At 71.6% G+C, this 57671-nt stretch carries 47 protein-coding genes, 1 tRNA gene and 1 pseudogene (1 of these 49 running past the window's edge); 22 read left to right on the forward strand and 27 right to left on the reverse strand.

Annotation, left to right across the window (positions count from 1 at the left end):
- Positions 1–369 precede the first annotated feature (369 nt).
- Positions 370–1389 (reverse strand): tyrosine-type recombinase/integrase, encoded by a 1020-nt coding sequence (locus ACGFIE_RS21320; RefSeq protein WP_393297004.1) that lies wholly within the window; start codon positions 1387–1389, stop codon positions 370–372.
- Positions 1386–1808 carry a hypothetical protein gene (locus ACGFIE_RS21325; protein WP_393297006.1) on the reverse strand — a complete coding sequence of 141 codons (423 nt, stop codon included), beginning with the start codon at positions 1806–1808 and terminating at the stop codon, positions 1386–1388. The genes ACGFIE_RS21320 and ACGFIE_RS21325 overlap by 4 nt, the downstream gene beginning before the upstream one ends.
- A gap of 481 nt (positions 1809–2289) precedes the next feature.
- On the opposite strand from ACGFIE_RS21325, the pseudogene ACGFIE_RS21330 reads away from it, so the two are divergent.
- Positions 2290–2484 (forward strand): annotated as a pseudogene (locus ACGFIE_RS21330) (AAA family ATPase); the annotation flags it as partial.
- Positions 2485–2527: 43 nt separating this feature from the next.
- Positions 2528–3487: a Fic family protein gene (locus ACGFIE_RS21335; RefSeq protein ID WP_393297008.1), complete on the forward strand. Its 960-nt coding sequence runs from the start codon at positions 2528–2530 to the stop codon at positions 3485–3487.
- 646 nt (positions 3488–4133) lie between these two features.
- Here the strand turns inward: ACGFIE_RS21335 and ACGFIE_RS21340 are convergent.
- Positions 4134–5606, reverse strand: a complete 1473-nt coding sequence (locus ACGFIE_RS21340; protein ID WP_393297010.1) for an arabinofuranosidase catalytic domain-containing protein — start codon at positions 5604–5606, stop codon at positions 4134–4136.
- A 328-nt stretch (positions 5607–5934) separates the two neighbouring features.
- On the opposite strand from ACGFIE_RS21340, the gene ACGFIE_RS21345 reads away from it, so the two are divergent.
- Positions 5935–6141 (forward strand): LacI family DNA-binding transcriptional regulator, encoded by a 207-nt coding sequence (locus tag ACGFIE_RS21345; protein ID WP_393297012.1) that lies wholly within the window; start codon positions 5935–5937, stop codon positions 6139–6141.
- Between the two features lie 67 nt (positions 6142–6208).
- Here the strand turns inward: ACGFIE_RS21345 and ACGFIE_RS21350 are convergent, their stop codons facing one another.
- Positions 6209–7081 carry a tyrosine-type recombinase/integrase gene (locus ACGFIE_RS21350; RefSeq protein WP_393297014.1) on the reverse strand — a complete coding sequence of 291 codons (873 nt, stop codon included), beginning with the start codon at positions 7079–7081 and terminating at the stop codon, positions 6209–6211.
- Between the two features lie 251 nt (positions 7082–7332).
- Between ACGFIE_RS21350 and ACGFIE_RS21355 the strand changes: the two genes are divergently transcribed.
- A complete protein-coding gene (locus tag ACGFIE_RS21355) occupies positions 7333–7455 on the forward strand; it encodes a hypothetical protein (protein ID WP_393297016.1) in 123 nt (40 codons plus the stop codon).
- A gap of 75 nt (positions 7456–7530) precedes the next feature.
- On the opposite strand, the gene ACGFIE_RS21360 is transcribed toward ACGFIE_RS21355, so the two are convergent.
- Positions 7531–8166 (reverse strand): hypothetical protein, encoded by a 636-nt coding sequence (locus ACGFIE_RS21360; RefSeq protein WP_393297018.1) that lies wholly within the window; start codon positions 8164–8166, stop codon positions 7531–7533.
- On the reverse strand, positions 8156–8551 hold the full coding sequence (locus tag ACGFIE_RS21365) for a hypothetical protein (protein WP_393297020.1): 396 nt from the start codon (positions 8549–8551) through the stop codon (positions 8156–8158). The genes ACGFIE_RS21360 and ACGFIE_RS21365 overlap by 11 nt, the downstream gene beginning before the upstream one ends.
- 176 nt (positions 8552–8727) lie before the next feature.
- On the opposite strand from ACGFIE_RS21365, the gene ACGFIE_RS21370 reads away from it, so the two are divergent.
- The 6 genes from ACGFIE_RS21370 to ACGFIE_RS21395 all read left to right on the forward strand — a co-directional run bounded on the left by ACGFIE_RS21370 (position 8728) and on the right by ACGFIE_RS21395 (position 14439).
- Positions 8728–9579 carry a hypothetical protein gene (locus ACGFIE_RS21370; protein WP_393297022.1) on the forward strand — a complete coding sequence of 284 codons (852 nt, stop codon included), beginning with the start codon at positions 8728–8730 and terminating at the stop codon, positions 9577–9579.
- Positions 9580–9691: 112 nt separating this feature from the next.
- Positions 9692–10390: a hypothetical protein gene (locus ACGFIE_RS21375; RefSeq protein WP_393297024.1), complete on the forward strand. Its 699-nt coding sequence runs from the start codon at positions 9692–9694 to the stop codon at positions 10388–10390.
- A 223-nt stretch (positions 10391–10613) separates the two neighbouring features.
- A complete protein-coding gene (locus tag ACGFIE_RS21380; RefSeq protein ID WP_393297026.1) occupies positions 10614–11741 on the forward strand; it encodes a hypothetical protein in 1128 nt (375 codons plus the stop codon).
- Positions 11742–11855: 114 nt separating this feature from the next.
- Positions 11856–12764, forward strand: a complete 909-nt coding sequence (locus ACGFIE_RS21385; protein WP_393297028.1) for a hypothetical protein — start codon at positions 11856–11858, stop codon at positions 12762–12764.
- 335 nt (positions 12765–13099) lie between these two features.
- Positions 13100–13429 (forward strand): hypothetical protein, encoded by a 330-nt coding sequence (locus ACGFIE_RS21390; RefSeq protein WP_393297030.1) that lies wholly within the window; start codon positions 13100–13102, stop codon positions 13427–13429.
- 2 nt (positions 13430–13431) lie between these two features.
- Complete coding sequence (locus tag ACGFIE_RS21395) at positions 13432–14439, forward strand: hypothetical protein (protein WP_393297032.1); 1008 nt, start codon at positions 13432–13434, stop codon at positions 14437–14439.
- A gap of 9 nt (positions 14440–14448) precedes the next feature.
- On the opposite strand, the gene ACGFIE_RS21400 is transcribed toward ACGFIE_RS21395, so the two are convergent.
- A complete protein-coding gene (locus ACGFIE_RS21400; RefSeq protein ID WP_393297034.1) occupies positions 14449–15432 on the reverse strand; it encodes a tyrosine-type recombinase/integrase in 984 nt (327 codons plus the stop codon).
- Positions 15433–16083: 651 nt separating this feature from the next.
- A tRNA-Leu gene (locus ACGFIE_RS21405) sits at positions 16084–16170 on the reverse strand.
- Positions 16171–16399: 229 nt separating this feature from the next.
- On the opposite strand from ACGFIE_RS21405, the gene ACGFIE_RS21410 reads away from it, so the two are divergent.
- The 5 genes from ACGFIE_RS21410 (at position 16400) to ACGFIE_RS21430 (ending at position 26456) form a co-directional block, all read left to right on the forward strand.
- Complete coding sequence (locus ACGFIE_RS21410) at positions 16400–18982, forward strand: tetratricopeptide repeat protein (RefSeq protein ID WP_393297036.1); 2583 nt, start codon at positions 16400–16402, stop codon at positions 18980–18982.
- A 237-nt stretch (positions 18983–19219) separates the two neighbouring features.
- Positions 19220–21844: a fibronectin type III domain-containing protein gene (locus ACGFIE_RS21415; RefSeq protein ID WP_393297038.1), complete on the forward strand. Its 2625-nt coding sequence runs from the start codon at positions 19220–19222 to the stop codon at positions 21842–21844.
- Between the two features lie 27 nt (positions 21845–21871).
- Positions 21872–22867: a MoxR family ATPase gene (locus tag ACGFIE_RS21420; protein ID WP_363688357.1), complete on the forward strand. Its 996-nt coding sequence runs from the start codon at positions 21872–21874 to the stop codon at positions 22865–22867.
- Positions 22868–22881: 14 nt separating this feature from the next.
- Positions 22882–24042 carry a DUF58 domain-containing protein gene (locus tag ACGFIE_RS21425; RefSeq protein ID WP_363688355.1) on the forward strand — a complete coding sequence of 387 codons (1161 nt, stop codon included), beginning with the start codon at positions 22882–22884 and terminating at the stop codon, positions 24040–24042.
- A complete protein-coding gene (locus ACGFIE_RS21430) occupies positions 24018–26456 on the forward strand; it encodes a transglutaminaseTgpA domain-containing protein (protein ID WP_393297040.1) in 2439 nt (812 codons plus the stop codon). The genes ACGFIE_RS21425 and ACGFIE_RS21430 overlap by 25 nt, the downstream gene beginning before the upstream one ends.
- Positions 26457–26510: 54 nt before the next feature.
- Here the strand turns inward: ACGFIE_RS21430 and ACGFIE_RS21435 are convergent, their stop codons facing one another.
- Both ACGFIE_RS21435 and ACGFIE_RS21440 read right to left on the reverse strand, forming a co-directional pair.
- Positions 26511–27035 (reverse strand): hypothetical protein, encoded by a 525-nt coding sequence (locus ACGFIE_RS21435; RefSeq protein WP_393297042.1) that lies wholly within the window; start codon positions 27033–27035, stop codon positions 26511–26513.
- Positions 27036–27100: 65 nt separating this feature from the next.
- Positions 27101–28135 (reverse strand): hypothetical protein, encoded by a 1035-nt coding sequence (locus tag ACGFIE_RS21440; protein ID WP_393297044.1) that lies wholly within the window; start codon positions 28133–28135, stop codon positions 27101–27103.
- Between the two features lie 161 nt (positions 28136–28296).
- On the opposite strand from ACGFIE_RS21440, the gene ACGFIE_RS21445 reads away from it, so the two are divergent.
- Positions 28297–29100, forward strand: coding sequence for a class I SAM-dependent methyltransferase (locus tag ACGFIE_RS21445; RefSeq protein WP_393297046.1), 804 nt, complete (start codon positions 28297–28299; stop codon positions 29098–29100).
- Between the two features lie 6 nt (positions 29101–29106).
- On the opposite strand, the gene ACGFIE_RS21450 is transcribed toward ACGFIE_RS21445, so the two are convergent.
- Positions 29107–29898: an SDR family oxidoreductase gene (locus ACGFIE_RS21450; RefSeq protein WP_393297048.1), complete on the reverse strand. Its 792-nt coding sequence runs from the start codon at positions 29896–29898 to the stop codon at positions 29107–29109.
- Positions 29895–30878, reverse strand: a complete 984-nt coding sequence (locus tag ACGFIE_RS21455) for an LLM class F420-dependent oxidoreductase (protein WP_363688430.1) — start codon at positions 30876–30878, stop codon at positions 29895–29897. Before ACGFIE_RS21455 ends, ACGFIE_RS21450 begins: the two co-directional genes overlap by 4 nt.
- 154 nt (positions 30879–31032) lie before the next feature.
- Here ACGFIE_RS21455 and ACGFIE_RS21460 point away from each other — a divergent pair, with 154 nt between their 5' ends.
- Together ACGFIE_RS21460 and ACGFIE_RS21465 are read left to right on the forward strand one after the other, a co-directional pair.
- Positions 31033–32253 (forward strand): low temperature requirement protein A, encoded by a 1221-nt coding sequence (locus ACGFIE_RS21460; RefSeq protein ID WP_393297050.1) that lies wholly within the window; start codon positions 31033–31035, stop codon positions 32251–32253.
- A gap of 39 nt (positions 32254–32292) precedes the next feature.
- Positions 32293–33156: a DUF1028 domain-containing protein gene (locus ACGFIE_RS21465; RefSeq protein ID WP_393297052.1), complete on the forward strand. Its 864-nt coding sequence runs from the start codon at positions 32293–32295 to the stop codon at positions 33154–33156.
- Between the two features lie 236 nt (positions 33157–33392).
- Here the strand turns inward: ACGFIE_RS21465 and ACGFIE_RS21470 are convergent, their stop codons facing one another.
- Both ACGFIE_RS21470 and ACGFIE_RS21475 read right to left on the reverse strand, forming a co-directional pair.
- The gene (locus tag ACGFIE_RS21470; RefSeq protein ID WP_393297054.1) at positions 33393–34256 is read right to left on the reverse strand and encodes a maleylpyruvate isomerase N-terminal domain-containing protein; all 864 of its coding nucleotides are present in this window, start codon (positions 34254–34256) and stop codon (positions 33393–33395) included.
- A gap of 8 nt (positions 34257–34264) precedes the next feature.
- Positions 34265–35152, reverse strand: coding sequence for a phosphatase PAP2 family protein (locus ACGFIE_RS21475; RefSeq protein ID WP_393297056.1), 888 nt, complete (start codon positions 35150–35152; stop codon positions 34265–34267).
- A gap of 209 nt (positions 35153–35361) precedes the next feature.
- On the opposite strand from ACGFIE_RS21475, the gene ACGFIE_RS21480 reads away from it, so the two are divergent.
- The gene (locus ACGFIE_RS21480; RefSeq protein ID WP_393297479.1) at positions 35362–36024 is read left to right on the forward strand and encodes a DUF3159 domain-containing protein; all 663 of its coding nucleotides are present in this window, start codon (positions 35362–35364) and stop codon (positions 36022–36024) included.
- A 284-nt stretch (positions 36025–36308) separates the two neighbouring features.
- Here the strand turns inward: ACGFIE_RS21480 and ACGFIE_RS21485 are convergent, their stop codons facing one another.
- Positions 36309–39215 (reverse strand): glycoside hydrolase family 48 protein, encoded by a 2907-nt coding sequence (locus ACGFIE_RS21485; RefSeq protein WP_393297058.1) that lies wholly within the window; start codon positions 39213–39215, stop codon positions 36309–36311.
- An 845-nt stretch (positions 39216–40060) separates the two neighbouring features.
- On the opposite strand from ACGFIE_RS21485, the gene ACGFIE_RS21490 reads away from it, so the two are divergent.
- Positions 40061–41404 (forward strand): GH1 family beta-glucosidase, encoded by a 1344-nt coding sequence (locus tag ACGFIE_RS21490; RefSeq protein WP_393297060.1) that lies wholly within the window; start codon positions 40061–40063, stop codon positions 41402–41404.
- A 78-nt stretch (positions 41405–41482) separates the two neighbouring features.
- Here the strand turns inward: ACGFIE_RS21490 and ACGFIE_RS21495 are convergent, their stop codons facing one another.
- The 3 genes from ACGFIE_RS21495 to ACGFIE_RS21505 form a co-directional block, all read right to left on the reverse strand.
- The gene (locus tag ACGFIE_RS21495; RefSeq protein WP_197281421.1) at positions 41483–41896 is read right to left on the reverse strand and encodes a roadblock/LC7 domain-containing protein; all 414 of its coding nucleotides are present in this window, start codon (positions 41894–41896) and stop codon (positions 41483–41485) included.
- Between the two features lie 5 nt (positions 41897–41901).
- On the reverse strand, positions 41902–44451 hold the full coding sequence (locus ACGFIE_RS21500; RefSeq protein WP_393297062.1) for a nitrate- and nitrite sensing domain-containing protein: 2550 nt from the start codon (positions 44449–44451) through the stop codon (positions 41902–41904).
- Between the two features lie 98 nt (positions 44452–44549).
- A complete protein-coding gene (locus ACGFIE_RS21505) occupies positions 44550–45962 on the reverse strand; it encodes an FGGY family carbohydrate kinase (RefSeq protein WP_393297064.1) in 1413 nt (470 codons plus the stop codon).
- A gap of 270 nt (positions 45963–46232) precedes the next feature.
- Here ACGFIE_RS21505 and ACGFIE_RS21510 point away from each other — a divergent pair, with 270 nt between their 5' ends.
- Complete coding sequence (locus ACGFIE_RS21510; protein ID WP_393297482.1) at positions 46233–48137, forward strand: anthranilate synthase family protein; 1905 nt, start codon at positions 46233–46235, stop codon at positions 48135–48137.
- Positions 48138–48251: 114 nt separating this feature from the next.
- Here the strand turns inward: ACGFIE_RS21510 and wrbA are convergent, their stop codons facing one another.
- The 4 genes from wrbA to ACGFIE_RS21530 all read right to left on the reverse strand — a co-directional run bounded on the left by wrbA (position 48252) and on the right by ACGFIE_RS21530 (position 50822).
- Positions 48252–48869 carry an NAD(P)H:quinone oxidoreductase gene (wrbA, locus tag ACGFIE_RS21515; RefSeq protein WP_393297066.1) on the reverse strand — a complete coding sequence of 206 codons (618 nt, stop codon included), beginning with the start codon at positions 48867–48869 and terminating at the stop codon, positions 48252–48254.
- 277 nt (positions 48870–49146) lie between these two features.
- On the reverse strand, positions 49147–49515 hold the full coding sequence (locus tag ACGFIE_RS21520; protein ID WP_393297068.1) for a DUF3037 domain-containing protein: 369 nt from the start codon (positions 49513–49515) through the stop codon (positions 49147–49149).
- Positions 49512–50270, reverse strand: coding sequence for a HipA family kinase (locus ACGFIE_RS21525; RefSeq protein WP_393297070.1), 759 nt, complete (start codon positions 50268–50270; stop codon positions 49512–49514). Before ACGFIE_RS21525 ends, ACGFIE_RS21520 begins: the two co-directional genes overlap by 4 nt.
- Before the next feature lie 159 nt (positions 50271–50429).
- Complete coding sequence (locus ACGFIE_RS21530) at positions 50430–50822, reverse strand: hypothetical protein (protein WP_363688322.1); 393 nt, start codon at positions 50820–50822, stop codon at positions 50430–50432.
- Between the two features lie 110 nt (positions 50823–50932).
- Between ACGFIE_RS21530 and ACGFIE_RS21535 the strand changes: the two genes are divergently transcribed.
- Positions 50933–52042: a winged helix DNA-binding domain-containing protein gene (locus tag ACGFIE_RS21535; protein ID WP_393297072.1), complete on the forward strand. Its 1110-nt coding sequence runs from the start codon at positions 50933–50935 to the stop codon at positions 52040–52042.
- Here the strand turns inward: ACGFIE_RS21535 and malQ are convergent.
- The 5 genes from malQ to ACGFIE_RS21560 all read right to left on the reverse strand — a co-directional run.
- Positions 52024–54063 carry a 4-alpha-glucanotransferase gene (gene malQ, locus ACGFIE_RS21540; RefSeq protein WP_393297074.1) on the reverse strand — a complete coding sequence of 680 codons (2040 nt, stop codon included), beginning with the start codon at positions 54061–54063 and terminating at the stop codon, positions 52024–52026. The two genes, ACGFIE_RS21535 and malQ, sit on opposite strands and share 19 nt — an antisense overlap.
- 114 nt (positions 54064–54177) lie before the next feature.
- Entirely contained in the window at positions 54178–55386 is a 1209-nt protein-coding gene (locus tag ACGFIE_RS21545) for an ABC transporter ATP-binding protein (RefSeq protein WP_393297076.1), read from the reverse strand.
- 10 nt (positions 55387–55396) lie between these two features.
- Positions 55397–56233 carry a carbohydrate ABC transporter permease gene (locus tag ACGFIE_RS21550; RefSeq protein ID WP_393297078.1) on the reverse strand — a complete coding sequence of 279 codons (837 nt, stop codon included), beginning with the start codon at positions 56231–56233 and terminating at the stop codon, positions 55397–55399.
- A gap of 1 nt (position 56234) precedes the next feature.
- Positions 56235–57218 carry a carbohydrate ABC transporter permease gene (locus ACGFIE_RS21555; RefSeq protein WP_393297080.1) on the reverse strand — a complete coding sequence of 328 codons (984 nt, stop codon included), beginning with the start codon at positions 57216–57218 and terminating at the stop codon, positions 56235–56237.
- A protein-coding gene (locus tag ACGFIE_RS21560) for an ABC transporter substrate-binding protein (protein ID WP_393297082.1) crosses the window boundary here: on the reverse strand, positions 57215–57671 show its 3' portion. Its footprint extends 833 nt past the window's final position; 457 of the gene's 1290 nt are visible here — the last part of the coding sequence; its start codon lies beyond the right edge, outside the window; its stop codon occupies positions 57215–57217. The genes ACGFIE_RS21555 and ACGFIE_RS21560 overlap by 4 nt, the downstream gene beginning before the upstream one ends.

Below are 57671 nucleotides of genomic sequence, written 5' to 3' on the forward strand. Positions count from 1 at the left end.
GTTCTAGCTTGGTCGCTGAACCAACTACCGGAGACCTCTTCAATTAGCGACCACCGCCACGCCCCAACATCAACGCCCTACGAAACACGGCCTAGCCGCAGAGAGCTGTACGACGTGGTCTCTGTCTGCAGTCGCGAGAAGCCGTCAAGATCGACACGAACCCGTCGGCCATGGGGAGGGTCCGGATTGAACGGCCGGCGGCGGACTCACAGGCACCGACCGTTGTCGCAGTAGGCAATTGCCGCCACAGCGGTGACTGTGGTGCACAGGCCCCGCCCGGACGGGCCATCCGAGTGAGGGATTGGGCGTGTCTTGGAGCACATGGACGCAGAGCTGACCGGCCAACCTGCGGCCTGTCGAGCATGTCAGCTACGTAACGGTGCGGATGGCGGCCAGCGGGTGGGGTTGGCCGGTGAGGGCAGCCAGCGCGGCGGCGACGGCGTGCAGATCGGCTTTGATGTAGGTGGTGGTGGCGGGTCCGCTGCTGTCGGTGTGCCCGGCGTAGGCGCGGGCGACAGCGTAGCCGAAGTGGCGTTCGACCCAGGTCAGGGTGGTGTGGCGCAGCCAATGGATGGAGATGCCTTGGACGGCGACCCACGGTAGCTGTCGGCCGATGCGTTTCCAAATCAGGTCGTAGCGCCGGTAGGTGGCGGGTTGGCCGTTGCGGTAGCGCAGCAGCGCATCGGTCGGTGCGACGGCGCCGCGGGCTCGGGCATGGTCATCCAACCGGGCGGCGAGCATCGGTGTGATGGGCTGCCAGCGTTGCGTGCCGCCCTTCTCGCGCAGCCGGATCAGCGCATGGTCGGTGTCCAGGTCGATCAGGCGCAGCGCGAGAGCCCCGCTGCGTCGGCAGGCCGTTTCGGTGTGCAGGCGCAGGATCAGGGCGTCGAGCACGATGTCGTTGCCGCCGCTGCGGGCGGCGGCGTTGATGTCGGACAGTTCGTCGGGGGTGAGGGCGCGGCGGGTGTTGGGCAGCCGGCGGGGTTTGCGGACCCGGTGGGCAGGGCTGTCCGCGATGGTCAGGTAGCCGTCGGCGATGGCGCGGTTGTAGAAGGCGCGGGCGGCGGCGATGAGGTGCTCGCCGGCGTGCCGGCCGTTTCGGGAGTTGCGGCGAGGGCGGGCGCCTGCGGCGGCCTGTCGCATGAGGGCTTCGATGTCGCTGGCCCGCACTGCGTCGATGCGCCGATCGCCGTAGGCGGCGGCCATTCGTCGCCAAGAGCTGCCGTAGGTGCGTCGGGTGCCAGGGCTCGCTGCGGCGACCACAACAGGAAGGTACTCGGCGACTGTCGGCACGGCGGGCCGGTTACTGTCGGTGAGGTCGGCGGCAGTAACGCCCAAGTGCTTGAGCAGGGCCCGGGCGGTGGCGACACGATCGGGATCCGTGGTCATGAGGGCTCTCCGAGGATGCGGGCGTGCAGGTCGGCCAGGACCGCCGCGATGGTGTTTGAGGGGTGCGCGACGATGCGGTTCTGGCGGGGCAGGGCAGCCAGAAGCACGGGTTCGCCGGGAGCGATGCCGCACAGGTGTCGGACGGCGGCCGGTAGGGGCAGCTCTTCGCGGGTCCCCACGACGTGCGCGCCTTCGGCGGCCGGGGTGATCAGGATTGCGCCGGTCACGACGTCGACGTGCAGGGTGAGGCCCGGTGTCCAGCCCAACGCCCGCAGCAGCGCACGAGCGGTGACGCGGCCGGCGGCGTCGGGGCGCGCCACGTCGAACAGCAGGCGGCCATCGCCACTGGGGGCGGCGGACGTGGGCAATGTCGGCAGCGGTGCCTGATCCGGTACCGCGACGGGCAGCGGGGTTGGCACGAGGGCCTCGACGAGCTGTTCGTCGGGCTGGCGGGGACGCGGGCGGCCGGGACTCACCTAGGCCCCCGCCAGGGCGGACACAGCGGTGTCAGCGCAGGTGGAAGCCAATCCCGGCGTCTGGGTGCACAAATGCCACGTACCGGTTCTCGTCCCCACGCGAGGGGAGTTGATCTCGCGTGGATATCCACGAGAAGTGGTGTCCGAGGGGCGATGCCCCACCGCCGATGACGCTCAGCGCCACTCTGAAGCTCAGGCAAGTCTAGCTTCGGTGGTGACTCTTCGGCGGAGCCGACCACAGTCGAGTACCGCCTCACACTGGGTGCAGCAGCAGCTGCGTCGGCAGGCGTACCGTCGGACATCTTCCGGCCTGGGTAGACACGGTTGAGATGGTGGACTGGGCGGCGGCGCGAAGGGGTCACCTGATGGCCGTGGAGACGAGGCGTCGGATTTGGGTCGAGACAGCGGTGGGTTCCTGCGCTGGGTGGAGTTGACCGATGACGGCCGGGACCGGTCCGCCTATCCGTTCACTCTGCCGGTCGTCGCCGGCCTACGGGCGGCCGGCCAGTTGACGCTGGATCCCGCCGTGACGTTCCTGGCCGGGGACAACGGCACCGGCAAGTCGACCCTGATCGAGGCGATCGCGGTAGCGGCCGGTTTCAACCCCGAGGGCGGATCCACCAACTTCCGATTCAGCACCCGAGCCACCGAATCGTCTCTTGGTGAACACCTACGTCATCACCGGCTGCCGCGACGCCCTGACCTACGTGCAACAACTCGCCCGCTCACGCGAGTTCACCTGGCAGCACATGCTGCTCAATGCACTGCACTTCATGATGCTCCGCCATGACCTCCGCAAATGGCCGGGCCGCTACCGTCCAGGAGACATCCACATCGACGAGGCGCACACCAGCCGACGCGTCTACACCGGGCCAGACGCGGACGACGTTCCGTCTCTGATCTCCGAGCTGATCGACTGGCTGGCCGACGGCGAACCGGAGACCCCGCTGCTCGTGCGGGTCTCCATGGCTCACCTGAACCTGGTCAAGATCCATCCCTGGCAGGACGGAAACGGCCGAATGTCGCGCTGCCTGCACACCCTCGTACTCGCCCGCGACGGTGTCCTCGCCCCGGAGTTCTCCTCGATCGAGGAGTGGCTCGGCGTCGGCCGAAACACCTACGCCTACTACGACGCGCTCGCTGAGGTCGGCGGCCCAACCTGGCAGCCCGACAACGACACCAGCCAATGGATCCGGTTCTGCCTGAGCGCCCACCACCAACAAGCCCAACTGGTCCGACAACGCCTCGACCAAGCCGCGCATCTCTGGGAACTGCTTGACCCTGGGTCCGACGTCACGGCCTGCCCGAGCGGGTCGTCAGCGCCCTACACCTCGCCGCCACCGGCGGCCGAGTACGCCGCACCCTCTATCAACGCGACGAGAACCTCACCGACGACCAAGCAACCCGCGACCTACGCGCCCTCGTCCGGGCGGACATGCTCGAACAACACGGCGAGACCCGAGGCAGGTTCTACCTCACCTCGCCGACACTCCGCGACCTCGCCGCCCCCGCGCTGCGCCCAAAGGAAATCATCAACCCGTACCGACGGTGAGCCGCGGGCTGGCCCCGCACCCGCAAGTCCGCGTCGGCCAGCACGCGCTGGCCGCGGGGTCCTCAAGTAGCTCCTCGGGGTAGGAGGAGGCGGGGGCTCGCCGTGGTTCAGATCTGCTGCCGTGGCCATGTCCCCAGTGCCGTCGCGGCACCGGCTGCCTGGAATGCAAACGACGCCAGTTTACCGGGCGGGAGGGGCCTTAGAGCGGAGCAGGATCGCGCCTCTCGTAGCGGGCCGCCCAGTCAGATAGAGGCAGCCGTCGAAGCAGTGCTACTGGGACGAGAGCATCCCGCGTCGTCCGGCCAATGAGGGAGTCGGTCGTCTCGTGGAGCGCCCGGAAGTAGGGATCCTGCTCGCTGTGCCACGTCCTTTGCCTTGTCTACCCGTCTTAGCTCACTCGCGTCGGCGTATCTGACCGGCATTGGTGCTGGGTGAGAACACAAGTCCCTAAGGCCCCGACGGCGTCGACACAGTCCGTGGTTGCAGGTAATCCCGCCGGCGTCGTCCTATGTCCGCTCAACATGGGCGTTGACATCGGCGGCCTTCGCGTCTGCATCGTGATGGCCCCAAGATGGCCTGCCCCCGCGTTTGAGGGTCTCTCGCGCTGGGCGCTGCGGGTGCTGACGCCCCCACTCGCCGCGCATGAGCCGCACCACGGGCGGTGCCGCCTCCGCGAGACTCGCGGAGGCGGCGCCGCCGATCGGGGGTGGTACGGATCAGCTGCGGGTGGACCAGCGCTGGTTCTGTTGCCCGTTGCAGGCCCAGAGGAGGAGCTTGGTGCCGTTGGCGGTTCCGGCGCCGCTGGCGTCGAGGCAGAGCCCGGACTGGACGCCGGTGATGGTGCCGTTGGAGTTGATGTTCCATTGTTGGTTGGTGCCGCTGTGGCAGTCCCAGATGATGGCCTGGGTGCCGTTGGTGGTGCCCTGGCCGCTGGCGTCGAGGCACTTGTTGCCCAAGACCTGCAGTTGTTTGCCGGCGGTGTGGGTCCAGCGTTGGGCGGTGTTGCCGACGCAGTCCCAGAGTTGGACCTGGGTGCCGTTGGTGGTGGTGCCGTTCGGCACGTCGACGCAGCGGTTGGACTGGCCACCGACGAGTTGGACGCCCTGTGTCGGGTTACCAATGGCCGGCGCGTACCCGGCGGCGGCGATGTTGGCCTGCACCGCGTCCTCGGTCGCCGCGGTCGGGTAGCCGGAGGTCATCACGCCCTCGTAGAAGGTGCCTCGGGCGGTGTTGCTGTTGTCGCCGCCGATGCCGAGGAGGATGGCGCCTTCCTTCTTCATCGGGTGGTAGCCGTTGGGGCGGCGTCCGTCGAAGTAGGTGGTCAGGCCGCCGGCCTGGGCGTTGCCGCCCCGGATGGCCCAGTGGTTGGGCTCGCCCTTGACGATGGCCGTCACGAAGCGGTGGTTGATGGGGGGCATGGGGTTGTATCGCGGGTTCACCCCGGAGAAGAGTCCCCACTCCATGTCCATCATGATCCAGGGGCCGTTGCCGTCCCCGTAGCCCCACACCTTGTTGTTGCCGAAGTAGATGGTCTCCATGATGCCGATGTCGTCGGCCATGGCGTTCGTCTGCGCGTTGCCGTAGTCGAAGCAGCACCCGTTGTTGTAGTGCGTGCCGTCGAGGACGGCGTACATGCCCTCGGGCTGGTCGCCGGTCGCGATGCCGTTGGTGTTGTTGTTGCGGTAGCCGGTGCCCGGAGGGATGTAGACGCCGTACGCCTTCTGGCCGCCGATCGTGATCGGCGCCGCCTTCGCGTCGGCAAGGTTGTCCGACCCGCCAGGGCCGGGGCCCGGCACGCCGCCACCCAAGGCCTGGGTGAGCCGGTTGTTGCGGCCGGACTGGTCGTAGATGATCGTGATGACGCAGTTCGTGTTAGTGCAGAACGTGTCCTGCGTGGCGGCGTCGGCGTAGCCGCCCTCGCTCAGCACGCCGATATCGCGGGTGGTGTTGTCCGACGAGCGGCGAACCTGGTAAAGCGGGCCGTTGTACGCGCCGTACAGCGCGCGGGTGGTGCTGTGCGCGGCCACGCACGGGGTGCCACCCGAGGCGTAGATGTCGCACGGTCCCGTGCCGGCGGCGCGGGCGACACCCGGCGCGTCCGAGACCACGTAGATACTGGCGCCGACAGCGAGAACCAGCATGGTCCCCGTCGCGGCGAGCAGACGACTCAGTCGTCTCTTCACATTCATCGGATCCTCTCGGCGGTGAGGTGGAGCGCGGTGGTGGCGGGTTGAGCCTGTGCTGCCGAACCGACCCGGATCGATACGGTTGGTGGCGTTCGGCGGCGGCGGTTCGAGCCTCGCTAGCGGGCCAGACCGACGTCACACGTCATACCTGTTTACATTAATGCCCGTCCATTCGTTGCGCTACCGGGCGCGGGCCGTCGCATCCGACCCGGTCGACGCCCCGCTGGCCGGGGAACTTGCTGACTCGGGGCTTGGGTTTCCGGACGGATATGCTCGGCAGGGAAGAGGGTGCGTGCCCGTTTCGGGGCAAGAATCGATTCGAGGGCGCGGCATGAACATCGGGGAGATCGCCCGCCGGGCGGGGGTGTCCCGCAGCACCGTCTCCTACGTCCTGAGCGGGAAACGGACCGTGTCGGAGGGGACATGCAGTTGGGCTTCGTCGCCAGCGTCGTCGAGGCGGCCGCCCGCCACGACCTCGACGTGCTGCTGTCCCCGTCCGGGGGCGACCACGACCGGTCGTTCGAGCCGGCCGGCGTGACGCGCCGGTCATCGAGTTCAGCGGCCTCGTTTGTGACGCGGATCGGTGGCGTTCGACCTGATCACGTTCACCGGATCGGCGGCTCGACAGGCTGCACCGAAGGCCGTGGGCGCTCTCGCTGTTCGACGGCCAGTGGGTGTGGCTGACCGGTAAGAGCCAGGGCGGTGGCGACGGCTTGGAGGTCAGCCTTGATGTAGGTGGTGGTGGCGGGTCCCTGGCGGTCGGTGTGTCCGGCGTAGGCGCGGGCCACACCGTAGCCGAAGTGGCGTTCGACCCAGGTCAGGGTGGTGTGGCGCAGCCAGTGCGCGGTGATTCCCTGGGCGGCGACCCACGGTAGCTGTCGGCCGATGCGTCTCCACATCAGGTCGTAGCGCCGATAGGTGGCGGGTTGGCCGTTGCGGTAGCGCAGCAGCGCATCGGTCGTTGCGACGGCGCCGCGGGCTCGGGCGTGATCGTTTAGTCGGCTGGCGAGCAGCGGTGTGATGGGCTGCCAGCGTTGCGTGCCGCCCTTCTCGCGCAGCCTGATGAGCGCGTGGTCGGTGTCCAGGTCGATCAGGCGCAGCGCGAGGGCGCCGCTGCGTCGGCAGGCCGTTTCGGTGTGCAGGCGCAGCAGTAGGGCGTCGAGCACGATGTCGTGGCCGCCGCTGCGAGCGGCAGCGTTGATGTCGGACAGTTCGTCGGGGGTGAGGGCGCGGCGGGTGTTGGGCAGCCGGCGAGGTTTGCGGACCCGGTGGGCAGGGCTGTCCGCGATGGTCAGGTAGCCGTCGGCGATGGCGCGGTTGTAGAAGGCGCGGGCGGCGGCGATGAGGTGCTCGCCGGCGTGCCGGCCGTGTCGGGAGTTGCGGCGAGGGCGGGCGCCTGCGGCGGCCTGTCGCATGAGGGCTTCGAGGTCGCTGGCCCGCACCGCGTCAATGCGCAACTCGCCGAGGGCTGCGGCCATTCGTCGCCAGGAGCTGCCGTCGGTGCGTCGGGTGCCCGGGCTCGCCGCCGCGACAACAGCGGGAAGTCGGCGTGATCCGTCACAAGGGCTAGCGGATGGGGCTGGCCGGTCATGGCCGACAGCGCGTTGGCCACGTCGTGAAGGTCGGCCTTGATGTCGGTGGTGGTGGAGGCTCCGGGGCTGTCGGTGTGACCGGCGTAGGCGCGGGCGATGCCGTAGCCGAAGTGCCGTTCCACCCAGGTGAGCGTGGTGTGGCGCAGCCAGTGTGTGGATACGCCGTGCACGGCGACCCACGGCAGGCGCTCGCCGAGGCGTTTCCACAGGTGGTCGTAGCGGCGGCTCGTGATCGGTTGGCCGGCACGGTCGCGCAGTAGTGGGTCGGTGAGCAGGACCGCGCCGCGGGCGCGGGCGTGCTCGTGCAGGTGTTCGGCGAGGTCGAGGGTGATCGGTTACCACCGTACGGTGGCACCTTTCTCGGTCAGGCGGACGAGTCCGTTGATGGTGTCCAGGTCGACCAGGCGCAGGGCCAGTGCGCCGCCGCAGCGGCAGGCCGTTTCGGTGCGCAGGACCAGTGCGTCGAGGACGACGTCGTTGCCGCTGGTACGAGCCTCGGCGTTGATCTCTTCCAGCTCGTTCGTGGTCAACGCTCGGCGGGTGCTGGGCAGGCGGCGGGGTTTCGCGACCCGGTGGGCAGGGCTGGCGGAGGCGTCGATCAGGCCATCGGCGATGGCCCGGGTGTAGAAGGCGCGGGCGGCGGCGACGACGTGCTCGCCGGCGTGCCGGCCGTTGCGGCTGTTGCGCCGCGACACCGCGCTGGCCATCATCACCTGCTTCAAAGCCTCGATGTCGCTGGCCGCGACGCCGTCCAACGGTCGGTCGGGCCAGGTAGCGGCCATTCGTTCCCAGTAGGTGCCGTACGTACGCCGTGCTCCAGGCCCGGCTGCGGCGAGAACGCGCGGCAGGTACTCCGCGACCGTGGGTAGGGCGGCCCGGGCGCTGGGGTGGGCTTGGAGGTCGGCCACGGTGACGCCCAGGTGGGCCAGGACCTGGTGTGCGGCGGCGACAGCAGACGGGTCAGCGGTCACTGTCGCCTCCTGCCAGCTGATGGTGCAGGTCGGTGAGGAGGCGGGCGACGGTGCCGACGGGATGCACGACGAGCAGGTCATGCGTGATGAAGGCGGCCAGGAGCACAGGCTGGCCGGGCTCGACCCGGCACATTTGCCGGGCGCTCGCCGGCAGGGGCAGTTCGCCTCGGCTGCCCACCTGGTACCGGTCGTCCCGCGCGGAGGTGATGACGAGCATGCCGTGGCACAGCTGGATGTCGAGGCGATGTCCCGGTGCCCAGCCCATCGCGTGCAGGAGGTGCTGGGCGCTCACCCGGCCGCAGCGAGCGGGGAGAGCCATCCACAGCAGCAGCCCCGAGGCGTCGATGATTGCCGTCGGGCAAACGCGGGCGGGTAGCGCTGGCATCGGCGTCGGGCGTGGACTCGGCCGCGCGGGCGAGGCAGCAGGGATGAGCGGACGAACGAGTTGCTCAAGGGCGCGGGTAGGTCGTGTCATGACGACACAACGTCGCGACTACCGACACACCAACGGCCTGCAGGCAGGGGCTTGGATCGGCGGCGGGCGCTTGAGACGATGAGTTGGTGTTGCTCTACGTCGATGCCACTGCCGCGTACCGCGACGACGAAAGGTGGGGCTTCCACCTGGCTAACGAGATGGCCCGACGGCTCCGGGCCTCCTTCGGCGCTGACGAGGTGACGCGGATGCTGGAACGGGCCGCGCTGTTTGCTCCTCCTGAGGGACCGCACTTCGTGTACGAGGAAAATGTGCGGCTCTTCGCGGGACGACGAGGGCGAGGTCCCCTGCATGTCGCCTGGGACACGAATCTGCTGATCGATTACTTCACGTTCGGGCATCAGCTCTGGACGGGCGACAGCGTCGTTGGTCTTGTGTCTGGCGAGGATTACGCGACAGACCTGGAATCACTACAACTTGTTCTTGCTCTGTGGGCGGTTCGGGACATTCGCTTCATCATGCTCGCGGCGTCCGTCGACGACGCGAAGAAGACCCTGTCCCAGGAGCGTCGCGTGCAGCGGCTGCTCGCCTTCGAGGAGTTCACCGCCGCGCTACAACTCCTAGGCTGGGGGGAACCGGAGGAGCGCCCCTCCCGCGAAGGCCTGCTGATCCTGCCCGAGCGGGAGATGACGCGAGCCTTGACGGCTGTCCCAGCCGGGAACGACCGCCGGCTGGTGCACGATGCGCTCCAGATCGGCGCGAACGTCTTCTTGACGCGCGACCTCGGGATCCTCAAAGCCACGGACGCGTTGCGGCCGTTTGGTCTGCTCATCGCGACGCCCGCTGACCTGCTCGAGGAACTGTTCGCCTGCGGGGCTTTCCATTGCTTCCTCGGTCCGCGCTACCTGTACTGGCCGGCACCCGACCAGCAAAGGATCGGGCATCTCATCCACGCGCTCGATCCCGACAAACGGCCGTAGCGCGACCGCATCAGCGTCGACAGCCCCACCCGGGGCCGGCTGCTGTTTGGCAGGATGCCTCCGTTACCGGTACGGCGGTCCGATACACCTTCTGACGTGAGGAGATGCTGTCATGCCAGAAGGGCTAGACGGACCGAACGTCATCACGGCCGGGACGTCGCAGCTTCTCCTCGCCGTGGTCAGTGGAGGCGAGGCCGTTCACCTCGTACGCCGCACCAACCCGCCTGAAGCAGGCTGCGGTGCCCTGTCCGACGCACACTTCTACCAGGCGGACAGCGACCGGGAACTGATCAAGCGACGATACGACCTCGCCGCGCTTGAGGAACCGGTCTGGGCGCAGACGACGATGTGCGGTCGGGCCTGGTTGGTGATGGCCGGCGGTGATGGCGGACCCGTCAGCCGGTACCGGGAGCCGGCGTTCGCGCCAACGTGTCGACGGTGTCTGGCGTTGATGGACCGTCTGTTCCCGGCTCCTGCGGTCGATGAACGGATGCCGGTCGTGGCGCAACTGGTCGTCGACCTGGTGCGGCAGCACGGATACGCAGAGGTGCGAAGGGTGCCCGGCGACCAACTTTTCGCACTGCGCAAAGCCATTCGATTACTGATCAAGCAGCAGATAGGCCAGCCGTGTCGGACCTTCGTACACGACGACGTGCTGATGGTGGTATGCGAGTCACTCGGCGACCGCGAGGCTGAACAGCAGGCTGCCGTCGAAGCAGCCGAAGCAGTGCTGCTGGGGCGAGACCAACTGCCCGCAGTCCGGCCAGTGCCGGAATGGGTTGTCTCGTGGAGCGCCTGGAAGCGAGGGTGACGTACTCGTTGCGCACCTCCCCTCCCCCTTGTGCCTATGCCCGACTCGCCCGTGCTCCTCATCGTGAGCATCGAGACGCGAAGGAGGGTGACCGATACCGACGTTCAGGTCCTCAGCTCTTATGAGTCAGACGAGCCGCCGTCTAGGTGGGTAGCGTCCCGGCAGGCGACGCGCCGTTAATTTGGCTTGGTCGGCAGAGCAATTGGCCACTAGCGTCGCGGCCATGATGGGCAGGGTGTTCGATGAGCCGCGTATGACTCGAGAGCGTGGAATCAGCCCGGCGGAACCGACGGTGAATTGGTTCTTGGAGTGCACCCGGCCGCAGGCCGCACAGGGGCGGCGCATCATCAACGAGATGTACTCGCGGTTCCCCGACCGGGATGGGCGGCTGCACGCCGAACTACGGGCGCCGGACGACACGCGGCTGTACAGCGCGCTCGACGAGCTGCTCGTGCACGACCTGCTGTCTCGCTGGTACCAGGTGAGCTACGAGGAGGGCATCGGCACCCGTCCCGACTTTCGCCTCTATACCTCCGAAGGCTCGTATGTGGGGGCGGTGGAGGTCTTGACACTGACGCTGCGCGAGGACTGGACCGCGGAACAGCGCCGCCACGCCGTGCTGGTCGATGACCTGAATGCCCGTCTGACGCTGACCACTCACTCGATCATGGTGGAGATCCGCCGGTGGGACCGTGCCCCGCGGATGCGTCCGCTCGTCGCCTGGATCGACAAGACGATCTCCCAGCTGCGCGATGATCCAGCCGCGTTGCCCGTCGAGCATGGTGTGCCCGGGACGATGTACCGCAGCGCAGCCGTCGACATCGACGTCCGCTTCCTTGCGCTACCCGCCGGCTACCGCATCTGCGCCGACGACGACATCGTGGTCAATGGCGCGGCAATCGGGGGTGCTGTGGATTCCGCAGCCAGGCTACGGGAGCGGCTCGAGCAGAAGGCCGTGAAGTACGAGCTACGCGACAAGCCGTTCACGATCGTGGCTGGCATCCGTGACAGCATGTGCGACATCCGGGATGTTCACGAGGCCTTGACCGGCACGTCAGCAATCCAGATCCCGAGCGGAGCCATGATCCGTAAGGGTGACGGGTTCTTCGGCACCGGCCGGGACCGCACCGCCGGCAAGCACCAGCGGGTCTCGGCTGTCTTCTCGGTGCACGAGTGGTTCCCTGGTGGCCCCTACCGGCCGCGAATAACCCGGTTCGACAACCCCCTGGCGTCGTACGCCTTCCCCGCAGACGCGATGCCCTGCGGCGGCCACTGGGGCGTCACCGAACAGACCCAGCAACACGTCCGGGCTGACTGGCTGACGCCGGCACAGGCCATGCTGCCCGCCTGAGTCCTCCCCCGCCCTTGACGGTTTCGCCATGGCGCGTCTGTCGCGACACCGCGTCGATCTGCTTAGGGTGTGGCGCTGTCGACACCTGGCCCACATCCGACGGAGGCATTCGCGATGACCGCCCCTGACCCCACTCGCATGGTCAAATACTGCCGCGACGCGCTGCCCAGCATGCTCACTGAAGTCTGCGACGTAGACGACGACCTGGCCCACCGTATCGGCGACGACGTGTTGCAGCGAGCCGAGGCGCTGGCGGCCCTGCCGCAACGTGAGCAAGACGTGCTGATCGCACCGTTCGTCGAGGAGGTGTTCGACCACAAGCCGCTGGCGGCACCGCTGGACCTGAAGGCCAAGGTCACCCTCGTGGTGCGAAACAGCCTGCTCGAGCAGGCACACCACGACGGTCCGCTTGACGACGGGATCATCCCGGCGACGGAGTACGCGGCCGGCCCGCTGTCGCATCTGCTGGCCGCGCGCCGCCGCCAGCCCATCGCCGCTCAGGATCCGAACCCTTTCGCCGGGCTGGCCGAGCGCTATCCACGTGCGTGGGCGTGTCTGGACGCGCTGACCGACACCTTCGCCGACGGCGGCCGCGGTCCACTGCGCCTACCGTCGGCACCCATGCCCAGCCTGCCGTCCGGCAACGAGGTAGTCACGGCACCACCGTCCGACGACGACACGGTGACCGTGTTCAGCGCGATCGACCCGCGCTTCGACCAGGGCCTGGTGGACCTGCTCGCGAAGGCCGCCGATGGCAACTTTGTACTGTGCACGTCGGCGCTGAGCCGGTACTCGCGCAACAGCGAGAAGCTGCACCGCATCCTCGAATTCCTTCTCGCGCACAGGGCCACAATCCTGACCACCAACTATCTGATCCGCCACACCGACGTCTGGGTCCGCCGCGGCGCGCTCGTCAAACCAGACAGCAGCAAGCCCTTCGCCGGCGCGCTCGACACCCAGGGACTGGCCGGCACCCACCGGAAGATAGCCGAGAGCGTCGCCGCGCAGCGCGGTCTGCGCTGACTCCATCAGGCGGTCGAGCGTCGGCTTCAACGCGTCATTGATCAACTTCGGATGCCGACGTTTTCGGAGGTAATCGAAAGGGGTGCAGCTGGCCACTAATGCCTGCAAGAGCGGTGGCAACGAGCTCACGACCGACCGATGCCGCGACCAGCAGCCGATGACTCGGCCACCGCGTCGCCAAGTGCCACACCGACTGCTGCTCACGAATGGCCTTGCGCCCCTTGGACCACGGGCAAGCCGCACCAGGAAGATGCACGTCGCCAACGTGGCAGATCAAGGACACTCCTTATCGTCGGAGCTTCGCAAGTTTGCGTCCATCGCCCATGATGGACGTCGTGTCCAAACGACAGATGATCGCCTGCGCGCTCCTTCTGATGATCGTTGTCTCGCTAGTAATGATCTTTAGTGGGAGCCTCGACGGCGCGGCGGCCTGGGCAAACATCATCGCGTTACCGGTAGCGATCGTCGGCATGATCTTGACGATTCGAAGCGCCAGCGGCTCGGCATCCTCGTCTGGCGCTCAGCATCGGGACAGCTTGAGCGGTCCGGCGAAGTCGGGCAGAGCTAGCTCCGTGGTCAACCAGGTCGGGTTCAGTGGCGGGCGTCAGGCCAACGTCGCGGGTGACTACTTCGAGCGAGGCCATGATGATCGCGAGGGCAGGTAAGCGTGGTAGATCGGCAAACTGGCTTTGGTGGCGAACGTCAGGCCAACGTCAAGGGGTCCTACTACGAAGGGAACGTCGATAAGAGCACCCACACGCATCACCATCGTCACTACGAAACCAGAGCGAATGTCGACCTCAGAGAAGATGAGGCAACAGAATCTGGCTCCGGAAGTGGCGCGGCAGCAGCCGCGGGTGGTGGCGGACTGGGCGTCGTCGTCGTTCTTGCTGTCTTGGGCTACTTCATCTTCGGCGGAGATGAGCCGTTCCCTGCGACGTCAGATCCCTGGCCGGCTGAGGTGAAGCAGGAGGCCGTGGTCGCGGCTGCAGGTAGCTGGCTCGACAAATGCGCGAAGTCACCGTCTGCGACCCCCGCCAATTGCCCGCAATCCATCGTCGAGACCTCGGACGTCTCCAAGGTCCGATGGGCCTTCTACGGCAACCCTCTGGAAGCTGCGGTCATTCACTACAACGAAGCGGAGAGCCGCTTCGACATGCTCGGGACCGTCATGGTGACGGCGGACTACACCGCTTCAAAGGAGCTACGCCGCGTCGTGACGCCAGCGAAGTACTGGGCCAAGGTGAAGTGGGTCGATGGGAGACTTGACGTCCAGGAGATCAAGGAGCACTCGGCCATAGGCGACCCCGATGTAGTGAAGCAGGATCCCAAGGTGCCTTGGGAGCTGGTCGCCGCGAAGCTGAGCGACGCTTTCACACGATGCGTGCGAGACGCCAAGTCGGCTATGCCGGCTGGATGCCCCGAATGGAGTCCGCCGTCGGGCGCCGAGAAGGTCAAGTGGTCTTCCACGGGTGATCCACTTTTGACCGCGCGTGCCACCTTCGATCCGAAGTTTGCGATCTACCGCGTCAAGGGCACGTACGAGCTGGCCGTCCGCTACACCTGGCTCGGAACCACGAAGACCGACACCCGGAATCCCACCTATGAGGCTTGGATCGCTCCAACAGCGGCAGGGCCTGTCGTGCTCCAGATCAAGGACGCGACCACCGTCTAGGTCTGATCATCATCTTAGGGCGCTCTCACCTACGGCCAGTGGGTGTGGCTGACCGGTGAAGGCTGCCAGGGCGGTAGCGACAGCGTGCAGGTCGGCCTTGATATAGGTGGTGGTGGCGGGTCCTCGGCGGTCCGTGTGTCCGGCGTAGGCGCGGGCCACACCGTAGCCGAAGTGGCGTTCGACCCAGGTCAGGGTGGTGTGGCGCAGCCAATGCGCGGTGATTCCCTGGGCGGCGACCCACGGTGGCTGTCGGCCGATGCGTCTCCACAGCAGGTCGTAGCGCCGATAGGTGGCGGGTTGGCCGTTGCGGTAGCGCAGCAGCGCATCGGTCGGTGCGACGGCGCCGCGGGCTCGGGCGTGATCGTTTAGTCGGCTGGCGAGCATCGGTGTGATGGGCTGCCAGCGTTGCGTGCCGCCCTTCTCGCGCAGCCGGATGAGCGCGTGGTCGGTGTCCAGGTCGGTCAGGCGCAGCGCGAGGGCGCCGCCGCGTCGACAGGCCGTTTCGGTGTGCAGGCGCAGCAGTAGGGCGTCGAGCACGATGTCGTGGCCGCCGCTGCGGGCGGCCGCGTTGATATCGGACAGTTCATCGGGAGTGAGGGCACGGCGGGTGTTAGGCAGCCGGCGGGGTTTGCGGATCCGGTGGGCCGGGCTGTCCACGGCGGTGAGGTAGCCGTCGGCGATGGCCCGGTTGTAGAAGGCGCGGGCGGCGGCGATGAGATGCTCGCCGGCGTGCCGGCCGTGTCGGGAGTTGCGGCGAGGGCGGGCGCCTGCGGCGGCCTGTCGCATGAGGGCTTCGAGGTCGCTGGCCCGCACCGCGTCAATGCGCAAATCGCCGTAGGCGGCGTCCATTCGTCTCCAGGAGCTGCCGTAGGTGCTTCGGGTGCCAGGGCTCGCTGCCGCGACAACAGCGGGAAGGTACTCGGCGACTGTCGGCACGGCGGGCCGGTTACTGCCGGTGAGGTCGGCGGCGGTGAGGCCGAGATGCTCGAGCATCGCTCGGGCGGTGGCGACACGATCGGAATCCGTGGGCATGAGGGCTCTGCGAGGATGCGGGCGTGCAGTTCGGCCAGGACCGCGGTGATGGTGTTTGAGGGGTGCACGACAACGCGGTTGCGGCGGGGCAGGGCAGCTAGGAGGACGGGTTCGCCGGGGGCGATGCCGCATAGGTGTCGGGCGGCGGCCGGAAGGGGCAGCTCCTCGCGGGTGCCCACGGCGTGCGCGCCTTCGGCGGCCGGGGTGATCAGGATGGCGCCGGTCACGACGTCGACGTGCAGCGTGAGGCCCGGTGTCCAGCCCAAGGCCCTCAGCAGCGCACGAGCGGTGACGCGGCCGGCGGCGTCGGGGCGGCCCACGTCGAACAGCACGCCATCACTCGTGCGGGCGGAGGGCGCGGGCAATGTCGGCAGCGGTGCCGGCTCCGGCGACGCGACCGGCAGTGGGGTGGGTATGAGCGCCTCGACGAGCTGCTCGTCGGGCCGGCGAGGGCGCGGCCTGCCGGGGCTCACCTAGGCCCCCGCCAGCACGAGGGCGAGGGTGTCAGCGCAGGTGGCGCCGGCTCCCCGGGGTCGGTGTGCACATATGAGTCGTCGCGGCTCGCGTCCCCACGCGAGAGGAAATTGATCTCGCGTGGAAATCCACGAACTGTGGTGTCCGAGGGGGGACTTGAACCCCCACGCCCTATACGGGCACTAGCACCTCAAGCTAGCGCGTCTGCCATTCCGCCACCCGGACCTGCTCGTTCAGCCTACCTTGCCGCTCAGATGATCTTTCCATCCGAGGTCGGCACGGCGAGCCGCACGGGGAGTTACTGTACACGGCACTCGTGGATCATGCACATCGCCTACCGAGCCCCCGCCGACCCGCCCTCCCGCCGCTGCTCACCCGTCACCGAAGGTCACCGAAGCGGGATCGGGCGTGGGCCCGGGTAGCGTCGGCGGCTCGGTAACGGCAGCATTGCCCTGTGTCCCATCCCTCTCCTCTGGCCGCCGTCCAGCAGCAGGCCCTCGCACTGCGCACCGCGGGCGACCTCGGCGGTGCCCGGCAGCTGCTCGCGGACGCTGTCGGGTCCGCCCGTCCGCCGTACGGCGAGGACCATCCCGAGGTGCTGCACACCGCGCACCTGCTGGCCCGCCTGCATCGCGAGGCGGACGACCCGCTTGCCGCCCGCCGGGTGCTGGAGGAGGCCTTCGCTGCGGGCGAGCGGCGCTGGGACCACTCCGCGCCGATGATGCTCGCGCTCGCCTTCGAACTGGCGGAGGTCGCCGAGGAGTTGGGCAACAGGCATGAGGCCCGCCGCAACTACACGCGCGTGGCCAGCGCCGGGCCCGCCGTGCTCGGTGAGCACCACCCGGTGGTACGCGCCGCCCGTGACTACCTCGGCAAGGCCAGCCCTGACCCAAAGCGGCCGGACGTCGGGTCGTCGACGTCCACCTCCGCTGCCCCCACGGAGAACTCTGGAGCGTTGACCGGCCCGACGCTGTCCCTGGCGACCCTTGCCGCGATGCGGCCGATGGCGGGCGACCCTTCGGCACCGGCGTCGCCCTGGGCCCCGCCGCCTCCCTCGGCCCCCACCCGTCCGGCACCGACCGCGTCTGCCCCGTCACCGGCACCGGCCACCCCCGCCCGTCCGGCGCCGACCGCGTCCGCCATGTCGCCGGGGCCAGCCACCCTCGACCGTCCGGCGCCGCCGCGCCAGCGGGCCGAGCAGCAGCCGGCGGCGTCGCCCCGGCCACCGGTCGCGCCGCCGCCTCGGGCCGCCGGCGAGCCGGCGCCCGTCCGGCAGCAGCCGCCACCCGCACCGCCGCGTCAGCGCACGGGTGATCAACCGATCCAGCCGGTCGTCAAGGCGCAGCCCTCGGCGCCGGCGGCCGCGAACCCGGCCCCGCCGGCCGCCACGCAGCCCTCCGCCGTGCCGTCGGCATCCCCACCGTCGGTTCCGGCGCCGCGGTGGGCAGACCCGACCATTCAGGTACGGCAGATCGAGCCCCTGCTGGCCGAGGAGGCCGCGCGGATCGCAGCGGCCGGACCGGGCGGACCAACCCGCACGACAGGTCGGCCGGGGCCTTCCGGGGTCATCCCGACGACTCCGGGCGCGGCGCCCACCCGCCCGGTGAGCGGGCCACCGCTGCACCACGCGGTCGGCGCGACGCCCGCCGCGCCGCAGCCGGTCTCCGCGCCGCCGACGCAAGCCGGACCAACCTCCGCACCGGCCGGGCGTCCTTCCCGTCCGGTGTCGGCCCCGCCCGATCACGGCCAACCCGTCTCCGGACCACCCGACCGGTCGCATTCTGCTTCCGTGTCACCGGCGGTCCCCACCCCGCCGGTGGCCGGACCGCCCGGCTATGGCCCGCCCGTATCCGCGCCACCCCTTCACACGTATCCCGTGTCGGGGCCACCAGCGCCGACGTTTCCGGTGTCCGGACCACCCGCCCACGGCCAGCCCATCTCCGGACCACCCGGCCACCCCTACTCCGTGTCCGGACCACCAGCGCCGACGTTCCCGGTGTCCGGACCACCCGCCCACCACTACCCCGTGTCCGGACCACCCGGTCACAGCCAGCCCGTCTCCGCGCCGCCGGTGAGCGCGCCGCCCTGGGGACTGACCGCCCCGCCCTGGACCAGCAGTGCGCCCCCGCATCCGCTGCCCACGGCTGGCGGCCACCCCCCGGATCCGAGCCGGACGGACATCGGGGAGCCCACCCCGGACGGTGAAACCACACCGCACGGTGAAACCACACCGATCGGGGAGACCACTTCGAACAGTGCGGCCATCGTGGGTGACCGGTCCGCCGCGGGCGGCGAGAGCCTGCCGATCGCCGGCTCGGCACTGTCGACCGTGCAGGGCGAGCGGTCGGGGCTCGCGTCCGCGTCGACGGAGGTGTTCCCGGCCGTCGGACCAACGCCGACCCCACCGCGGGACACGACGGCGGGGTTCGTCGCGCCTGTGACCTACCCGCCGGTCGCCCCCACGCATCCGCCCGCCGCGCAGTACCCGGCCAGTCAGCAGTACCCGGGGCAGCCCTATCAGCACAGCCACGAGGTGTACCCGGGGCAGCACTACCAGCAGGACGCCTACTCCGGTCCGTACGCCGACGAGGGTGGTTCGACGGGCCGCAACCGGGCGACGCTCATCGGTGCGGCGGTGGCGGCAGGGGTTGCCCTGGTCGCGGTCGCCGGCCTGGGTGTGGTGGTGCTGAACCGTGACGACGCGCCACCGCCGCCCGGCGCCGCCGTGACGGCGACGTCGTCGGCTGCCGGCCCCCCTCCCGGTGATCTGAAGCTCCGTGACGACGTTGCGACGATCACCCTGACCTGGACGGACCCGTCCGGTGGCGCGGTGCCGTTCATGGTCGCCGGCGGGCGGGCCGGTCTCGCGCTCGGGGTGATGGCCACCGTGGAGCCCGGGCGTACCAGCCACACGGTCAACGGGCTCAGCTCCCGGGTGGACTACTGCTTCACGGTGCTGGCGGTCTACTCCACGGACAGTTTCGCCACCTCCGGCCAGGTCTGCACGAACCGCGAACGGTCCACGCCGCCGAGCTGACCCGCAACGGTGCATGCTGCCGAGCTGACCCGCGATCGGTCCACGCCGCCCGACGGACAGAGTCGGATTCGCGATCCTCGAGTTGAGCTGGGCGTCCACTGCGCACGCTCGGTATCCACAGGGGTGACGGTGCGGGTTCCCCCGTTCCCGGTCGGGCCATATGATGGCACCCGGCTCAGGGGAGGGGTCGCCGTGAGGCGTACGCCACCTGCCACGACTCAGGGAAGGCAGCCGGCTGTGGCCAGCATCGACGACGCCGAGCGGACCGACGCCCCCCGTTCCCGGTCCCGACTGCGCGGCGGGCTGGTGACGGTCGGCACGGTCACCGCGCTGCTGGCCGCCATGGGGCTGACCGTCCTGGGGCTGGGCGCGGCGGACAACGCGGTGGCCAACTACGACGCGAGTTCCTGGCTGTGGAGCGCGGCGCGCAGCGAGCTTGCCCGGGTCAACGGGGTCACCGCGCGGGTGGACACCCGCACCGAGGTTCCGGGCGCCCGCCGACACCCGATGCAGGTCGCCCAGACCGATCGGCTGCTGATCCTGCGTGATCTGCAGACCGGGCAGATCAGCTCACTGGACCTGGCCACCCTGCAGCTCACCGCTACGACGCCGACCACACCCGGCCTGGGTGTGAGCGTCGCCCTGCACGAGGACGCGGCGTTCGTCGTCGACGCCGTGCAGGGCATCGTGCGGCAGCTCGATCCGCGGTCGTTGAGCCCCATCGGTGAGCCGGTGCGTTATCCCCCGGGCATCACCGGCGGCACGTTCGACGGCGAGGGCCGGCTCTGGATCGCGGTGCCCAGCGAGGGCACCGTCTCGGCGGTCACCGCCGCGAAGCTGCCGTCCGCGCCGGCCTCGGCGGCGCCGGCCGGGGGCGGGCTCAGCCCGGAGCGGGTCGAGACGTACGACGTGGCGGACGCCAGCCACGAGCTGGTGGTCTCCACCCTGGACGACGGGGTGGCGGTGCTCGACCGCACGGCCGGCCGGCTGGTGCGGGTGCAGCACGGTGAGGTCCGTCCGACGCCGTTGACGCTGCCCGGCCCGGCGGCGATGCCGACCCGCACCTCCGGGCCGCGGGTGCCCGTGACGGTGCCGGCGGAGCGGCGGGTGTTGGTGGTGGGTGACGCCGGTGAGGAGCGGGCGTTCACGGTGCCGGGCAGCGGCGACCGGCTGAGCCCGGCGGTGGCGTGGGCCGACCGGTTCTACTGCGCCGACGAGGCGACCGGCACCATCTACTCCTTCGACGCGGGCGGCCAGTTGGTCGACACCATCAAGGGCCGGGCGAACGGCCCGCTGGAGATGGAGGTGCGGGAGAACCACCTCTTCATCAACTCGCCCGACTCGGCGACGGCCCGCGTGGTGGACGACAAGCACCAGGTGCGCGAGGTCGACAAGTACGCCAACGACGTGCTGGGCGGTGACCCGCCGCCTGCTCCCCCGCCGCCGCCTCCGCCGAAGAAGCCCCGGGTGGGCAAGCCGAGCGCGCCGCGCAGCGTCACCGCCGCCGCCGGCAACGCCCAGGCCCGGGTGAGCTGGCGGCCTGCCGCCGCGAACGGCGCCGAGATCATCAAGTACGTGGTGCAGGGCGCCGACCAACGCCTGGAGGTGGGCGCCAACCAGCGTTCGGTGGAGGTCAAGGGGCTGACCAACGGCGAGACGTACCGTTTCGCGGTGCACGCCGTCAACGCCAAGGGTGATGGCCCGGCGCGCAGCAGCAACCCGGTGACCCCGACCGCGGCGGTGCCCGATGCGCCGACAAGCGTCACGGCGCAGGAGCGGCCGGACGGCACGGTGGTGGTGAAGTGGCCGGCCGCGAACGGGCAGGGCAACAAGATCGCCAAGTACGCGGTGACGGCCACCTCGGCGGGGACGAACGCGCCGGCCGGAGAGTCGACGAAGACCGAACTGGTGGTGCCGGCCGGTGAGCTGGAGTTCGGCACCCAGTACGCGTTCACGGTCGTGGCGGTCAACGACAAGGGTGCCGGCTCGGCGGCGTCGCCGGTCAGCAACACCGTGGTGCCGTACGCGGCGCCCGGCCGGCCGCTCGACCTGCAGGCCGGGACTGTCGCCGACCAACCGGGCGCGGTCACCGTGCAGTGGTCGCCGGCCGAGGCGAACGGGCGGCCGGTGACGAAGTACCAGGTGGACGTCGGTGGCAGGACCAGCGAGGTGACCGAGACCCGCACCACAGTCACCGGCCTGGGCAACGGCCAGAACGTCACGGTGAAGGTGAAGGCGGTGAACGAGGCCGGGGCGGGCCCGGAGGCGACCGCCACGGCCCGTACGGTCGCGGCGCCGCAGGTCACGGTCACCGGCTCGTCGTCGACGGCCACGTCGGCGACTGTCACGTTCACAGTGGATGCGGGCGGTGGCAGGGCCACCTGCTCGCTGAGCACGTCGGGTGAGCCGGCGAAGGCCGGGGCCTGCTCCAGCATCACGATGACGGGGCTGACGCCGGGCACGAAGTACACGTTCACGGTGACAGCCACCAACGCGGCCGGGAGGGGTACCGCGCAGCGGGCCGAGGACACGCTGTCGTTGTACGGCATCGCCACCTGCCGCAACGGCGCCTCAGGGCCCGAGTCGACCTACTGTGACCGGGACGTGAGCGGCCGCAACGGAAACGAGATCTTCTCGGTCACCCGGCAGGACAACGACAAGCAGGTGGGCTGGGCGAAGCCGGGCACGCGACTGCAGGCGTACTGCAAGAAGTCGGGCGAAGAGGTCTACGCCTACATCTACAACAACGACAAGCGCAGCACCTGGTGGGTGCAGGTCGACTACAAGGGAAAGAACTACATCCCGTGGGCCTGGCTCAACCTGGAGGGCGGCGACAACATCAACGTCCTGCCGACCTGCTGAACCACCAGCCGAGGAGCACCGCCGACCGTGAACATCCACGAGCCGCTCACCCAGCCGGAGGTGCAGGGTTTCGCCGCCCTGGCCGCCCGGCTGGCCGAGAACGTCAACGCGGTGGTGCTCGGCAAGCCGCAGGTGGTCCGGTTGGCGCTGACCGCGCTCTTCGCCCAGGGTCACGTGCTGCTGGAGGACGTGCCGGGGGTCGGTAAGACGACCCTGGCGCGGGCCATCGCCGCGACGGTGAAGGGTCAGTGGCGGCGCATCCAGTTCACGCCCGACCTGCTGCCGTCGGACGTGTCCGGTGTGACCATCTTCAACCAGGCGAGCAGGGACTTCGAGTTCCATCCGGGGCCGGTGTTCGCCAACATCGTGATCGCTGACGAGATCAACCGGGCGTCGCCGAAGACCCAGTCGGCGCTGCTGGAGGTGATGGAGGAGCACACGGTCACCGTGGACGGGGTGCGGCACCCGGTGCCGTCGCCGTTCCTGGTCGTCGCCACGCAGAACCCGGTGGAGATGGACGGCACCTACCGGCTGCCCGAGGCGCAGCTCGACCGTTTCCTGGTGAAGCTGTCCGTCGGCTACCCGGACGAGGCGGTCGAGGTGGAGGTGCTGCGCGGTGCGACGGTCCGCTCCCCCGAGGCGCTCGCCCCGGTCACCGACACCGCGACCGTCGGGGAGATGGTCCGGATGGCCCGCCGGGTGCACATCGCCGAGCCGCTCTACGCGTATGCGGTCCGGCTGGCCGCCGCCACCCGCACCCATCCGCAGGTACGCGTCGGGGTCAGCCCCCGGGGTGTGATCGCGTTGACGCGGGCGGCGTGCTCGTACGCGCTTATCGACGGCCGGGGCTGGATCATGCCGGAGGACCTGAAGGCGCTCGCCGAACCGGTGTTCGCGCACCGGCTGCTGCTCACCCCGGACGCGCAGGTGCGCGGGGTGACCCCTGCGGAGGTGCTGCGCCAGGCGATCGCCTCGGTCCCGGTGCCGCTGCCGTCGGGGCAGCCCGCCCCGGTGCAGGGCTGACCGGCAGCAGCGCCATGGGGATCACCGCCCGCGGAGTCGGGCTGCTCGTCGCCGCTGTCGTCCTGCTCGGCCTGGGGTTCCGTTTCGCGTACCCCGAGTTGACGCTGCTCGGTGCGGCGGCCGGCGCGGCCGTCGGCTACGCGGCGCTGACCGCGGCCTGGCGGCCCCGCCTGCTGGTCGGCCGCCGGGCGGACCCGGACCGGGTGGCGCGGGGGGAGCCGGCGAGCATGACGCTCACCGTGCGTAACGCCGGCCGGCTGCGGTCGGCGAACCTGCTGGCCGAGGACCGGTGTGGTAGCCGTGCGGTGCCGGTGCCGCTGCTGCGCCTGCGGCCGGGGCGGGACACCGAGGTCCGCTACGACGTGCCGACCGTCCGTCGGGGGGTGGTGCCGGTCGGTCCGCTGCGGGTGACCCGGCGCGACCCGCTGGGCCTGGTGGCGCTGGCCCGCCCGTACGGGGAGACGACGCCGGTCTGGGTGCACCCTCGGATCCATCCGCTGACGGCGGTGCCCACCGGTGCGGGGCGCAGCCTCGACGGCCGGGTGGACGGGGTGCCGAACGGGTCGATCACGTTCAATTCGTTGCGAGAGTACGTGGTGGGTGACGACCTGCGTCGGGTGCACTGGCGCACGAGCGCCCGGGTCGGCGAGCTGATGGTGCGCGAGAACGTGGACACCAGCCTGCCCCGCCTGGTCGTCCTCCTGGACAACCGCGCCGCCGCGCACCCGGATCGGGTGGACGGGGTGGCCGAGTCGTTCGAGTCCGCGTGCGAGGCGGCGGCGTCGGTTGTCACCGCCGCGCACCGAGCGGACCTGCCGGTGCTGATGCTGCTGGTCGGCACGGAGCTGATCGAGCGTGGGCCGGGGGACGCCGAGATGGCGCCACTGGACCGGCTCGCCGCCGCCGACCTGTCCGACGAGGCCGACGCGTTGCGCGCGGTCACCAGCCGGCTGCGCCAGGACCGGCTCGGCGACACGCTGATCTTCCTGACCGGCCCCGGTGGGCGGGACGGGTTGGGGCACGTCGGCGCGCTGCGCGGCGCGTACCCGTCGGTGGTGGTCGGGGTTTTCGGCGCGGCCGAGCCGACGCCCGCGGGCACTGCCGGCCTGGTGGTGGTCGACGCGGTGGACGGCGCGCAGTTCGCCGCCGAGTGGGACGGGGTGCGCCGGTGGTGACGGGCGTCGAACCTGACGTGGCGGCGGACCCGCGGCGGGTGCCCTCGACAGCCGGCCGCGCGACCGGGCGGGTGGTACGCCTGCTGCGGGCGGCCGTCGTGCCGCTGGCGTTGATCGCGCTCACCGGGCTCGCCGGGGTGGTGCTCGGCCGGGTGTACGCGGGCGACCTGCTGACCCGGCTGGTGCTCGGCGCGGCGGTGGGCTCGGTGCTGGTCAGCGTGGCGGCCCGACGGCTGCCGTCCTGGCTGGTCGCTCCGGTGTCGATGGCGGCGTTGGTCGGGTGGACGCTGTGGTCGCTGCGACTGGCCGCCGCCCGCGCCGACCTGCCGGGCAGCCTGCTGGAGGTGAGCGCGGACGCGGCGCGCAACGGCATTCCGCGGCTGCTCACGGCGATGATTCCGGTGGAGCCCACACCGGACACGGTGCTGGTCCCGGTGGTGGCGGCGTGGCTGGCCGGTCTGGCCGGGGCGGAGGTGGCGCTGCGCGCCGGCCGGGTGCTGCTCGGCTACCTTCCGGCCGCGGGGCTCTACGTCGCGGCCCTCTACGTGGTCGGCCCGAACGCCGAGCCTGCGATCGGGACGACTGTGGCCTTCGTAGCGGTCGCGGCGGTCGGGCTCGCCGCGCCGTCGGGTGTGCCGGCCGGCGGGGATCCGACGGTGGGTCTCGCCCCGGGGGTGCGCGCGGCGGTGCGGCTTCGGCTGGCTGCCTCGGCGGCGCTCGGCGTGGTCCTGGTGATCGGCCTGGTCGCGCTGCTCGGCCCGGTGGTCGCCGGTCAGGTCGACGGGCGGCCGGTGGACCCGCGCCGGTACGTGGAGCCACCGCAGGTGCAGACGCTCGACGAGAACCCGCTGATCCGGATCTCCGGCTGGGCGCTGCACCCGGAGCAGAAGCTCCTCGACGTGAGCACGGTGGGCGCGGCCCCGCCCGGGGGCAACACGGACGACCCGAAGGCGGCCCGCAGCGTACGGATCCGGTTGGCCGTGCTCAGCGACTATGACGGGATCACCTGGCGGGTCGGTGCGACGTACCGCAACGCGGGGCGGATCCTGCCGGCCACCGAGCCGGCCCGGGACAGCACGGTGGAGACCGTTCGGCAGGACATCACAGTGGCGGAGCTGAGCGGTCGGCTGCTCCCGGCCGTGGCGACGCCCCGCGAGGTCAGCGGGGCGCGGGTGGCGTACGACCCGGCGACGGGGACGCTGATCCGGCCGGAGGGGCTGACACCGGGACTGCGGTACACGGTGATGTCGGCCCGGGAGCGACCGGACAACAATCTGCTGGCCACCGCGAACGTGCCGGCCGGCGAGGAGGTGGCCCGGGTGCTGCGGGTCGCCGACGGGGTGCCCGACCCGCTGCGCCGGTTGGCGGCCCAACTCGCCGAGGAGAACGGCGCTCCGTACGCGCGGGCGGCGGCGATCGAGCAGTTCCTGGCCGAGCACTACCGGGTGGTGGCCGACGCGCCGAGCGGGCACGCGTACCCGAACCTGGCCTTCTTCCTCTACGGCCCGCGCAACGGCGGCGGGCAGCGGGGCACGTCGGAGCAGTTCGCGGCGGCGTTCGCGGTGCTGGGCCGGCTCTCCGGGCTGCCGACACGGGTGGTGGTGGGCTTCTCCTCCGGGGGGCAGGGGCCGGTGCGGGCCGGTGACGCGTACGCCTGGCCGGAGGTGCTCTTCGACGGGTTGGGTTGGGTGGCGTTCGACCCGCTGCCCCGCCCGGAGAACGAGCCGAGGCCTGTGGAGGAGGACTTCCGTCCGACCCCGGAGGACCCTCCGCCGTCGGAGGCGCCGGCGCCCACGGTGGAGCCGACGGCGTCGTCGGAGCCGGTGGCCGCCCCCGATGGCCCACCCGCACGAGGTGGCGTGTCCACGCCGGTGCTGGTCGCGGGCGGCAGCGGTGGTCTGCTGCTGGTGGTGGGGGCGCTGCTGCTGACCCTGTTGGCGATGCGTCGCTCCCTCACCCGCAACCGGCTGGTGCGGGGTGACCCCGGCCAGCGCATCGCCGGCGCCTGGCGGGAGGTCACCGACGCGCTGCGGCTCGCCGGTCGACCGGTCGGTGACGATCTGGCAGCGACCGAGGTGGCCGGACGGGCCCGGCAGGCCCTCGCCGACGCGCGAGCGGGCAGCAGCGGCGACGGCACGACCGGAGGCGGCGCAACCAGCAGCGGCGCAACCAGCAGCGGCGTCCCCCGAGACGAGCCGGCCACCGGCGACGGGCCGGCCGTCGACGAGTTGGCGGCCCTGCTCAATCAGGTGGGCTTCGCCCCTGGTGCCGCGACGCCGGATCAGGCGACCCGGGCCGCCGAGGTGGCCACCGCCTACGTGGCCACCCTGCGCTCCGCGCGCCCCCGGTGGCGTCGCCTGCTCTGGTCGCTCCACCCCGGTCCCCTGCGCCGAGCCCGCCGCTCTCCGCGGTGATCAGGAGCCCGGCGCCACCACCGGTGGGGCGGGGTGCTCTCGCGCCGAGGGCCGTCATCGTGCCGGTGATCGAACCAGGGCCGCCCGACGACCGTAGTCGACGGCCACGGCTATGACGAGCGGTCCCCAGGCCAGCATCGGGGCGTAGTACCGGAGCACCTCCCAGCCGGGAGGCGTATGCACCGGTTCGTCTTCTCCGACCCCGACCCAGGTGCGCTGCACGAAATGAAACCTGTGGTTCAGGACGAAGTACGCGCAGATGGCGACGAGCAACGATCCGCCGATCAGCGCGACGAGCACCACTGCGCGCGCCGGGATCCGCCGACCGCCGAGCACCGGCGACCAGCCCGGAACCCGTTGTCCCCAGCGCTGCACCAGCCCGAGTGTCAGCAGCGCCAGCCCCATCGACAGGACGGACAGAAAGACCATGTACCAGATCGTGACGGCGTCGTCGGTGAACACGAGCGACAGTCGCCACAGCGCGGACGGTAGGACGCAGAGCGGGACGGCGTAGGCGGCGCAGACGGCCCACGGTCTCGGGTCGGCAGCCCAGGCGCTGTCGACGTCGGCATGGCTCACTGTTGCTCCGATCGGTGCGGGCCGGAGCCGCGGAGGCCCCGGCGATTGTGGAGGGACCGACAGACTCACGACGACACGCCGGTGGCGGTCGTCCGCTCCTGGCCTGCTCGGGTGGTGCGGGCGTAGCCGGTGGTCGTGACGCCCAACGCGACTCCCCAGCCGAGGAACACCAGCAGCGTGGCGGCCACCGCCCACTCCCGCACCACGTCGGACCAGGGCAGTTCACCCGTCACCAGTCGACCGACGACGATCCCGGCGCTCAACACGCCGTAGGTGACAAGCGTGAGGGCCACCGCCCCGGCCGGGATCAGCGCCAGCAGCCGGGGAACCGGTCGACCGCGCAGCCCCGGCACCCAGCCCGGGAACTGCTGCCCCCACCGCTGCACCAACCCGAGTACGAGCAGGCCGGCGAGCGGCGGGACGAGCGTGATCGCCACGCCTGTCCACGTCGAGAGGCCCCGGTGGATGTCGTCCAACTCCCGCTCGGGAATGCCGAACGGAACGCCGAGCGCCCAGAGCCCGTGCGGTACGGCCCAGCCCACGACCGGCAGCGCGACGGCCGCGTACGCCCAACGGCGTACCCACCGTGGCACCGGACGGTAGCCGGCGGCCACCGGCGTACGGCGGGGACCGGAGGCGTTCGCGAGCCCGGCGAACAGGACGCCACCGGTCACCAGCGCGAGCCGGGCGCCCAGGTCACGCCAGTCCGAGGGACGCCCGGACAACGCCGCCGGCAGCTCGAAGATCAGGTGCAGCGGGAAGGCGAGGACCGTCAGCAGGGCCGCCGCGACCCAACTACTCGCCGACGCGAGGCGGCCGGAGGACCGGACGGCGTAGAGGACCACAGCCAAGAGGACGATGCCGCCTGCCACCGCACCCCATCCCGCCCAGAAGGGCAGCGACTCGACGCGGTCCGCGCCGCACCCACCCCCGGGGTCGACCAGATCGGTGCGGTCGCAGGCGGTGTACCCCCACCGGCCACCCGTGATCCAGTACAGACGCAGAGCCACCTCACCGACGAGGAAGACGACGCACGCCACCGCCCACGCTCTGGTCGGGCCGGACGCTGCGGATGGGTGACGACGGGCGGCAACAGTCATGCACCGATGATCTGCGCCGATGGACGCGCTGGTCCTCCCCCGGCGGAGGGGAAGCCGCTCCCATCGCTGGGGGATTCCCCGTTCCCACCGCCACCCGCCCGGCTCGTGCGGACGGGCGAAATGCGTTGGCGTGCCCGCGGCACGGCGATGACCATCAGCGTGTGGATCAGCATTCGAGCGACATCGTCGACTACTACACGCAGCACTACCGTGAGGACCAGCGTCTCACCGGCCGACCTCAGGCGCGTCTGGAGTGGATCCGGACGCTGGAACTCCTGCGGGACCTCCTGCCGGAGCCCGGCGCCCGCGTCCTGGATGTCGGCGGCGGCACCGGCGCGTACGCTCGCGCGCTCGTCTCCGCCGGTCACCAGGTGCGCCTCGTGGACCTGGTGCCGGGTCACGTCGCGCACGCCCGTACCGGCCAGCCGTCCATCGACGCGCAGGTCGCCGACGCGCGTGCCCTCCCGTACGCCGACGACGCGTTCGACGCCGCGCTGCTGCTGGGCCCCCTCTACCACCTGGTGCGACGCGTGGATCGGTTACGGGCCCTGCGGGAGGCCGTCCGCGTCACAGGCCCCGGTGGCCGGGTCGTGGCGGCGGTCATCTCGCGGTTCGCGGGGGCGCTGGACTTCGCGGCCACGGGCCGACTGGACGAGCGGACCCTCGCGGAGGCACGGACGCTGCTCACCGACGGCACCAACGACCCGCGGATCGGTTTCACCCACGCCTACTTCCACCGGGTCGAGGAGATCACCGACGAGTGCCGGGCCGCGGGTTTGACCGAGGTGGTCGTGCACGGGGTCGAGGGTCCGGCGTGGACGGCAGCGGAGGCGGCGATCGGCGGCGTGGCGGAGGAGAGGGTCTTCGGTGGCGCGCTGGACCTCGCCCGGGTGTACTCCAGCGAGCCGGCGCTTGTCGCGTCGAGCGCGCACCTCCTCGCCATCGGGCGCGTGCCCGCGCGGTAGCGGCGGTCAGGCGGTCAGCCGGCGGACCAGCTTGCGGAGGCCGGCCTGCCAGCCGTCCGGGTCTTCGGCGCGGCGGCGCGCGTAGTCGGCGACCTCCGGGTGCGGCAGGATCAGGAACCGCTCCTCGGCCAGCCCGGCGATGGTCGCGTCGGCGACCTGGTCGGGGGTGAGCACCGCTCCGGAGGCGGCGATCACCCGTGCGCCCAGGTGCCCCTCGGCGATTCCGTCGGCGAGCATCGGAGTGTCAACTCCCTGCGGGCAGAGGGCGCTGACCCGGATGCCCCGGTCGCGGTAGGTGACGGCGAGCCACTCGGCGAAGCCCACCGAGGCGTGCTTCGTCGCGGTGTAGGCGGCGTCGCCCACCGCGGTCAGCACCCCCGCCGCGGAGCAGGTGTGCAGCAGGTGACCACCACCGCGCGCGAGCATGCCGGGCAGCACCGCCCGGGTCGAGTAGACGTGGGCGAGCACGTTGACCCGCCAGGCGCGGTCCCAGGCCGCGTCGTCGACCTCCACTCCCCCGCCGGTGGTCACCCCCGCGTTGGCGCAGAAAAGGTCGATGCGGCCGAAGCGTCGTTCGGTGTCGTCGACGAGCGCGCGGACCTGGGCCTCGTCGGTGACGTCGAGGGCGGCGGCGTGGGCCACCGGGCCGATGCCCTCGGCCACCGCTCGGGCCGCCTCGGCGTCCAGGTCGGCGACTACCACCGCGGCCGCGCCCTCGGCGGCGAAGCGTCGCGACAGTGCCGCCCCGATGCCGCCGGCGCCGCCGGTGACCACCGCGATCCGGTCGGTGAGGTTCACGCGGACGCTCCCACGGGCTCGGTGCCCAATTGCGCGATGAGGGTCATCAGCGCGGCGACGCTGCCGGCGGTCACCTCCGGGGTGGGCAGCAGCGCGAGGACCGGCACGCCGACGCCGGCGTCGGCGTAGCGGCGGACCTGGGCTCGGCACCGCTCCGGCGAGCCGTGCAGCACCAGGGCGTCGACCACCTCGTCGGGCACGGCCGCGCTGGCGGCACGCCGGTCCCCGGCTGCCCACGCCTGCCACATGGGCGCGAGGACCTCGTCGCGGCCGAGCCAGCGATGGAACTCGGCGTATGCCGGGACGGTGAGGTAGCTGGTGATCAGCCGGCGGCCCAGCGCTCGGGCGTACGCGGCGTCCTCGGTGGGGCAGACGAAGATCCGGGCGGCGATCTCGAAGCCGGCCCGACGCTCCCCCAGCTCGGCGAGGGCCCGCGGCACGTCGTCGGCGCTGAGCCAGTTGAGGATGACCCCGTCGGCCTCCGCGCCGGCCAGCCGCAGCATGCCCGGGCGCAGCGCGGCGAGCAGGATGGGCGGCGGCACCGCCGGTGGCCGTTCGAGGGTGAACCGGCGCACGGTGAAGGTGTCGTAGACCTCGTCCACCGTCTCACCGCGCAGCGCCGCGCGCAGGAACCGCAGCACGTCACGGGTCCGCCGGAACGGCTCGTCGAACCGCACCGCGTTCCAGTCGCGGACGAGCACCGGCGAGGACGCGCCGATCCCGAGCGCGAACCGGCCCGGGGCGGCCTCGGCCAGCGCCGCCGCGCTCATCGCCAGCAGCCCGGGGCCACGGGTGAAGACCGGGGTGATGGCGGTGCCCAGCCGCAGCCGTGGCTGCCACGCCGCGGCGAGGGCCAGCGGGGTGAACGCGTCGGTCCCGGCGACCTCGGACGACCACACGTCGGTGAACCCGGCGCGATCGAGGGTCGCGTAGACCGCCTCGTGATCGGCCAGCGGGATCCCGCCCAACGGCACCGTCATGCCCCATCGATTCGTCACCGGTCGATCGTGCCCGTTGACGGGGCCCGTGAGCAAGATCCCCGAAGTGGGCAGAATGGCCGGTTTCCGGCCGCCCACCCCGGGCGAGGTGTTACGACTTCGAGGTGGACCGGAGCACCGGCGCAGGCCGCTGACCATGGGTTTCAGGGGAACGAGGCACCTGGAGCCCGTCGCCTCGGCGGCCGCGCCCGGCCGGGCCACGTTCCTGGAACTCTTCTTCGACCTGGTGTACGTCTTCGCGCTCACCCGGATCTCCACGCGCGCGTTCGAGGACCTGACCGAAGCCCCGGGGGCCGAACACGGTTGGGCGGCGGTCACCGGCGGGGGCAAGACGTTGCTGTTGCTGCTCGCGCTCTGGGCGGTCTGGCAGGGCACCGCGTGGACGACCAGCCGCTACGACCCGTACCGGCTGGCCCTGCAGGCCGTGGTGTTGATCGCGCTGGTGTGCAGCATGGTGATGGGGGTGGCGATCCCCCGGGCGTTCAGCCAGACCGCGTTGACGTTCGCGGTGGCGTACGTGGTCGCGCAGGTGTCCCGACCGCTGATCCTGGCGATCGCGCTGGGACCGCACCCGTACCGTCGGTTGAAGCTGCGCATGACGGCGGTGTTCGCCACCACCGGGGTGCTCTGGATCGTCGGGGCGCTGCTGCCCACCAACACGCAGGTGATCCTCTGGACGGTGGCCCTGCTCGTCGAGTATCTGGAGGCCCGCTGCGGCTGGCCGGTGCCGGGGCTGGGCCGGTCGACGATCTCGAAGTGGGAGATCGCCGGTGAGCACCTGGCCGAGCGGTACCAGCAGTTCTTCCTCGTCGCGCTGGGCGAGACGATCCTGGTTGCCGGCTTCGCGTACACCAGGGGGTCGGGCGAGTCGGGGCAGGTGTGGGCGATCGCGCTGGCGGTGGCCACGTCGATCATGCTGTGGCGGATCTACGTTCAGCGTGCGGGGCAGATCCTGGGCGAGGCGGTCATGGAGGCCCGTCACCCCGCCAACATCGGCCGTTCGGCGGCCGACACGCACCTGGTCATGGTGGTCGGCCTGGCCGCCACGGCGATCGGCTACGAGCTGATCATCGAGCATCCGTTGGGTCACCCCACGGGGTCGTGGCTGGTCATGGTTCTCGGTGGGCCCGCGCTGTTCCTGGCCGGCCGGGCCCGTTTCGAGTACGAGGTGTTCGGGCGGGTCTCGCCGTCGCGGTGGATCGCGATCCTGGTGCTGGCGGCCGCCGCCGTACCGCTGCTGTTCCTGCCGGGGTTGTTCGCGTCGGCCACCGGCGTGGTCGTGCTGGGCGGCGTCGCGGTCGCCGACGCCCGTCGGGCGCGCGGCGCGCCGCCGGAGGCCGCCGCGACGCCGTTCTGACCCGTCGGCGTACGCCCGGAGGCCGGTTAGTCTCGGCGGGTGACCTTCTCCCTCGTCGCGCGTTCCGCCGACGGCCGCCGCCACGGCGTCGTCGTGGCCAGCAAGTTCCTCGCCGCCGGGGCGTTGGTGCCGGCGGCGGAGGCCGAGGTCGGCGCGCTGGCCACCCAGGCGCACGTCAACCTCGCCTACCGCCCGCAGGGGCTGACGCTGCTCCGCACCGGGGTGGCCGCCGCCGACGTGGTGGCCGGGCTGGTCGCCGCCGACGCCGAGCGCGAGCACCGGCAGCTCGGTGTGGTGGGGGCCGACGGCCGGGGCGCGAGCTGGACCGGCCCGGCCTGCCACCCGTGGGCCGGTGGACGGACGGGCGACGGCTGGGCCGCGCAGGGCAACGTGCTCACCGGCCCGGAGGTCGTCGACGCGCTGGGAGACGCGTGGCTGGCCTCTGCGGCGCTGCCGTTCGCCGAGCGGCTGGTCGCCGCGCTGCGCGCCGGTGACGAGGCCGGCGGGGACCGACGCGGCCGGCAGAGCGCCGGCCTGCTGGTGGTCGAACGCGGCGGAGGGTACGGCGGCACCAGCGACGTGCTTGTCGACCTGCGGGTGGACGACCACCCCGACCCGGTCGCCGAGTTGGGTCGACTGCTGGCCGTGCACACGATGCTGTTCAGCCGACCCGATCCGGCGACCCTGCTCGACCTGAGCGGCGCGGTCGCCGACGAGGTGGCGGCGTTGCTCAGCGCGCTGGGCCACCAGGTGGGTCACGCCGGGACGGAGGCGGCGCTGATCTCCTGGGCGGGGCTGGAGAACCTGGAGGAGCGGCTGGTGCCGGGGCGGATCGACCCGGTGGTGCTCACGCACCTGCGGGGCGTCGCCCCCCACGTGCCCGCCCCGCGCCCGGCGAGCTGACCAGCCGAGGCTGGCTGGCTATCCCGGGCGACGCCGGGGCGACGCCGGGGCGACGCCGGTCAGACGCCGGGGCGACGCCGGGGCGACGCCGGTCAAGATCCGCACAGTTTCCGGGAAACTGCTGCATCCAGGGCCGGCGAAGCAGCAGTTTCCCCGAAGTTGCGCGAATCTCGGGCCGCTTGGGTCGGGCTCACGCCGCCTCGTGGGCAGTGGTGATGGCCGGCCTGGCCGGTGGCTCAGCGACCGAAGACGAGCCAGCGGAAGCCGGCGGCATCGATCGTGGTCTGCTCCGGGACGGTCAGCGGCGCCCGCCCGGTGCTCTTGCGGATCACTGTCAACCGATCCCAGCGCAACTCTGCCGGTGCCGGTCGCCCGCCGGTGAGCAGGTCGGCTATCACCGCCTCCGCCTGCGGGGTGAGCCACGGCGGTCGGTCCAGCGCGGCGGCCAGGTCCAGGCCGTGCACCCCCACCTCGACCACGCGCGTCCGCAGGAACTCGGTGAGGCTCATCGCGTCGCCGTGCCGGGTCCGGAGGACCCGCTCGGGTGGGACGTCAGCGACCGCCGCGTCGGCAGCCTGCCAGGCACGCTCGAACTCGACCGACACCGCCGCCCGTCGGACCTGCCCCGCCACCCGCCCGCCGGCACCGATCCGCGCGGCCTCGGACCGCGCGACATCCGACCGCGCGACGTCCGACCGCGCGACGTCCGACCGCGCGACATCCGACCGCGCGACATCCGACCGCGCGACATCCGACCGCGCGACATCCGACCGCGCGACATCCGACCGCGCGACATCCGACCGCGCGGCCTCGGACCGCGCAGCCTCGGACCGCGCGGCTTCGATCCGGGCGGCGTCCACCTGCGGGGTGAACTTCGCCGCGCCGAAGTAGCCGGCGGCGTCCACCTCGGCGCGCGGCGGGGCGGGTGCGGCCAGCATGTCGGCCAACCGTCCGGCGCCGGTGCGGACGTGCGCGATCAACTCCCGCACGGTCCAGGGCGGGCAGGGGGTCGGCCGGTCGAGGTCGGCGTCGTCCAGCTCGGACAGGACCTCGGTGAGCCGTCGGCACTCGGCACGAAACGCCGTACGGACCGGGTCCATCCGATGCCTCAGCCCTTGACCCGGGGCACCAGCCGGTGCACGACGGTCAGCACCAGCGCCATCACCAGCGCCATCGTGCCGGCGATGCCCGCGGCGCTGCCCGCGTACCCGACGAAGAGGGCGCGGCGGCTCAACGCCTCCGGGCCCGTCCCGCGCAGGTCCACCAGCCAGGTGAGGGCCAGGCCGGAGGCGATCAGGGCGAGCACACCGGCCAGGCCGAGCAGGATCGCGGCGAGGCGGTGCGCGTCACCGGGCGCGATCTGGGCCTGCTCCCGCTGGGTGATCAGCAGGACCAGGCCGGCCAGTGCCGCCCAGACGCCCACCACCAGGTAGGCGGCGACCGCGTCGCTGGGTCGGTGCCAACCGGCGGAGAGGGTCGCCACCCCGGCGATGGCTGCGTAACTCGCGCCGACGAAGGCGCCGACGGCCCGCACCTTGGGCGGCAGGACGAGCATCAGCGCGACCGCCACCGACGCGGCCACCGCGGTGTGCCCACTGGGGAGGCTGTTGCCCACCGCGACGCGCTCCGGGTCGAGGCCGAGGTCGGGCCGGCTCAGACCGTACTTGAGCAGTTGGGTGGAGACGTTCGCCCCGGCGATGAGCAGGGTCGCGGTGACGGCCAGGGCGATCCGCCCCCGGATGAGCGCGATGAAGCCGATCATCGCGGTGGCGGCGAGCAGGGAGACGACCGACATCGCGTTGAGGATCCGGTCCACCGGCCCGTCGATGCGATCGTGGCCGATCTGGTTGCCGGTCAGGGCGACCGTGTCGACCCACTGGCCGATCTCGGTGTGCACGGCCACCCGCCAGACGGCGAGGAAGGCGGCCGCCTGGACGAGGGCCAGTACGACCAACCAGACCGCGGTCCAACCCCGTGCCGTCGCGCGCATCCGCACACCGTAGCGGCAGGTGCCGGCCGGTCGGCCGGTGGCCCACCGGCTCCCGGCGGTTAGGTTGAGGCGGAGGCGAGGAGGTGGCGGTGGGCGGCACACCGGAGCGGGAGTCCGGCCAGGTCGAGCCCGGCCCGGACGGCACGACGACGGCCGGTCCGGACGGCGCGACGACGGCCGGTCCGGACGCCGACCGGGCGGCCCGGACCGAGTCCCTGGCGGACCTCCTGGGCGGGCGGGGTGGCGCGGTCGACGCCACCCTGCCGCCGGTGGCGTTCGCCCTGGGGTGGCTGCTCGGTGGCGAGTCGCTGTGGGCCGGGGTGGGCGCGGCGCTCGCCGTGGGCGTCGCGGTGGCCGGCGTACGGCTGCGGCGTGGTGACCGGCCGCGCTCGGTGCTGATCGGGCTGCTCGCCGTCTGCGTCGCGGCGCTGATCGCGGTGCGGACCGGCCGGGCCGAGAACTTCTTTCTCATCCAGTTGCTGTCGAACGCCGCGAGCGCGCTGGCCTGGGCCGCCAGCATCGTGGTGCGCTGGCCGCTGCTCGGGGTGCTGGTCGGTGCCGCGCTGGGCCAGCGGACGCGCTGGCGACGGGATCCGGCGCTGCTGCGGGGGTACGGCCGGGGCAGTTGGGTGTGGACGGCGACCTACCTGGTGCGGCTGGCGGTGTTCGTCCCGCTCTACCTGAGTGGGCAGGTGCTCGCGCTCGTGGTGGCCCGGGTCGCGTTGACCTGGCCGCTGGTCGCGGCGGCGCTGGCCGTGAGTTGGGTGGTGCTGCGCCGGTCGTTGCCGGCCGGGCATCCGGGGCTGCGTCACCCGGTCGTCGGCGGCCCGGACGGCCGGCCCGACGAACCGGCCGGGAAGGGGCCCCGACGGGCATAAAAGTGGAGAGGCCGCCACGGGGGGAGCGGCCTCTCCGGTGACGTACGTTACTCCGTCATCCTCATTGGTGTGATCCCGTGCCAGCCCGAATTTCTGGGCTTTTTCGCGGCAGTCTCCAGTCCGGGCGGTGGGGTGGGCCGGTCGACCCGCTGCGTTGGCCAGATGACCGGCCCACCCCGGCCTGACCGTGGGTGTCAGGCCGTCCGCCGGCCGGGTCCCATCGTTCCCCCGGACCCGGCCGAACCCCGGGGTGGGTGGGGCACTCCACCCACCCCGGGTCGCTCTCAGCCGTTCGGGAACAGGCTTCCGTAGTCGGCGTACGCCATTGCCACGTCGGCCTGCGCCCAGAAGCGGTGGTAGTTGAACGTGGGCTCAGGGCCACCGTTCAGGTACGCCTGCACCTTGGGCCAGTCCGGGTCGTTCTTGTAGAACGACCGGATGTCGAGGAAGCTCTTGCCCGCGGCGATGGCGTCGCCGTTGGGCATCTTCCCGGTCCAGCCCGGCGGGACGTAGAGGCCCTGCCCGGTGGACGCGTCGTAGGTGTCGTCGAAGCGCTTGTAGTCGCCACGCGTCTCGGTCGTGGAGACGCCCTTCGCGTCACTGGCGGCGTCGAGCGCGTCGAGGAGCCCCTTGGCGGTGGTCTTCGCCGCCGCGTTGCCCGACTTGGCGGCGTACGCGATCAGGATCCGGGCGTAGGAGGCGGCGACGCCGACGTCCTGGCCCTTGCTGATCACCTCGACGTGCAGGTTGCTGTTGGGCTGCGGGCTGGACGGGTTCCAGGTGGTCGGCTGACCGGTCCACTTCATGTCCGACGGGATCGACCAGTTGGTGCCGACGGTCGTGTTGGCGATCGCCCACGGCACCCACTTGTCCAGCAGCGCCTTGGCCTTCGCGTTGCCGGTCTGCAGGTACAGCTCGGCGATGCGCTGCATCGACCACGCCTGCATGCCGAACCACTGGTTCGACGGCGGGTCGTTGTAGACCGGGTCGACGTCGTAGAACATGCCGTAGAAGGTGCTGGTGCCCGACGGAGGCTGGGCGTAGCTGCCGTCCCAGCTGTTTGTCGCGCCGCCGGCGATGCCGCCCTCGGCGGACTGCAGCCAGGTGTAGAACTCCAGCTGCCTGTCGAAGCTCTTGGTCCAGTCGGCGACCGCGGTCGACGACTGCGGCTTGAGCTCCGGGGTGTTGGTAAGCGCCCAGGCCGCGAACGGGTTCTGGTAGCCGAAGTGGTTGTGGCTGGAGCCGATCCGCCAGGACCAGTTCTGGCTGGCGTCGTACGCGCCGCCCCAGGCGTAGTACCAGGACAGCAGGTAGTGCGCGGAGTCCCTGCCGCTGCCGGCGGGGCAGGTGCTGGCCCCGACGCAGTTGCCGATCTTCTTGAAGTACTTGTCGAACATCGCGTACCGCAGGTAGTCGCCCATCTTGGCGGCCTTGGCCACGGTGGCGGCGACGTCGGCCTGCTTGCCCTGCGCCTTGGCCCAGGTCAGCGCCCAGTACGCGGCCTGCACGGCGCGGGCGTCGGCGTCCGGGGCGTTCGTGTACTTCCACTGCTTGGCGGGAGCGCCGGTGTCCTTGACGAACAGGTCGAGGTAGCCGTACTGACCGCCGTGCTTGAAGGTGTCGCAGGACGGCTGCGGGACGGTCTCCCACACCGACTCCTGGGTGCCCCGCTGGAAGGTGTTGATGTACACCGGCTTGGTGGTGCCGTCACCGCAGTGGCCGAAGCCGTAGGTGTTGTCGACGTCCATCAGCCAGTGCATGCCGTAGATGTCGCCGGTGCCGTAGGTGGACTGGAGCTCCGAGCGGAGCGGGTCCTGGCCGACGGAGATGTTCGGGTTCAGCGCCGAGGGGTACTGGCTGGGCAGGTTGTACTCCGCGGCGTACTGCGGCGTGCCGGCGGAGCCCGCGGTGGGCTGGTCGGCGTGCGACGGGATGATGTACTTCTCCATCACCGTCCAGGCGTTGTTGAACGGCGCCCAGTTCTGGGTGACGCGGCCGTACTGGGCCTCCAGCCAGATCCAGAAGCTGAACGCCTCCGAGGTGGTCTCGTGGCCGTGGTCGGGCGCCTCGACGATCAGCGTCTCGACCGAGTGGTACGGCACACCCTCGGGGCTGAAGTAGCCCGAGTTCTTGATCTTGCCGTACTGGTCGAGGAACTTCTTGATGTAGGCGTTGTCACCGCCGGGGGTGTCGTTGTCGATCTCGGTGGCGCTGACCGCCAGGGACGCGAGACCTGTCGCGGACGCGGTGATGGTGGCGGCGCCGCCGACGGTGTCGGTGTCCTCCGCCGCGGCGACCGTGACGGTGACCCCGGTGTTCCAGTTGGTAGGCGTCAGCGTGGCGCTGGTCGGCGAGACAGTGACGTCGGTGTCCCCGCTGGGGGTGAGGGTGACCGGCACGCTGGCGCTCGGCGCGGCGCTGAGCTTGAGGTTGAAGGTGGTCGTGCCACCCTCGTTGACGCTCACCGCGGACGGCGTGGCGATAAGCGTCGGGCCGCTGGCGGCGCCGACGGTGAACGCCTTCTCGGCGACACCGATGCCGTTGGCGTTGTCGTACGCCTTGGCCTGCACGGTGTAGTTGCCGGCCGGCAGGTCCTCCTGCGTGTACGCGTACGGCGCACTGGTGTCGGTGTTGATCAGCAGGCCGTTGCGGTAGAACTCGACCTTGCTGATCGTGCCGTCCGGGTCGCTGGCGGTGGCGGTCAGCGGCACGTCGGCGGGCGCGGTGAACGGCCCGGTCGGCAGGCTGAGGGAGACCGTCGGCGGCTGGTTGGCCGGGGTGCCGTTGCAGGAGGTGCCGTTCAGGGTGAACGAGGTGGGCTTCGGGTTGCTGCCCGAGTAGGAGCCGTTGAAGCCGATGGTGGTGGAGGCCCCGGTGCCGAGGTTGCCGTTGTACGACTCGTTTGTCGCGGTGACCTCACTGCCGGTCTGACTGAACCTGGCCGACCAGCCCTGGGTGACCCGCTGGCTGCTGTTCGGGAAGGTCCACTTGAGCGTCCAGTTGTTGACCGCGTCGCCCAGGTTCTTGATGGTGACGTTGGCGGTGAAGCCGTTGTTCCAGTCATTGGTCGCGTAGACCACGTCGCAGGCGGGTGCGGCCTGCGCGGCGCCGGCGGGCAGGGTCACCCCGCCGATGACGAGCGCGGCGGCGGCGATGATCGCCACTCGGCGGCGTCGTGCCAGTTGTCTCATGTGCGCGGTGTCTCCTCGGACCAGGCCGGGGTGGTCCCCGGCGTGGCGCCTGCCCGCGGGGTGTGGTGGTACGCGGGGGATTCGAGGCGCCGGGAAGGTGGTCGCCCCGGGCCCGGCCGGGGTGCGGCGGTGCGGCCCGCGCGGGAGGGGGTCCCGCCGGCTGCGCTTGGGTGCCGTGACCGGAAGTCGTGCTGCCGGCTGCCCTCGGCGGACCCGTGCCCACGCGAACTGGCTCCTGTCGCGTTGAATCGACAGTGTGCCATGGAAGCGCTCCCACAACAAGCACACAGGGGGCAGGATCACCCAGTTGTTTCGATCTCGTTTTGGGTCTTTCACAAAGGCGTGACGGGCGTTACAGTCGCAACATCGGTCGATGGGAGCGCTTCCATCGACAAAGGTTCCAACTGGAAGATCACCGGGACCGTCCTCGTGGCGGGCCCGGGGAACCAACCCGAAGGCCGACGGCGGGCCAGCCCGGACGCCGCCGTCAGCCATCATCCCGCCACAGGGAGGGAGGTGGAACCAGAGCCACTCGCGTGGCCCGGCTCCCGCGCGACACGCACGGCAGGACCCAAATTCCGCCCGTGTGTGTGCAGTTACGGTGGGGACGGGGGTTGCCCTCCCCCGTCCCCACACTAAACCCCCGTACACGATGGGAAAAGAGGCCGACGGGACAGGCGCCAAGCGCCGCCCGGTCGGCCTCGTTCGCTGTCCGGGGCCCTCACCCGCCTCGACCCGCCATGTCCGGCCGCCGTGACGGCCGGCTCACGGGGCCGGCCGCTCCTGACCTATTCTGGGAGCGCTCCCGAATCTCGGCGGCGGCCCCGTATCCACGAGGAGAATCCATGTCGATACCTACCGGGCCCGCCGGCCCGCTGCGCTTTCCCCGCGACTTCGGCTGGGGCGCGGCCACCTCCGCCTACCAGATCGAGGGCGCCGCCAAGGAGGACGGCCGCGGCGAGTCGGTCTGGGACACCTTCAGCCGCGTCCCCGGGCGTACCCGCAACGGCGACACCGGCGACGTGGCCGCCGACCACTACCACCGGTACGCCGAAGACCTTGACCTGATGCGCGAGCTGGGTCTGCGCAGCTACCGCTTCTCCATCTCCTGGCCCCGCGTCCAGCCCGACGGCACCGGCGCGCCCAACCGGCGCGGGCTCGACTTCTACCGCCGACTCGTGGACGGCCTGCACGAGCGGGGCATCGCCCCGATGGCCACGCTGTTCCACTGGGACCTGCCGCAGGCTTTGCAGGACGCCGGTGGCTGGGAGTCACGCGACACCGCCCACCGATTCGCCGACTACGCCGACGCGGTCTTCACCGCCCTCGGCGACTCGGTGCCGGTCTGGCTCACCATCAACGAGCCCAAGACCGTCGTGCAGAACGGCTACCTCATCGGCCACCACGCACCCGGCCGGCAGGACCCGGACGCCGCCTACCTCGTCGCCCACCACCTGCAACTGGCCCACGGCCTCGCGGTCCGCGCGCTGCGCGCCGGCAACGGCACCGGCCGGATCGGCCCCGCCTTCAACCTGCACCCCTGCTACCCCACCGACAACTCTCCCGAGGCCGCCGCCGCCGCCCATCTCTACGACGGCTACGAGAACCGCCTCTACCTCGACTCGCTGCTCAAGGGCAGCTACCCGCAGGACGTGCTGGCCGACCTGGGCCCGCAGAGCCGGATGGTTCGCGGCATCCGCGACGGCGACCTGGCGGTGATCTCGTCCCCGGTCGACCTGCTGGCCGTGCAGTACTACACGCCCATCTACGTGAACGCCGACGGCAGCACCGAACACCGCTGGCCGACCTCCGAGGCCGGTTGGCAGCAGATCTACCCCGACGGGATGTACGACGTCCTGACCCGGGTCACCCGTGACTACGGCCCGATCCCGCTCACCGTCACCGAGAACGGCCTGCCCACCCCCGACACCCTGACCGCGGACGACACCGTCGACGACAGCGGCCGGATCACCTTCCTTCGCGACCACCTGGCCGCCGCGCACCGCGCCATCAGCGCCGGGGTGCCGCTGGAGAGCTTCCACGTGTGGTCGATGCTCGACAACTTCGAGTGGGACGAGGGGTACGAACAGCGCTGGGGCCTGGTCTACGTGGACTACGCCACCCAGCGTCGGGTGCTCAAGCGCAGCGCCCACTGGTACCGCTCCGTCATCGCCGAGGGCGGTTTCTGAGCGGGCCGCCCGGACGGCCGGGCCCGGACGGCTCGGCTGCGGGTGAGCCGATGACCGTCCGGGTCACGGCCGGAGCGCTCAGCGGGGAAGCGCCTGTTGCAACTCCGCCCGCAGCGCGGGGGTGAGCATCTCTCCCGCCTGCTTCGCCAGCCGGGCCATCTCGTAACCCACCACGCCGATGTCCGCGTCCCCGGCCGCCAGCGTGGCCAGGATCGACCCGTCGCGTACCTGCATGACCAGGAAGTAGCCACGGCCCATCTCGACCACCGTCTGCTTGACGATGTCGCCGTCGAACATCTGCGCCGCGCCCGCCGTGATGCTCATCAGCCCGGACGTCACCGCCGCGAGCTTGTCCGCGTGGTCGCGGGGCAGATGGTCGGAGATCGCCACCAGCAGCCCGTCGGACGAGACCACCACCGCGTGCGCCACGCCGGGCACCCGCTCGGCGAACGCGCTCACCAGCCAGCTCAGGTCACGTGCCTCCTGGCTCAACGTCGTCACTGTCGTCGTCCTCCTTCGTCGTGCCCCCACGAGGGTGGCACCGGTATCTCGGTGGTGTCCTCGGCCTCGGCCCGCCGTACCCCGCTGTAGAGCCGGGAGAGCATGCCGCCGACCGCCTCCGGGTCCAGCTCGGCGCGTGTCGGCGCCGACTCCGGCTGGGCCGGGCGGGTGACCGCGGATAGTTGCGCCATCGGCACGCGTACCGGCAGGCCCCGTTCGTTCGTGCCGGCCGTCACCGGCGTCGCGGGCGGCACGGCCGGGCCGGGGGCCGCCGGCCCGGTCGGTCCCTGCCGGGACCACCAGCCGCCGCCGTCGTCGACCGCGCCGGCGGCAGCCGGGGCCAGCACGTCCTCGGCGCGCACCGGCACGGGGCGGGTCTGGTGCGGCACGGCCGCTGCCGGCGGGCGACCGGCCACCGGCAGGTCCAGCGGCGCGGCGGCCGGCCCACGTGCGCCAGCAGAGCGGGACGCGCCCGGCATCCGTTGCGCCGCGGCGCTCCGCGCGGCACCGGCAGCCAGCATCCGGGCCGGTGCCGGTGGATCCAGCTCCACGGCGCCGGCCGGGGCCAGCAGGGCGGCCGGCACCACCAGTCGCGCGACCAGGCCGCTCTGGCCCGCGTCGAGCCGTACCCGCACGCCCAGCCGGCTCGCCAGGTGGCTGACCACGAACAGGCCCATCCGCTCGACCGCCGCGACGTCCGCGGCCGGTGGGCTGGCCAGCACGGCGTTCGCCTCGGCCAGCGCGGCGGAACTCATGCCCAGGCCGTCGTCCACGATCTCGATCAACGCGGCTGACGCCTCGGCCCGGGCGGTCACCAGCACCACCGTGTCCGGGCGGGAGAACGCGGTCGCGTTCTCCAGCAGCTCGGCCAGCATGTGCACCAGTTCCCCGACGGCGTGACCCACCACGTTGACCTCGCTGACCGCATCCAGCCGGACCCGCTGGTACTGCTCGATCTCGGCGGCGGCGGCCAGCAGCACGGTGCCGAGACCCACCGGGCGGTTCCACCGGCGGGTGGAGTCCGTGCCGGCAAGCACCAGCAGACTCTCGTCGTTACGGCGCATCCGGGCGGCCAGATGGTCGAGCTTGAACAGGTTGTCGAGCTGGTCCGGGTCGCTCTCCTCCCGCTCCAGATCATCGAGCAGCTCCAACTGGCGCTCCACAAGCACCTGGCTGCGGCGGGCGAGGTTGACGAACATCGCGTTGACGTTGCGACGCATCAACGCCTGCTCGACGGCGACGGTCACGGCGCTGCGGTGCACGGCGACGAACGCCTCCGCCAGCTCACCGATCTCGTCGAGCGAACGGACGACCGCCGGCGCCACCTCGATGCCCGGCACCCCGCCGGTGACGGTTCGCAGCCGATCCAGCGCGTCCGGCAGCTCGACCTGCGCGATGCGCAACGCCTGGCTGCGCAGCAGCCGCATCGACCGGGCGACCGACCGCCCGACCAGCAGTGAGATGAGCAGCGCGACCAGCAACACCGCCACGACACCACCGACGACCAGCAGAGTGGTCCGCAACTGGCCGCTGCTCGCGTCGTCGGCCTGGCGCACCGCGTCGTCAAGCACCCCCGCCTCGACCTGCCGCAGCAACTCCTGGCGCTGTTGGCTGGCCGACCACCACTGCTCCGAGGGCAGCACCTCGGGCGGGGCGTTCCCGACCGGCAGGCTGCGCTCCTCCAGCTCGGTGGCGACCAGGAACAGCGGGTTCACCGACGTCTCGTCGTACCGGCGGATCTGGTCGGTGGTGGCGGCCACCCGGAACGCGCCGAGGGCTGTCAACTGCTGGGCGCGCAGATCGCTGAGGACCACCCGGTCCTCCGTGCCGTACCGGCCGGCCCGAGCGGCGGCGTAGAGCTGGGCGCGGACGCGGGAGGACAGCTCCTTGACCCGGGCCATCTGCACGTAACGCAGCACCGAGTCGCTCAGCGCCGCCCGGTCCTGACCCGGCGTCGGCTCGGCGAGCAGATCCAGCAGCGCGCCCACGACCCGGTGGTAGTTGCTCAGGATGGTGTCGTTGCTGAGAACCGCCGGCGGGATCGCCGGACGGATGTCGATCACCTGGTCGTACGCCTCCTGCGCCTCGGAGAAGGCCACCCGCCAGGATGCGTCGGCGTCGGCCAGCGGCCGGGCCGCCCGACTCAGGTCGGCCATCGCCCGGTCGGAGGCCACCTGCAACGGTCGGAGAACTGTCGCGGCGGCCTGCCGGTCGCCACCGCGGCGCAGCTCGCCCAGCTCACCGGCCGAGCGATCCCGCTCCTGCTGGAGCTGGTTCACCACAGCGGTGATCTGTCGACCGATTTCGACCTGCCGGGAGAAGTCGTTGAGCGTGGTCGTCCGTCCGACCAGGGCGCTCGTCTGCACGCCCGCGAGCACCAGGAACGCCAACGACGGCACCACCAGCACGGTGGCCAGCTTGGTGCTCATCCGCCAGTCGCGCAGGCGGAACGGCGAGCGGCGTCGATGCGGAACGACGCGGACGTCGAAACGTCGCCTGCGGTGGTTCGACACCCCGCCGGTCGCCGGGTCGGGACCTGCCGCCACCCTGCCTCCTCCTCCTGCCGCGTCCACCGCGACCCGGGGAGCGCAGTCCATCCAACCAGGCTCGGTAGCGCTGTCAACGGCCCGGGCAGGGCGAAAGTTCAGGAAGGATACTGCGGGTGGGAACGTCCTGTCGTCGTCGGTAAGACCAGCTCATCCGTCCGGCCGATGTCGGCGAGCTCGGCCGCCGCACCGAAGCGGCCCAGCGCGACCAACGCGGCGCCGGTGGCGCCGATCTCCGGGTTGCGTTGGTGCGACACCGGTCGAGGCGCGAGCGCGGCGGCGAACGCCTGCCGCCACCACACCGAGGCGGCCACCGCGCCGCCACCCAGCACCACCCCTACCGGCTTGTCGACAGTGGACTCCAACACCGCGAGATCGTCGGCGACCAGCTCGCACAGCCCCTGCATCAGCCCGGCCAGGATGTCCACGGCAGTGGTGCTGAAGCTCAGGCCGCGCAGCTCACCCGTGCCGGCCGGCGCCAACCCGGGCGCCCGATCGCCACCGAAACGGGGATCGGCCGGCCGCCCGCCACCCGCCGGCACCAACGCCAGCGCCGCGTCCAGCTCGTCACCGCTGGGCAGCCGCAGCTCCCGGTCGGCCCAGGCGAACAGATTGCCGCCGCTGGAGTACGCCGCGCCGGTCACCACGTGGTCGTGATCGACCCGGTAGCGCCAGAGTCGTTCCGGCAGCCGCGGCAACGGCTCTCCGGCCGGGATCCGCTGCATCAGGCGTACGGCCGCGGAGGTGCCCACCGTGACCGCGGCCCGGCTCGGGTCGGCGCAGCCCGAACCGACGTTCGACGCTCCGCCGTCACCCACCGGCGGCGCCCACCGGGCTTCGGCCAGCTGCGGCCAGCGGCGGGCGCGGTCGGGCCGGAGCCGGCCGTGCCAGTCCAGCTCGCCCAGCGACGGAAGGTCACGCGGTCGCGCGCCGGCAAGCGTCAACGCCTCCTCGTCCCACCGCAGGCTGCTGAGGTCCAGCAGTCCGGTGCCGGAGGCCTGGGAGACCGACATAGGCGCCGCCTGCAGCAGCTCGCCCAGCACGTACTCCGGCAGGCCGACGAACCGGGCGATCGGCGTGCCGGACTGTTCCCGCAGCCAGGGCAGGCGCATCGACCAGTAGGAGCGGTGCCACCAGCAGCCGGTGCGCTGGTGGAAGCCGTCCGGGTCGGTCGGGCCGGGCGGGTCGCCGACCGGCGTGGGCCGGGTGTCCAGCCAGGTGACGACCGGGCCCAGCGGGGTGCCGTCGCGGTCCAGCGGAAGCACCGAGTGCCACTGCGCGGAGGTCGCCACCAGGTCGACGTCGTGCAGGTGCCCCGCCTCGGCCAGCTCGTCCAGACACTCGATGAGGCAGGCGAGGTAGTCGGGGCCGGACAGCGTGCCGGTGCCGTCGTCACCGATGGCGAGGTTGACCTTCCGCCGGGCGAGGGCGCCGGGCAGTGGCTGGGTCTCCCCGTCCAGCACCAGGCCGCGTACGGACGAGGTGCCCAGGTCGAGCGCGAGAATGTTCATCGCCGGTCAAGTTACCCGCTGCCGGCCGCGCGGGAACGGAGGTCCGGCCGGGCACACCGGTACGCCCGAAGGGGTCCCGAGCCGGGCCGCGGCCGCGTAAGGTGGACCGCATGCTCGCGCACCCAACCTCCTGGTGGCCCGCCGACCCGGCGGCCACCCCCCGCGCGTAGCTTCATCCACGCGGCCGCCACCGAGGCGGCCGCCGGATCTCCGGCCCGGATGGCCGCCACCGCTGGCGGCGCCCGGCCCACGGAGACCACGATGACCAGCCTGACCCACCTGACCGACCTGCTCGCCGCCATCGCCCGTGGCGAGGATCCCGGCCCGTTCGCGCTGCTGCGCCGCGAGGGCGCCGACGAGCTGGAACTGTTCACCGGCGTCGTCACCACCGTCGACCGGCTGGCGGACATCCCGCTGTCGCCCGGTGCGCCCGGGGCTCGCACGTTGGCCCTGGTGCCGTACCGGCAGATCGCCGAGCGCGGCTTCGCCTGCGTCGACGACGACGCCCCGCTGGAGTGTCTCCAGGTCCGCGAGCACCTGCGGATCCCGCTGGCCGAGGCCCTGGCCGCGCTGCCCGACCAGCCCGTCCGCACCCGCGACGCCGGGTTCGACGTCAGCGACGAGGAGTACGCGCGGATCGTGCAGCGGGTGCTCACCGAGGAGATCGGCCGCGGCGAGGGCGCGAACTTCGTCATCCACCGCGTCCTGCACGCCACCGTGCAGGACGCGCCGCTGGTGGCAGCGATGGCCGCGTTGCGCCGACTGCTGGTCGCCGAGCGCGGCGCCTACTGGACGTTCGTGGTGCACACCGACACCCGGACCCTGGTCGGCGCCAGCCCGGAACGACACGTCAGCGTCGACGACGGCCTCGTGATGATGAACCCGATCAGCGGCACCTTCCGGCCCGGCGGCGACACCCCGACCCGGGAGGCGCTGCTGCGGTTCCTCGCCGACCCGAAGGAGATCGAAGAGCTGTACATGGTGCTCGACGAGGAGCTGAAGATGATGGCCACCGTCGCCGAGCACGGCGGCCAGGTCATCGGCCCGTACCTGAAGGAGATGTCGCACCTGGCGCACACCGAGTACCTGCTCGCCGGGCGGGGCACCCGCGACGTGCGGGAGGTGCTGCGGGAGACGATGTTCGCGCCCACCGTGACGGGCAGTCCGATGGAGAACGCCTGCCGGGTGATCGCCCGGCACGAGCGCCGGGGCCGGGGCTACTACGCGGGTGTGCTGGCCCTGCTCGGTCACGACGACGCCGGCCGCCAGACGCTTGACGCGCCGATCCTGATCCGTACCGCCGAGATCTCCCCCACCGGCCGGCTGCGGGTGCCGGTCGGCGCCACCCTGGTCCGGCATTCGACGGCGGCCGGCGAGGTGGCCGAGACGCACGCCAAGGCGGCCGGGGTGCTGGCCGCGTTGGGTCTCGGCCCGGCGGCGCCCGCCGGCGACCGCGGGCCGGTCGTGCGGCTGGCCGACGACCCGGCGGTACGCGACGCGCTCGCCGCGCGGAACACGCCGCTGGCCCGGTTCTGGCTCGACCAGCGGGCGCCGGACGCGCCGGGGCTGCCCGGCTTGGTCGGTCTGCGGGCACTGATCGTGGACGCCGAGGACACCTTCACCGGCATGTTGGCGCACCAACTGGGCGCGTTGGGTCTCGCGGTCACGCTGCGGCCCTGGCACGCCGGCGGCCCGGTCGACGAGTACGACCTGGTGGTGGCCGGTCCCGGACCGGGCGACCCGGGCAGCCCGAACGACCCGAAGATGGCAGCGTTGCGGGAGCTGCTGAACGGGCTGCTCGCGACCGGCCGACCCACCCTCGCGGTCTGCCTCGGGCATCAGGTGCTGGCCGGGTTGCTGGGGCTGCCCCTGCACCGGCGGGACGCGCCCTATCAGGGGTTGCAACGGGAGGTCGACCTGTTCGGCGGGGTCCGAAGGGTCGGCTTCTACTCCTCGTTCACCGCGCGGGCCGAGACGGACCGGCTGGACACCGCGTACGGGACGGTGGAGCTGGCCCGCGACGTCCGCGACGGGTCCGTGCACGCCCTGCGCGGGCAGGGCTTCGCGGGAGTGCAGTTTCACCCGGAATCGGTGCTCAGCCCGGACGGCGTGACGGTGCTGGCCGAGCTGCTGGCCGACCTGCTGCCGGCGTCACGCCCGGCCCGGCAGGCGTAGCCGACCGGCCGAGCCCACCCGGTGTGGTCACCGCCATCTCGGGGTAGGGCTGGTGCGACCGGTGGCGCGGGCGGGCCGAGAGCCCCCGCCCTCGCCACCGGTCGCCCCCACCGGTCAGCCGCCCATGCCCTGCTTGAGCGCGGCGCCGATCAACACTGCCCGGCGGGCGGTGAGGGCGCACGCGCCCAGCGCCACCGCGTCCGGGGCGATCTCCCCGTTGTTGCTTGTGTGCGAGGCGCCGTACGGGTTGCCGGCGATGAACTGGCTGGAGTCGGTGTAGCCGGGGGGCACCACGACACCGCCCCAGTGGTAGAAGACGTTGAACAGCGAGGTCAGGGTCGTCTCCTGCCCGCCGTGCGAGGTCGCCGTCGAGGTGAAGCCCGCGTAGACCTTGTTGGCCAGCGCGCCCTGCGCCCACAGCGGCCCGGTGGTGTCGATGAACTGCTTCAGCTGGGCGGCGATCATGCCGTACCGGGTGGGCGATCCGAAGATCACCACGTCGGCCCAGGCCAGGTCGTCGATCATCGCCTCGGGCACGTCCTGGGTCTCCAGGTGGTGCGCCTGCCAACCGGAGTTGGAACGGATCGCCTCGTCCGGCGCCAGCTCCCGCACCTTGCGCAGACGCACCTCGGCGCCGGCCTCCCCGGCGGCCTCGCACACGGCCTGCGCCATCTGGTACGTGATGCCGGTGGCGCTGTAGTAGATCACCGCGACCTTGGTCTGGGCAGCCATCAGATGTGTCCCCTTCTCGTCTCGGGTCAGCTCCCGCGACTACCCCTGGGACACGGTGACAAACGACGGGCGGCGGACTTCCGGGAGTCCGGGCTCAAGTTTTCCGCAAGTTCCCGGTCGTTCCGGCCCGACCGCCCGCGCGGGCGGCGATCCTGATGCCATCCGGTGTCGGCGCGCTCCCGCGCCCCCCTGACGCCGGCCGCCTGAACGGGGGATCGCGCTCCGCCGGCAACGGCGCTGGCGTAGCGCGATCAGGGGTCGCTGGCCGCCGGCCCGCTCAGCGCACCAGCGCTGCCATCAGCCGGTCCAGCTCGGCCGCCGGGTCAGCCGTGAGGCCGGTGTGCACCGGGCTGGCCTGGATCATCGTGCTGCGGGGCGCGACAAGCCAGTGGAACCGCTCACCGAGCCGCATCCGGGTCGCCGGCCCGTCGCCGGAGCAGGTCCGGTCCAGGGAGTCGAGCACCGCGGCCACCTCCGGCAGATCGACAGCGGGCGCGAGCGCCCGAACCCGATCGGCGTCCAGGTGCGTCCGCGCGGCCAGGAAGTCGCGCTGCTGGCAGTAGAGCAGCACCCCGACGTTGATCTGCTCGCCGCGCTCGATGCGGGGCACCAGCCGGATGAGGGCGTACTCGAACGGATGCCTCACGCCACGCTCCCCGCCGGTAGCCAGTCCGTCCGGCTGGCGACCCGCCGCGACAGGTGCGCCACGTACGCCTCACGCGCCGCGTCGGCCGAGTCGAAGTCGGCGGCGGTCAGCCACTGGGCCGGTACCAGCGCCAGCACCTCCCGCAGGAGATCCGGGGTGACCCGGGGCGCCAGCTCGGCGTCGGCCTCGGCCAGCCGCGACGCGTACGGCTCCAGCACGTGATCGTCCGCGCGGTAGGCGCGGTGCACGGCGGCGTCGGCGCGCGGCCAGTTGTGGTGGAAGTACAGCGCCGCGCCGTGGTCGATGAGCCACAGCTCCCGGTGCCACACCAGCAGGTTCGGATTGCGCCAGCTCCGGTCGACGTTCTCCACGTACGCGTCGAACCAGAGCACCCGCGAGGCCAGCGTCGGGTCGACGGGGTGCGCGACCGGGTCGAAGCCGAGCGCGCCCGGGAGGAAATCCATCCCCAGGTTGGCGCCGCCGCTGTTGCGCAGCAGCTCCTGCACTTCCTGGTCGGGTTCGGCCCGCCCGATGACCGGGTCGATGTCGAGGACCACCAGTGGTGGCACCCGCAGCTCCAGCCGGCGGGCCAGCTCACCGCAGATCACCTCGGCGACCAGCGCCTTGGGCCCCTGCCCGGCGCCGGAGAACTTCGCCACGTACGTGCCGAGGTCGTCGGCCTCCACCACGCCGGGAAGCGAGCCGCCCTCGCGCAGCGGGGTGACGTAACGGATCGCGGTGACCTGGCGGAGCACGCCGCCCACCCTACTGGGCTCCCGACCGCGACCGGCGGTTGGAGCAGAGCAGAGGACTCCATGGCACGTCGGGACCACCCGCGAACGTCACCGAGCGTGAACCGACGTCGCGAGGGCTGGCCGGAGGCCGGCCGGCCCCGCACGACCCACGACGCCCCGTCAGTCGAGCTTGTCGCGCAGCTTGTCGACCTGGGTCTGGAGGCGGTCCACCGCGTTCTCGTTGTTGACGAAGGTGGTGATGCCCGCCGCGAGGCCGAGGCCGATCAGCACCGCCAGGATGCTCAGGACCAGGCCGCCGATCGACACGCCCCGGCCGGTCACCCCCGGTCGCCGGGCCATCTTGAGCCCGACGATGCCGAGAATGATCCCGATGATGCCGAGCACCAGCCCCAACCAGGCGAGGATCGCGGTCAACACACTGAACAGGCCGGCCACCCCGAAGACCAGGGCGAAGGTGGCGGCCGCGCTGGTCTTGGCGCCGGTGGACGCCCGATGGGCCCGAGAATCGGCCGGTACTCCGGCACCCCGGGCCGGCTCGCTTGCGGCAGTCATGGGACTCCCTTCCGTACGCGCGGCGCGCGTACTTCCGGTCGCCCGCCTTCCCGCTGCTCCGGTCGTTATGCGTAGGCGATGATGTCGGACGGGTGGCCTAGCCTGACCCGATGACCGGGGAGCTCACCGCATCCGAGGCGCTCGACCTGCGGATGACGAGCCTGCTGCTGCGCCCGCACCCGACCGTCCGGCCGGATGGTGTGGCCGATGTGGTCGAGTGGTTCGGCGCGATGCAGGCGCAGGATCTGGCGAGCGGCCTGTGGTCGCTGGGCGCCCGACTTCCGGGCTGGACCAGGTCCGACGTGCAGGCGGCGCTGGAGCGGCGCGAGGCTCTGCGCACGTGGCCGATGCGGGGCACCGTGCACCTCGTACCCCCCGCCGACACGCGCTGGATGCTGGATCTGACGGGCGTCCGCTCGCTGGCCGGCGCGGCGACCCGCCGAGCGCAGCTCGGGCTCTCCGAGGTCGACGCGGACCGGGCGCTGGACGTGCTCGGCGCCGCGCTTGCCGGTGGGGGCCGGCTGACCCGGGCGCAGTGCCTGGCGGCCCTTCGCGCGGCGGGTCTGTCGACTGACGACCAGCGTGGCTACCACCTGCTCTGGTACGCGAGTGTGCGCGGGGTGACCTGCGTGGCACCGAACGTCGGCACGGAGCAGACCTTCGCGCTGCTCGACGAGTGGGCGCCGGAGCAGCGTCGGCTTGAGCGGGACGAGGCGTTGGCAGTGCTCGCCCACCGCTACGTCCGGGGGCACGGGCCGGTCGCGGCCCGCGAGTTGGCCGGTTGGAGCGGCCTCACCCTGACCGACGCGCGGCGCGGCCTGGCCGCCGCCGGCGACCTGCTGAGCACGGTACGCGTCGAGGGCGAGCCGATGCACGTCGACGCGGCGCTGGCCGATGCGCCACGCACTCCGCCCGATGACGTGCTGGCGCTGCCCGGCTTCGACGAGTACCTGCTCGGCTACCGGGATCGCACGCTGATGCTCGACCCCGCGCACCAGGCGGCCGTGGTGCCGGGCAACAACGGCATCTTCCAGGCGACTGTGGTCCGGGCCGGCCGGGTGGTGGGTGTCTGGAAGCGCACGCTCGGCCGGACGGCCGTCACCGTGACGATCCGCCCGCTGACGACGCTCGGCGTCAAGCAACGGGGTCGGGTGGAGCAGGCCCTGGGCCGGTACGCCGATTTCGTCGGGCTGCCGGCCCGCTACGACTGGTCGGCCTGACCGCCGCTCGCCGCCGGCCGACGCGTGCCACCCGCAGGCGGCGCGGCCGCTCGGGGGCGGGCGGCGGTGAGCAGGTCGACGATCCGGGTCACCCGCTCGTCGGCGCGGATCTGCGCCACCGTCGCCGGCAGCGGCAGCCGCCAGTTCGGGTACTCGTCGACCGTGCCCGGCATGTTGGGTTGGCGCACCTCACCGAGCACGTCGTAGAGGGAGACGCCGAGCAGCCGGGTGGGGCTGGCCGCGAGGGCGGCGTGCATCGCCACCACCACGTCGTCGCCCGGTGGGGCCGGCTCGCCTGCCGCCGGCGACTCCGCGTCGGCCGGCTCGGGCAGCAACCCCTCGTCGCGCAGCATCGCCAGCAGCCGCTCGCGATCATCGGCGGCCCGGGCGCGCTCGACCGCCACGTCGGTGCCGAGCAACTTCAACTCGTCGCGGACGCGGACGTGCTCGCCGGTCAGGAAGCCCGGCGCGGTGGGCAGGTCGTGGGTGGAGATGGTGGCCAGCGCGTTACGCGGCCAGCGGGCCGGCGGCACGAAGTCGCCCTCGTCGTCCCGGGCGAACCACAGCACTGTCGAGCCGAGCATGTTGCGCCCCCGCAGACCCCGGGTCACGGCGGGTTGGACCGTGCCGAGATCCTCGCCCACCACCACCGCGCCGGCCCGGTGGGCCTCCAGCGCGAGGATGCCGAGCATCGCCTCGGCGTCGTACCGGACGTAGGTGCCCTCGGCCGCGCCGGCGCCCGGCGGCACCCACCACAGGCGCCACAGCCCCGCGACGTGGTCGACCCGGAGGCCGCCCGCGTGCCGCAGGGTCCGCCGCAGCATGTCCCGGTACGCCGCGTACCCGGTCTCGGCGAGCCGGTCCGGCCGCCACGCGGCGAGCCCCCAGTCCTGCCCGAGCTGGTTGAAGTCGTCCGGTGGGGCACCGACGCGGACCCCCTGGGCCAGGACGTCGGCGAGTTGCCAACCGTCCGCGCCGCCCGGGTCGATGCCGACGGCCAGGTCGTGCACCACGCCGACCGGCATCCCGGCCGCCCGGGCCGCCGCCGTGACGGCGTCGAGCTGCTCGTCGCACAGGTGTTGCAGCCAGGCGTGGAAGGCCACCCGGTCGGCGAGCTGCCGGCGCTGCTCGGCGACCGCCGGGGCGTCCGGGTGGTGCAGCTCCGCGGGCCAGGCACGCCAGTCGTTGCCGTGCCGCTCCGCCAACGCGCACCAGGTGGCGAAGCTGGTCAGCGCCGGGTCCGCGTTCAGGTCGACCGGCTGGGCGTACGGGTGCAGCAGCTCCAGGGCGCGCCGCTTGGCGGTCCACACCTGGTCGTAGTCGATCAGGTCGCCGCGGTCGGGGCGCAGCGCGTCCACCACCGCTCGGGTCGCCGGGTCCGCCGCGGCGTACGCGCCCGTGTCGCTCACGCGCAGGTAGAGCGGGTTGACGAAGCGCCGACTGGCCGGGGAATACGGTGAGGCTGCCACCGGATGCGCGGGCCCCACCGCGTGCAGCGGGTTGAGCAGCACCAGCCCCGCGCCTGTGGCACCGGCCCAGCCGGTGAACTCGGCGAGGTCCCCGAGGTCGCCCATGCCCCAGGAGCGTTCCGAGGTGAGAGCGTAGAGCTGGAGCATCCACCCCCAGGTGCGTGGCGGCACGGGCAGCCGACGGGGCACCACCACGAGCGTCACCTCACGCCCGGCGCAGCCCAGCCGGTGCCAGCCCAGCGGCAGGTCTCCCGGCAGCTCGCCATCGACGTCGCGGCGGCCGCCGTCCTCCAGGGTCACCACACCGGGGCCGGGCAGCGCCCGGGTCGTGCCGTGGGTGAGCACCACAGTCGCCGGCAACGCGGCCCGGTCGACAGCGCGGGCGGCGGCGAGCGCGTCGGCCACGGCGGCCGGGCTGGTGGCGTCCACGCCGAGCAGGCCGAGCACGCCCACGACGGTCTCCGGCGCGACCTCGACGCGACGGTGTCGCCAGTCCTCGTACCAGGTGGACACGCCGTGCGCCTTTGCCAGCGCGGTCAGTCGTCGGTCCATCCCGCCCCCCGCCTCACGATGCGACCCTTCGACCACCTTGCCACGACGGGCGGCACGGCGCAGGGCACGAACGGGGCCGGCGGGCGATCCGCCGGCCCCGAGCGGTGAACGCCCTCACTCGGCGAGCGCGCCGGCGGCACGGCCCTCGCGCAGGGTGAGGTTGCGGCCGTTGGTCGGGTCGAAAAGGTGGATCTTCTCCAGGTTGAACCACACCCGGCGGGACTGCCCTTCGACGACCGGCGACTCGGCCGACAACCGGGTGACCAGGTTGCCGCCCGTGCCGGCGAAGTCACCCGCGCCCGCGTCGGCCGCCAGCTCCTCCAGCTCCGCCGCGCTGGCCCGCTCCCCCTCCACGGTGAAGTAGACGTACTTGTCCGAGCCCATCGACTCGACGATCTCCACCGGGGCCTCGAACTCCAGCCCTCGGCGGCGGGTGTCCTCGTCGACCAGCTCGGCGTCCTCGAAGTGCTCGGGGCGTACGCCGAGGATCAGCTCGCGGGGCGCGTCGGCCGCCTCCAGCTCGCGGCGGATCCGATCGCCCAGCGGCACCTCGCCCAGCGCGGTACGCAGGCTGCCGTCCTGCACGGCCGCGTGCAGGAAGTTCATCGACGGCGAGCCGATGAAGCCGGCCACGAAGAGGTTGCGGGGGTGGTCGTACAGCTCCTGCGGGGGCCCGACCTGCTGGATCGCGCCACCTCGCATGATGACCACCCGGTCGCCGAGGGTCATCGCCTCGGTCTGGTCGTGGGTGACGTAGACGGTGGTGGTGCCGAGCTGTTTCTGCAACCGGGACACCACGGTCCGCATCTGCACCCGCAGCTTCGCGTCCAGGTTGGACAGCGGCTCGTCCATGAGGAACGCCTTGGGCTGGCGGACGATCGCCCGGCCCATCGCCACCCGCTGACGCTGGCCGCCGGAGAGGTTGGCCGGTTTACGGTCCAGCAGTGGCCCCAGCTCCAGCACCTTGGCCGCCTCGTCGACCTTGGCGTCGATGGTCTGCTTGTCGAGCTTCGCCAGCCGCAGCGGGAACGCCATGTTCTCCCGCACGGTCATGTTCGGGTACAGCGCGTACGACTGGAACACCATGGCGATGTCCCGGTCCCGGGGGGCCTTGTCGTTGACCCGCTGGCCGGCGATGCGCAGCTCCCCGGAGGTGATGTCCTCCAGGCCCGCGATCATGTTGAGGGTGGTGGACTTCCCGCAGCCCGACGGGCCGACCAGGATGACGAACTCGCCGTCGGCGATCTCCAGGTCGACGTCCTGCACGGCGACGGTCCCGTCCGGGAAACTCTTGCTCACCTTGTCGAGCACGATGTCAGCCATGACTACTCACCTATCCCTTGACTGCGCCGGAGGTCAGGCCGGACACGATGCGGCGCTGGAAGAAGAGGACGAACAGGATGATCGGTACGGTGATCACCACGGCGGCGGCGCAGATCGCCCCGGTGGGGTCCTCGAACTGCGAGGCGCCGGTGAAGAACGACAGCGCGGCCGGCACCGTGCGGGACCGCTCGGTGGAGGTCAGCGAGATGGCGAACAGGAAGTCGTTCCAGCAGAAGATGAAGACCAGGATCGCCGTGGTGAACAGGCCGGGGGCGGCCAGCGGCGCGATCACCCGCCGGAACGCCTGTGCCTGGGTGGCGCCGTCCATCTTCGCCGCCTTCTCCAGGTCCCAGGGGATCTGCTTGAAGAACGCCGACAGCGTGTAGATCGCCAGCGGCAGCGCGAAGGTGATGTACGGCAGGATCAGCCCCGGCCAGGTGTCGAAGATCTTGAGCTGACGCTCGATCTCGAAGAGCGGCGACACGAGTGACACCTGCGGGAACATCGCGATCAGCAGCGAGACGCCGACCAGCAGCCCCTTGCCGGGAAAGTCCAGCCGGCTGATCGCGTATGCGGCCATCGCGCCGAGCACCACCGCGATGAGAGTGGCGATCAGCGCGATGCCTATCGAGTTGATCAGCGCGCGGACGAACTGGTCGGTTTCGAAGATCGTCCGGTAGTTGTCAAGCGTCCACTCCCGGGGAAAGAACTTCCCGTCGGTGAGCGTGGCAGGCGTCTTGAACGACAGCGAGGCGATCCACAGCACCGGGACCATCGCGAAGACGATCACGAGGACGTCGAGCAGACCCCAGCGCAGCTTCGCCCGGGTGGTGGTTTCGACAGCCATGTCAGCGCCTCTCCCCGTCGTCGCTGCCGGGGGCAGCGGTGCCGAACAGCTTCACGAAGACGAAGGCGATGATCGCCACGGTGATGAAGATGAGCACCGACATCGTCGAGCCGATGCCGAGGTTGAGACCCCGGATCAGGTTGTTGTAGGCGAGCATCGACACCGAGGAGGTCTCGTTGCCGCCGGCGGTCAACACGAAGATGTTGTCGAAGACGCGGAACGCGTCAAGGGTGCGGAACAGCAGCGCGACCAGGATCGCCGGCTTCATCACCGGCAGCATCACCTTGGTGAACTTCTGCCAGCCGGTCGCCCCGTCGGTGGAGGCGGCCTTGAGCAGGTCCTCCGGCACCAGCGCCAGACCGGCCATCAGCAGCAGCGCCATGAACGGGGTGGTCTTCCAGATCTCGGCGAGCATGATGATCGCCAGTGAGCTGGCCCGCTCGGTGAGCGGCGCTCCGTCGCTGAACAGGTCGGCCAGGTAGCCGGTGCCGGGCGTCCAGGCGTACCGCCAGGAGAACGCGGCGACCACCGTGACGATCCCGTACGGGATGAGCGCCGAGGTGCGGACCAGGCCGCGGCCGACAAGCGTGCGGTGCATGATCAGCGCCAGCCCCATGCCGAGCACCAGCTCGACGGCCACGGTGACCACCGTGATCAGCGCGGTCACCCCGAACGCGGTCCACCAGAACTCGTTGGTGAGCACGGTTACGTAGTTCTCCAGCCCGATGAACTCGCGCTGGTCGGGAAAGCGCAGGTCGTAGCGCTGCAACGACAGCCAGACCGAGTAGATGATCGGGTACGCGGTCACCGCGACCATCACCAGCGCGGCGGGCGCGCAGAGCAGCCAGCCGAGCCGGCGTTCGGCCTTCTTGTTCTCACTCAGCGGCGCCTTGCGACGGCCGCCCCGCTGGGTGGGCACGGCGTTGCGTCGCTTCGTCTCCTCGACGGCGGTGTTGGCGCCGGTTGGCGTGGCGCTGATGCTCATGGCAGCACCCCCTTCGACTGGAGGGCGTCGGAGATGGCGCCGCGCAGCTCATCGGCCGTCTGCTGCGGACGGATCGCCGACGGCGGCGACAGGATCGCCGACATGACTGTGGAGATGCTCTGGTAGGCAGGGGTCAACGGACGGGTCGCCGGATCCTTCAGCTCTTCGAGGATGGTGTCCTTCATGGGGTACGCCTCGGCCATCTCCGGCTCGTCGAAGACCGCCTCGATGGTCGGTGGCACACCGTCGTTGATGGCGGAGAACTTCTGGTGCTCGGGGCTGCGCAGACACCGGGCCGCCTCGAACGACTGCTCCGGGTGCTTGGAATAGGAGCTGACCGCCAGGTTCACGCCGCCGATGGTGACCTTGCCGGGGGTGTTCCCGTCGATGCCGGGCACCCGGGCCCAGCCGACCTGCTTGGCCAGCTCCGGGTTCGCCTCCTGCAACGCCGGG

The organism is Micromonospora sp. NPDC049275 (assembly GCF_043197115.1).
Classification (GTDB): domain Bacteria; phylum Actinomycetota; class Actinomycetes; order Mycobacteriales; family Micromonosporaceae; genus Micromonospora.

Bases quoted from the DNA above. Each gene is read 5' to 3' on its own strand.
- ACGFIE_RS21320 (WP_393297004.1), bottom strand. From the start codon at position 1,389: ATGACCACGGATCCCGATCGTGTCGCCACCGCCCGGGCCCTGCTCAAG.
- ACGFIE_RS21340 (WP_393297010.1), bottom strand. From the start codon at position 5,606: ATGAATGTGAAGAGACGACTGAGTCGTCTGCTCGCCGCGACGGGGACC.
- ACGFIE_RS21345 (WP_393297012.1), top strand. From the start codon at position 5,935: ATGAACATCGGGGAGATCGCCCGCCGGGCGGGGGTGTCCCGCAGCACC.
- ACGFIE_RS21350 (WP_393297014.1), bottom strand. From the start codon at position 7,081: ATGGCCGCAGCCCTCGGCGAGTTGCGCATTGACGCGGTGCGGGCCAGC.
- ACGFIE_RS21365 (WP_393297020.1), bottom strand. From the start codon at position 8,551: ATGCCAGCGCTACCCGCCCGCGTTTGCCCGACGGCAATCATCGACGCC.
- ACGFIE_RS21375 (WP_393297024.1), top strand. From the start codon at position 9,692: ATGCCAGAAGGGCTAGACGGACCGAACGTCATCACGGCCGGGACGTCG.
- ACGFIE_RS21380 (WP_393297026.1), top strand. From the start codon at position 10,614: ATGATGGGCAGGGTGTTCGATGAGCCGCGTATGACTCGAGAGCGTGGA.
- ACGFIE_RS21385 (WP_393297028.1), top strand. From the start codon at position 11,856: ATGACCGCCCCTGACCCCACTCGCATGGTCAAATACTGCCGCGACGCG.
- ACGFIE_RS21400 (WP_393297034.1), bottom strand. From the start codon at position 15,432: ATGCTCGAGCATCTCGGCCTCACCGCCGCCGACCTCACCGGCAGTAAC.
- ACGFIE_RS21425 (WP_363688355.1), top strand. From the start codon at position 22,882: ATGGGGATCACCGCCCGCGGAGTCGGGCTGCTCGTCGCCGCTGTCGTC.
- ACGFIE_RS21440 (WP_393297044.1), bottom strand. From the start codon at position 28,135: ATGACTGTTGCCGCCCGTCGTCACCCATCCGCAGCGTCCGGCCCGACC.
- ACGFIE_RS21455 (WP_363688430.1), bottom strand. From the start codon at position 30,878: ATGACGGTGCCGTTGGGCGGGATCCCGCTGGCCGATCACGAGGCGGTC.
- ACGFIE_RS21460 (WP_393297050.1), top strand. From the start codon at position 31,033: ATGGGTTTCAGGGGAACGAGGCACCTGGAGCCCGTCGCCTCGGCGGCC.
- ACGFIE_RS21470 (WP_393297054.1), bottom strand. From the start codon at position 34,256: ATGGACCCGGTCCGTACGGCGTTTCGTGCCGAGTGCCGACGGCTCACC.
- ACGFIE_RS21485 (WP_393297058.1), bottom strand. From the start codon at position 39,215: ATGAGACAACTGGCACGACGCCGCCGAGTGGCGATCATCGCCGCCGCC.
- ACGFIE_RS21490 (WP_393297060.1), top strand. From the start codon at position 40,061: ATGTCGATACCTACCGGGCCCGCCGGCCCGCTGCGCTTTCCCCGCGAC.
- ACGFIE_RS21505 (WP_393297064.1), bottom strand. From the start codon at position 45,962: ATGAACATTCTCGCGCTCGACCTGGGCACCTCGTCCGTACGCGGCCTG.
- wrbA (WP_393297066.1), bottom strand. From the start codon at position 48,869: ATGGCTGCCCAGACCAAGGTCGCGGTGATCTACTACAGCGCCACCGGC.
- ACGFIE_RS21530 (WP_363688322.1), bottom strand. From the start codon at position 50,822: ATGACTGCCGCAAGCGAGCCGGCCCGGGGTGCCGGAGTACCGGCCGAT.
- ACGFIE_RS21535 (WP_393297072.1), top strand. From the start codon at position 50,933: ATGACCGGGGAGCTCACCGCATCCGAGGCGCTCGACCTGCGGATGACG.
- malQ (WP_393297074.1), bottom strand. From the start codon at position 54,063: ATGGACCGACGACTGACCGCGCTGGCAAAGGCGCACGGCGTGTCCACC.
- ACGFIE_RS21545 (WP_393297076.1), bottom strand. From the start codon at position 55,386: ATGGCTGACATCGTGCTCGACAAGGTGAGCAAGAGTTTCCCGGACGGG.
- ACGFIE_RS21550 (WP_393297078.1), bottom strand. From the start codon at position 56,233: ATGGCTGTCGAAACCACCACCCGGGCGAAGCTGCGCTGGGGTCTGCTC.
- ACGFIE_RS21555 (WP_393297080.1), bottom strand. From the start codon at position 57,218: ATGAGCATCAGCGCCACGCCAACCGGCGCCAACACCGCCGTCGAGGAG.